General features: G+C 35.7%; 68 protein-coding genes, 1 pseudogene and 1 other annotated feature (2 of these 70 running past the window's edge). Of the genes and pseudogenes, 21 read left to right on the forward strand and 48 right to left on the reverse strand.

Features of this window, described 5'->3' with window-relative positions; genetic code table 11:
- Both AC1DMU_RS08930 and pssA read left to right on the forward strand, forming a co-directional pair.
- Positions 1 to 1294, forward strand: the 3' portion of a protein-coding gene (locus AC1DMU_RS08930) for an LTA synthase family protein (RefSeq protein ID WP_088062660.1). The gene continues 593 nt to the left of window position 1, outside the view; the window shows 1294 of its 1887 coding nt (coding positions 594-1887); its start codon lies beyond the left edge, outside the window; it ends in the stop codon at positions 1292 to 1294.
- A 182-nt stretch (positions 1295 to 1476) separates the two neighbouring features.
- The gene (pssA, locus tag AC1DMU_RS08935; RefSeq protein ID WP_000285422.1) at positions 1477 to 2178 is read left to right on the forward strand and encodes a CDP-diacylglycerol--serine O-phosphatidyltransferase; all 702 of its coding nucleotides are present in this window, start codon (positions 1477 to 1479) and stop codon (positions 2176 to 2178) included.
- Between the two features lie 29 nt (positions 2179 to 2207).
- On the opposite strand, the gene AC1DMU_RS08940 is transcribed toward pssA, so the two are convergent.
- The 20 genes from AC1DMU_RS08940 to ilvE all read right to left on the reverse strand — a co-directional run bounded on the left by AC1DMU_RS08940 (position 2208) and on the right by ilvE (position 20447).
- A complete protein-coding gene (locus AC1DMU_RS08940) occupies positions 2208 to 3179 on the reverse strand; it encodes an NAD(P)-dependent oxidoreductase (protein ID WP_088062658.1) in 972 nt (323 codons plus the stop codon).
- Positions 3180 to 3324: 145 nt separating this feature from the next.
- On the reverse strand, positions 3325 to 3492 hold the full coding sequence (locus tag AC1DMU_RS08945; RefSeq protein WP_087985505.1) for a YozQ family protein: 168 nt from the start codon (positions 3490 to 3492) through the stop codon (positions 3325 to 3327).
- A gap of 67 nt (positions 3493 to 3559) precedes the next feature.
- Positions 3560 to 4579 carry a histidinol phosphate phosphatase domain-containing protein gene (locus AC1DMU_RS08950; RefSeq protein ID WP_088062656.1) on the reverse strand — a complete coding sequence of 340 codons (1020 nt, stop codon included), beginning with the start codon at positions 4577 to 4579 and terminating at the stop codon, positions 3560 to 3562.
- Positions 4580 to 4592: 13 nt separating this feature from the next.
- A complete protein-coding gene (hisI, locus tag AC1DMU_RS08955; protein ID WP_088608743.1) occupies positions 4593 to 4916 on the reverse strand; it encodes a phosphoribosyl-ATP pyrophosphatase in 324 nt (107 codons plus the stop codon).
- A gap of 10 nt (positions 4917 to 4926) precedes the next feature.
- Positions 4927 to 5232 carry a phosphoribosyl-AMP cyclohydrolase gene (hisI, locus tag AC1DMU_RS08960; protein ID WP_087985503.1) on the reverse strand — a complete coding sequence of 102 codons (306 nt, stop codon included), beginning with the start codon at positions 5230 to 5232 and terminating at the stop codon, positions 4927 to 4929.
- Positions 5229 to 5987 carry an imidazoleglycerol phosphate synthase cyclase subunit gene (hisF, locus tag AC1DMU_RS08965; protein WP_088062652.1) on the reverse strand — a complete coding sequence of 253 codons (759 nt, stop codon included), beginning with the start codon at positions 5985 to 5987 and terminating at the stop codon, positions 5229 to 5231. The genes hisI (AC1DMU_RS08960) and hisF overlap by 4 nt, the downstream gene beginning before the upstream one ends.
- Positions 5981 to 6700 carry a 1-(5-phosphoribosyl)-5-[(5-phosphoribosylamino)methylideneamino]imidazole-4-carboxamide isomerase gene (hisA, locus tag AC1DMU_RS08970; RefSeq protein ID WP_000402304.1) on the reverse strand — a complete coding sequence of 240 codons (720 nt, stop codon included), beginning with the start codon at positions 6698 to 6700 and terminating at the stop codon, positions 5981 to 5983. Before hisA ends, hisF begins: the two co-directional genes overlap by 7 nt.
- The gene (gene hisH / locus AC1DMU_RS08975) at positions 6673 to 7302 is read right to left on the reverse strand and encodes an imidazole glycerol phosphate synthase subunit HisH (RefSeq protein WP_088062650.1); all 630 of its coding nucleotides are present in this window, start codon (positions 7300 to 7302) and stop codon (positions 6673 to 6675) included. The genes hisA and hisH overlap by 28 nt, the downstream gene beginning before the upstream one ends.
- The gene (hisB, locus tag AC1DMU_RS08980) at positions 7303 to 7887 is read right to left on the reverse strand and encodes an imidazoleglycerol-phosphate dehydratase HisB (protein ID WP_001206365.1); all 585 of its coding nucleotides are present in this window, start codon (positions 7885 to 7887) and stop codon (positions 7303 to 7305) included.
- Positions 7887 to 9176 carry a histidinol dehydrogenase gene (hisD, locus tag AC1DMU_RS08985; protein WP_088062648.1) on the reverse strand — a complete coding sequence of 430 codons (1290 nt, stop codon included), beginning with the start codon at positions 9174 to 9176 and terminating at the stop codon, positions 7887 to 7889. Before hisD ends, hisB begins: the two co-directional genes overlap by 1 nt.
- An 11-nt stretch (positions 9177 to 9187) precedes the next feature.
- The gene (gene hisG / locus AC1DMU_RS08990) at positions 9188 to 9823 is read right to left on the reverse strand and encodes an ATP phosphoribosyltransferase (RefSeq protein ID WP_088062646.1); all 636 of its coding nucleotides are present in this window, start codon (positions 9821 to 9823) and stop codon (positions 9188 to 9190) included.
- Positions 9799 to 11061 (reverse strand): ATP phosphoribosyltransferase regulatory subunit, encoded by a 1263-nt coding sequence (gene hisZ, locus AC1DMU_RS08995; RefSeq protein WP_088062633.1) that lies wholly within the window; start codon positions 11059 to 11061, stop codon positions 9799 to 9801. Before hisZ ends, hisG begins: the two co-directional genes overlap by 25 nt.
- 308 nt (positions 11062 to 11369) lie before the next feature.
- Entirely contained in the window at positions 11370 to 11951 is a 582-nt protein-coding gene (gene leuD / locus AC1DMU_RS09000) for a 3-isopropylmalate dehydratase small subunit (protein WP_088062631.1), read from the reverse strand.
- Positions 11929 to 13323: a 3-isopropylmalate dehydratase large subunit gene (leuC, locus tag AC1DMU_RS09005; protein WP_088062629.1), complete on the reverse strand. Its 1395-nt coding sequence runs from the start codon at positions 13321 to 13323 to the stop codon at positions 11929 to 11931. The genes leuD and leuC overlap by 23 nt, the downstream gene beginning before the upstream one ends.
- On the reverse strand, positions 13323 to 14387 hold the full coding sequence (leuB, locus tag AC1DMU_RS09010) for a 3-isopropylmalate dehydrogenase (protein WP_048544933.1): 1065 nt from the start codon (positions 14385 to 14387) through the stop codon (positions 13323 to 13325). The genes leuC and leuB overlap by 1 nt, the downstream gene beginning before the upstream one ends.
- 79 nt (positions 14388 to 14466) lie before the next feature.
- Positions 14467 to 15987, reverse strand: coding sequence for a 2-isopropylmalate synthase (gene leuA / locus AC1DMU_RS09015; RefSeq protein ID WP_076536199.1), 1521 nt, complete (start codon positions 15985 to 15987; stop codon positions 14467 to 14469).
- A gap of 1 nt (position 15988) precedes the next feature.
- A complete protein-coding gene (gene ilvC, locus AC1DMU_RS09020) occupies positions 15989 to 17005 on the reverse strand; it encodes a ketol-acid reductoisomerase (protein ID WP_095205719.1) in 1017 nt (338 codons plus the stop codon).
- Between the two features lie 20 nt (positions 17006 to 17025).
- Positions 17026 to 17535 (reverse strand): acetolactate synthase small subunit, encoded by a 510-nt coding sequence (ilvN, locus tag AC1DMU_RS09025; RefSeq protein ID WP_000822948.1) that lies wholly within the window; start codon positions 17533 to 17535, stop codon positions 17026 to 17028.
- Positions 17532 to 19232, reverse strand: coding sequence for an acetolactate synthase large subunit (ilvB, locus tag AC1DMU_RS09030; RefSeq protein WP_088062627.1), 1701 nt, complete (start codon positions 19230 to 19232; stop codon positions 17532 to 17534). The genes ilvN and ilvB overlap by 4 nt, the downstream gene beginning before the upstream one ends.
- A gap of 73 nt (positions 19233 to 19305) precedes the next feature.
- Positions 19306 to 19533, reverse strand: a binding site (T-box leader).
- A 17-nt stretch (positions 19534 to 19550) separates the two neighbouring features.
- Positions 19551 to 20447 (reverse strand): branched-chain-amino-acid transaminase, encoded by an 897-nt coding sequence (gene ilvE, locus AC1DMU_RS09035; RefSeq protein ID WP_087985494.1) that lies wholly within the window; start codon positions 20445 to 20447, stop codon positions 19551 to 19553.
- Between the two features lie 415 nt (positions 20448 to 20862).
- Here ilvE and AC1DMU_RS09040 point away from each other — a divergent pair, with 415 nt between their 5' ends.
- Together AC1DMU_RS09040 and AC1DMU_RS09045 are read left to right on the forward strand one after the other, a co-directional pair.
- Positions 20863 to 21102, forward strand: a complete 240-nt coding sequence (locus AC1DMU_RS09040) for a DUF3911 family protein (protein ID WP_000752504.1) — start codon at positions 20863 to 20865, stop codon at positions 21100 to 21102.
- 86 nt (positions 21103 to 21188) lie between these two features.
- Positions 21189 to 21428 carry a YkuS family protein gene (locus tag AC1DMU_RS09045; RefSeq protein ID WP_060489510.1) on the forward strand — a complete coding sequence of 80 codons (240 nt, stop codon included), beginning with the start codon at positions 21189 to 21191 and terminating at the stop codon, positions 21426 to 21428.
- A gap of 363 nt (positions 21429 to 21791) precedes the next feature.
- On the opposite strand, the gene AC1DMU_RS09050 is transcribed toward AC1DMU_RS09045, so the two are convergent.
- Together AC1DMU_RS09050 and ytfJ are read right to left on the reverse strand one after the other, a co-directional pair.
- The gene (locus AC1DMU_RS09050) at positions 21792 to 21881 is read right to left on the reverse strand and encodes a hypothetical protein (RefSeq protein ID WP_000608225.1); all 90 of its coding nucleotides are present in this window, start codon (positions 21879 to 21881) and stop codon (positions 21792 to 21794) included.
- Positions 21882 to 21989: 108 nt separating this feature from the next.
- On the reverse strand, positions 21990 to 22457 hold the full coding sequence (gene ytfJ / locus AC1DMU_RS09055; RefSeq protein ID WP_053078521.1) for a GerW family sporulation protein: 468 nt from the start codon (positions 22455 to 22457) through the stop codon (positions 21990 to 21992).
- 202 nt (positions 22458 to 22659) lie between these two features.
- Here ytfJ and AC1DMU_RS09060 point away from each other — a divergent pair, with 202 nt between their 5' ends.
- Positions 22660 to 23052, forward strand: a complete 393-nt coding sequence (locus tag AC1DMU_RS09060) for an imidazole glycerol phosphate synthase (protein ID WP_137012683.1) — start codon at positions 22660 to 22662, stop codon at positions 23050 to 23052.
- A gap of 33 nt (positions 23053 to 23085) precedes the next feature.
- Here AC1DMU_RS09060 and AC1DMU_RS09065 read toward each other — a convergent pair whose 3' ends face one another.
- Complete coding sequence (locus AC1DMU_RS09065) at positions 23086 to 24429, reverse strand: TrkH family potassium uptake protein (protein ID WP_088062622.1); 1344 nt, start codon at positions 24427 to 24429, stop codon at positions 23086 to 23088.
- A 1205-nt stretch (positions 24430 to 25634) separates the two neighbouring features.
- Here AC1DMU_RS09065 and AC1DMU_RS09070 point away from each other — a divergent pair.
- Complete coding sequence (locus tag AC1DMU_RS09070; protein WP_000814822.1) at positions 25635 to 26870, forward strand: dicarboxylate/amino acid:cation symporter; 1236 nt, start codon at positions 25635 to 25637, stop codon at positions 26868 to 26870.
- Between the two features lie 22 nt (positions 26871 to 26892).
- On the opposite strand, the gene AC1DMU_RS09075 is transcribed toward AC1DMU_RS09070, so the two are convergent.
- Positions 26893 to 27048 carry a hypothetical protein gene (locus AC1DMU_RS09075; RefSeq protein WP_000184933.1) on the reverse strand — a complete coding sequence of 52 codons (156 nt, stop codon included), beginning with the start codon at positions 27046 to 27048 and terminating at the stop codon, positions 26893 to 26895.
- 136 nt (positions 27049 to 27184) lie between these two features.
- Positions 27185 to 27604 (reverse strand): MarR family winged helix-turn-helix transcriptional regulator, encoded by a 420-nt coding sequence (locus tag AC1DMU_RS09080; RefSeq protein ID WP_137035313.1) that lies wholly within the window; start codon positions 27602 to 27604, stop codon positions 27185 to 27187.
- 162 nt (positions 27605 to 27766) lie between these two features.
- Here AC1DMU_RS09080 and AC1DMU_RS09085 point away from each other — a divergent pair, with 162 nt between their 5' ends.
- Positions 27767 to 28198, forward strand: a complete 432-nt coding sequence (locus AC1DMU_RS09085) for a YrvL family regulatory protein (protein ID WP_087984835.1) — start codon at positions 27767 to 27769, stop codon at positions 28196 to 28198.
- Positions 28199 to 28231: 33 nt separating this feature from the next.
- Positions 28232 to 28819: a thioredoxin family protein gene (locus tag AC1DMU_RS09090; RefSeq protein WP_097890357.1), complete on the forward strand. Its 588-nt coding sequence runs from the start codon at positions 28232 to 28234 to the stop codon at positions 28817 to 28819.
- Positions 28820 to 28848: 29 nt separating this feature from the next.
- On the opposite strand, the gene uppP is transcribed toward AC1DMU_RS09090, so the two are convergent.
- Positions 28849 to 29640, reverse strand: coding sequence for a bacitracin resistance undecaprenyl-diphosphatase (gene uppP, locus AC1DMU_RS09095; protein WP_060489503.1), 792 nt, complete (start codon positions 29638 to 29640; stop codon positions 28849 to 28851).
- A 181-nt stretch (positions 29641 to 29821) separates the two neighbouring features.
- Between uppP and AC1DMU_RS09100 the strand changes: the two genes are divergently transcribed.
- The 3 genes from AC1DMU_RS09100 (at position 29822) to AC1DMU_RS09110 (ending at position 31600) form a co-directional block, all read left to right on the forward strand.
- Entirely contained in the window at positions 29822 to 31186 is a 1365-nt protein-coding gene (locus tag AC1DMU_RS09100; RefSeq protein WP_088062618.1) for an MATE family efflux transporter, read from the forward strand.
- Between the two features lie 70 nt (positions 31187 to 31256).
- Positions 31257 to 31430 carry a hypothetical protein gene (locus AC1DMU_RS09105; protein WP_000343559.1) on the forward strand — a complete coding sequence of 58 codons (174 nt, stop codon included), beginning with the start codon at positions 31257 to 31259 and terminating at the stop codon, positions 31428 to 31430.
- A 20-nt stretch (positions 31431 to 31450) separates the two neighbouring features.
- A complete protein-coding gene (locus tag AC1DMU_RS09110; protein ID WP_000743739.1) occupies positions 31451 to 31600 on the forward strand; it encodes a hypothetical protein in 150 nt (49 codons plus the stop codon).
- A gap of 63 nt (positions 31601 to 31663) precedes the next feature.
- On the opposite strand, the gene AC1DMU_RS09115 is transcribed toward AC1DMU_RS09110, so the two are convergent.
- Positions 31664 to 32182, reverse strand: a complete 519-nt coding sequence (locus AC1DMU_RS09115; RefSeq protein ID WP_088062617.1) for a biotin transporter BioY — start codon at positions 32180 to 32182, stop codon at positions 31664 to 31666.
- Positions 32183 to 32265: 83 nt separating this feature from the next.
- Between AC1DMU_RS09115 and AC1DMU_RS09120 the strand changes: the two genes are divergently transcribed.
- Positions 32266 to 33174 (forward strand): aminoglycoside phosphotransferase family protein, encoded by a 909-nt coding sequence (locus AC1DMU_RS09120; RefSeq protein WP_088062615.1) that lies wholly within the window; start codon positions 32266 to 32268, stop codon positions 33172 to 33174.
- Here AC1DMU_RS09120 and AC1DMU_RS09125 read toward each other — a convergent pair.
- The 5 genes from AC1DMU_RS09125 to amaA all read right to left on the reverse strand — a co-directional run bounded on the left by AC1DMU_RS09125 (position 33171) and on the right by amaA (position 36240).
- Positions 33171 to 33332, reverse strand: coding sequence for a hypothetical protein (locus AC1DMU_RS09125; protein WP_046958209.1), 162 nt, complete (start codon positions 33330 to 33332; stop codon positions 33171 to 33173). The genes AC1DMU_RS09120 and AC1DMU_RS09125 overlap by 4 nt on opposite strands.
- A 98-nt stretch (positions 33333 to 33430) precedes the next feature.
- Positions 33431 to 34204, reverse strand: a complete 774-nt coding sequence (locus AC1DMU_RS09130; protein ID WP_088062612.1) for a hypothetical protein — start codon at positions 34202 to 34204, stop codon at positions 33431 to 33433.
- 24 nt (positions 34205 to 34228) lie between these two features.
- A complete protein-coding gene (locus AC1DMU_RS09135; RefSeq protein WP_000041145.1) occupies positions 34229 to 34675 on the reverse strand; it encodes a flavodoxin in 447 nt (148 codons plus the stop codon).
- Complete coding sequence (locus AC1DMU_RS09140) at positions 34668 to 34844, reverse strand: hypothetical protein (protein WP_016088748.1); 177 nt, start codon at positions 34842 to 34844, stop codon at positions 34668 to 34670. Before AC1DMU_RS09140 ends, AC1DMU_RS09135 begins: the two co-directional genes overlap by 8 nt.
- Before the next feature lie 226 nt (positions 34845 to 35070).
- Complete coding sequence (gene amaA, locus AC1DMU_RS09145) at positions 35071 to 36240, reverse strand: N-acyl-aliphatic-L-amino acid amidohydrolase (protein ID WP_088062610.1); 1170 nt, start codon at positions 36238 to 36240, stop codon at positions 35071 to 35073.
- A gap of 328 nt (positions 36241 to 36568) precedes the next feature.
- Between amaA and AC1DMU_RS09150 the strand changes: the two genes are divergently transcribed.
- The 5 genes from AC1DMU_RS09150 (at position 36569) to dltD (ending at position 40885) form a co-directional block, all read left to right on the forward strand.
- On the forward strand, positions 36569 to 36715 hold the full coding sequence (locus AC1DMU_RS09150) for a teichoic acid D-Ala incorporation-associated protein DltX (RefSeq protein WP_000440293.1): 147 nt from the start codon (positions 36569 to 36571) through the stop codon (positions 36713 to 36715).
- Positions 36716 to 36727: 12 nt separating this feature from the next.
- Positions 36728 to 38242 (forward strand): D-alanine--poly(phosphoribitol) ligase subunit DltA, encoded by a 1515-nt coding sequence (gene dltA, locus AC1DMU_RS09155; protein WP_000770525.1) that lies wholly within the window; start codon positions 36728 to 36730, stop codon positions 38240 to 38242.
- A complete protein-coding gene (gene dltB, locus AC1DMU_RS09160) occupies positions 38239 to 39405 on the forward strand; it encodes a D-alanyl-lipoteichoic acid biosynthesis protein DltB (protein WP_088062608.1) in 1167 nt (388 codons plus the stop codon). The genes dltA and dltB overlap by 4 nt, the downstream gene beginning before the upstream one ends.
- A gap of 68 nt (positions 39406 to 39473) precedes the next feature.
- Positions 39474 to 39713 (forward strand): D-alanine--poly(phosphoribitol) ligase subunit DltC, encoded by a 240-nt coding sequence (gene dltC, locus AC1DMU_RS09165; protein WP_000807310.1) that lies wholly within the window; start codon positions 39474 to 39476, stop codon positions 39711 to 39713.
- Entirely contained in the window at positions 39710 to 40885 is a 1176-nt protein-coding gene (gene dltD, locus AC1DMU_RS09170) for a D-alanyl-lipoteichoic acid biosynthesis protein DltD (RefSeq protein WP_088062606.1), read from the forward strand. Before dltC ends, dltD begins: the two co-directional genes overlap by 4 nt.
- Before the next feature lie 17 nt (positions 40886 to 40902).
- Here dltD and AC1DMU_RS09175 read toward each other — a convergent pair whose 3' ends face one another.
- The gene (locus tag AC1DMU_RS09175; RefSeq protein WP_088062604.1) at positions 40903 to 41997 is read right to left on the reverse strand and encodes an NAD(P)H-dependent flavin oxidoreductase; all 1095 of its coding nucleotides are present in this window, start codon (positions 41995 to 41997) and stop codon (positions 40903 to 40905) included.
- A 115-nt stretch (positions 41998 to 42112) separates the two neighbouring features.
- On the opposite strand from AC1DMU_RS09175, the gene AC1DMU_RS09180 reads away from it, so the two are divergent.
- Positions 42113 to 43033: a S66 peptidase family protein gene (locus AC1DMU_RS09180; RefSeq protein WP_088062602.1), complete on the forward strand. Its 921-nt coding sequence runs from the start codon at positions 42113 to 42115 to the stop codon at positions 43031 to 43033.
- A 27-nt stretch (positions 43034 to 43060) separates the two neighbouring features.
- Here the strand turns inward: AC1DMU_RS09180 and AC1DMU_RS09185 are convergent, their stop codons facing one another.
- The 3 genes from AC1DMU_RS09185 to AC1DMU_RS09195 form a co-directional block, all read right to left on the reverse strand.
- Positions 43061 to 43459, reverse strand: a complete 399-nt coding sequence (locus AC1DMU_RS09185; protein WP_000435201.1) for an SseB family protein — start codon at positions 43457 to 43459, stop codon at positions 43061 to 43063.
- Between the two features lie 85 nt (positions 43460 to 43544).
- Positions 43545 to 44099: a cysteine hydrolase family protein gene (locus tag AC1DMU_RS09190; protein ID WP_142291695.1), complete on the reverse strand. Its 555-nt coding sequence runs from the start codon at positions 44097 to 44099 to the stop codon at positions 43545 to 43547.
- The gene (locus AC1DMU_RS09195) at positions 44092 to 44520 is read right to left on the reverse strand and encodes a carboxymuconolactone decarboxylase family protein (RefSeq protein WP_088062598.1); all 429 of its coding nucleotides are present in this window, start codon (positions 44518 to 44520) and stop codon (positions 44092 to 44094) included. Before AC1DMU_RS09195 ends, AC1DMU_RS09190 begins: the two co-directional genes overlap by 8 nt.
- A gap of 126 nt (positions 44521 to 44646) precedes the next feature.
- On the opposite strand from AC1DMU_RS09195, the gene AC1DMU_RS09200 reads away from it, so the two are divergent.
- Positions 44647 to 45099 (forward strand): Lrp/AsnC family transcriptional regulator, encoded by a 453-nt coding sequence (locus tag AC1DMU_RS09200; protein WP_088062596.1) that lies wholly within the window; start codon positions 44647 to 44649, stop codon positions 45097 to 45099.
- Positions 45100 to 45199: 100 nt separating this feature from the next.
- Positions 45200 to 45382, forward strand: coding sequence for a DUF3913 family protein (locus tag AC1DMU_RS09205; protein ID WP_000707107.1), 183 nt, complete (start codon positions 45200 to 45202; stop codon positions 45380 to 45382).
- Between the two features lie 28 nt (positions 45383 to 45410).
- On the opposite strand, the gene AC1DMU_RS09210 is transcribed toward AC1DMU_RS09205, so the two are convergent.
- The 12 genes and pseudogenes from AC1DMU_RS09210 to AC1DMU_RS09265 form a co-directional block, all read right to left on the reverse strand.
- Positions 45411 to 46424, reverse strand: a complete 1014-nt coding sequence (locus AC1DMU_RS09210) for a CPBP family intramembrane glutamic endopeptidase (RefSeq protein WP_215559016.1) — start codon at positions 46422 to 46424, stop codon at positions 45411 to 45413.
- 195 nt (positions 46425 to 46619) lie between these two features.
- Complete coding sequence (locus AC1DMU_RS09215; RefSeq protein ID WP_088062593.1) at positions 46620 to 47396, reverse strand: ABC transporter permease; 777 nt, start codon at positions 47394 to 47396, stop codon at positions 46620 to 46622.
- On the reverse strand, positions 47396 to 48298 hold the full coding sequence (locus AC1DMU_RS09220) for an ABC transporter ATP-binding protein (protein WP_088062591.1): 903 nt from the start codon (positions 48296 to 48298) through the stop codon (positions 47396 to 47398). The genes AC1DMU_RS09215 and AC1DMU_RS09220 overlap by 1 nt, the downstream gene beginning before the upstream one ends.
- A 14-nt stretch (positions 48299 to 48312) precedes the next feature.
- On the reverse strand, positions 48313 to 49107 hold the full coding sequence (locus AC1DMU_RS09225; protein WP_087984819.1) for an ABC transporter permease: 795 nt from the start codon (positions 49105 to 49107) through the stop codon (positions 48313 to 48315).
- The gene (locus AC1DMU_RS09230; protein WP_048544987.1) at positions 49104 to 49802 is read right to left on the reverse strand and encodes an ABC transporter ATP-binding protein; all 699 of its coding nucleotides are present in this window, start codon (positions 49800 to 49802) and stop codon (positions 49104 to 49106) included. Before AC1DMU_RS09230 ends, AC1DMU_RS09225 begins: the two co-directional genes overlap by 4 nt.
- Entirely contained in the window at positions 49799 to 50179 is a 381-nt protein-coding gene (locus tag AC1DMU_RS09235) for a GntR family transcriptional regulator (protein ID WP_000687513.1), read from the reverse strand. The genes AC1DMU_RS09230 and AC1DMU_RS09235 overlap by 4 nt, the downstream gene beginning before the upstream one ends.
- Positions 50180 to 50395: 216 nt before the next feature.
- The gene (nrdF, locus tag AC1DMU_RS09240; RefSeq protein ID WP_060489487.1) at positions 50396 to 51364 is read right to left on the reverse strand and encodes a class 1b ribonucleoside-diphosphate reductase subunit beta; all 969 of its coding nucleotides are present in this window, start codon (positions 51362 to 51364) and stop codon (positions 50396 to 50398) included.
- A gap of 93 nt (positions 51365 to 51457) precedes the next feature.
- The gene (locus tag AC1DMU_RS09245; RefSeq protein WP_306628300.1) at positions 51458 to 52408 is read right to left on the reverse strand and encodes a ribonucleotide reductase large subunit; all 951 of its coding nucleotides are present in this window, start codon (positions 52406 to 52408) and stop codon (positions 51458 to 51460) included.
- 383 nt (positions 52409 to 52791) lie between these two features.
- Positions 52792 to 53919: pseudogene (locus tag AC1DMU_RS09250) on the reverse strand (ribonucleotide reductase N-terminal alpha domain-containing protein); the annotation flags it as partial.
- Positions 53906 to 54265, reverse strand: coding sequence for a class Ib ribonucleoside-diphosphate reductase assembly flavoprotein NrdI (gene nrdI / locus AC1DMU_RS09255; RefSeq protein WP_000634376.1), 360 nt, complete (start codon positions 54263 to 54265; stop codon positions 53906 to 53908). The pseudogene AC1DMU_RS09250 and the gene nrdI, both read right to left, overlap by 14 nt.
- A gap of 476 nt (positions 54266 to 54741) precedes the next feature.
- Positions 54742 to 55059: a hypothetical protein gene (locus tag AC1DMU_RS09260; protein WP_000502198.1), complete on the reverse strand. Its 318-nt coding sequence runs from the start codon at positions 55057 to 55059 to the stop codon at positions 54742 to 54744.
- A gap of 25 nt (positions 55060 to 55084) precedes the next feature.
- Complete coding sequence (locus AC1DMU_RS09265) at positions 55085 to 55279, reverse strand: hypothetical protein (protein ID WP_000356682.1); 195 nt, start codon at positions 55277 to 55279, stop codon at positions 55085 to 55087.
- A gap of 245 nt (positions 55280 to 55524) precedes the next feature.
- On the opposite strand from AC1DMU_RS09265, the gene AC1DMU_RS09270 reads away from it, so the two are divergent.
- Positions 55525 to 56033: the 5' portion of a GNAT family N-acetyltransferase gene (locus AC1DMU_RS09270; RefSeq protein ID WP_088062589.1), read on the forward strand. It continues 70 nt past the right edge of the window; only the first 509 of its 579 coding nucleotides appear in the window; its start codon is at positions 55525 to 55527; its stop codon lies beyond the right edge, outside the window.

The following is a 56033-nucleotide window of genomic DNA, read 5'->3' on the forward strand; positions in this document are numbered from 1 at the left end:
ATTTGATATTACACTTCAATCTAAATCTTCGGCTGAACGTGTATTTGCAAGTGGTGACGGGTTCTCTGAAATTAAAAACTATACAGACTCAAAAGATAAGCAAGTTGATAAAAACTTATTTGGAGCTGCAAAAGGTAAAAATGTAATTTTGATTTCAATGGAATCTACACAAAGTTTTGTTATTAATAAAAAAATAAATGGAAAAGAAATCACTCCATTTTTAAATGAATTTATTAAAGATAGTTTTTATTTCGATAACTTCTATCATCAAACGGGACAAGGTAAAACTTCTGATGCTGAATTTATCGTTGAAAATTCACTTTATCCGTTAGACCGCGGTTCTGTATTCTTTACTCACGCAACAAATGAATATACAGCTACACCAGAACAATTAAAAAAATACGGATATTCTTCTGCTGTCTTCCATTCAAACGATAAAACGTTTTGGAATCGTGATGTAATGTATCCTGCACTTGGATATGATCGTTACTTTAATTTAAATGATTACGTAGGCACAGAACAAATGTCTGTCGGTTGGGGATTAAAAGATAAAGGGTTCTTTGAACAATCGATTCCAAAGCTAAAATCTTTACCACAACCGTTCTATACAAAATTTATTACTTTAACAAATCATTTTCCATTTCTTCTAAATCCAGAAGATCAATATGTTGATGAGTTTAATTCGGAAAGTGGTGTTGTAAACCGCTACTTCCCAACCGTTCGTTACACGGATGAAGCTCTTAAACTATTTATTAAACAATTAAAAGAGGAAGGACTGTATGATAATTCCGTTATTGTCATTTATGGAGATCATTACGGTATTTCTGAAAACCATAATGCAGCTATGGCTCAGTTCCTTGGTAAAGACGCTATTACACCGTTTGATTCTATGCAATTACAACGCGTCCCTCTCATTATTCATGTACCTGGTCAAAAAGGAAAAGTCATTTCTAAAGTATCTGGTCAAATTGATATTAAACCAACGCTACTTCATTTACTTGGTATTAAAACAAATCAATCAGTTGAATTTGGAACTGACCTATTTATTAAAGAAGAAGATCCACTTATGGTAATGCGTGATGGTAGCTTCGTTTCGGAAAACTATGTTTATACAAAAAACATGTGCTATAAACGAAATACAGGTGAAGAAGCGGACATTTCATTATGTCAACCAAATATTGAAAAAGCAAAAACTGAATTGAAACTCTCCGACAAACTCATTTATGGAGACTTATTACGTTTCGATCCTAACAATCGTTATAAAACCGGAACAATGACAACGAAATTTGAATAGCGCCAGAAGCAACTTTTATAAAAGTTGCTTCTTTTTTTACTTATTTTTCAAATCATTCCGCTATGAAATCTTTCACAAATTGGGAATTTTTTTCGTATGAGGAAGAAATTTATGGTATGATAAAATAAGTAAAATTTCATAAACTAATTAAGAATTTATTACAGAAAGCAAGGGATCAGATTTTGTATAGAGCAGCTATTCCAAACTTATTTACGCTCGGAAATTTATATAGTGGATTCTTATCAATCGGCTATGCATCTTTAGGATATTATAAATCAGCTGCTATTTTAGTACTTATCGGGATGATGTTAGATAGTCTTGATGGACGTGTTGCTCGCTTATTACGTGTTGATTCACAAATGGGAAAAGAGCTTGACTCGCTGGCGGATGTCGTAACATTTGGTGCAGCACCTGCTGTTCTCATGTATTACACATCTTTCTCCAATTACGGAATCATCGGACTATACATAGCGGGACTATTCCCTCTTTTCGGAGCATACCGTTTAGCACGATTTAATGTAACACCATCTTCTACTTCAATGAAATATTTCACTGGCGTACCGATTACAGCAGCGGGAGGGCTTGTTGCTTTCTTAACATTATTTTCACATACCATTCCAAAAATCGTTCTTATTACAGTATTTGTAACGTTCGCATTTTTAATGGTGAGCCGCATTCGTATCCCAAGTTTAAAAGATGTACCAATTCCACGATATAGTATCATTATTACACTATTTTTAGTTGGAATCATTATCACAATGTACCAAACAGGGTTCGGTAATTTTTCTGTTTTCTTATTCATTGCTATTCCACTATATATTTTGTATATGCTATCTCAATTTCTTAGACAAAGACCATCTAAAAGAGCAAATAAAGAAAAATAAGAAACCTTCCGGAATCGGAAGGTTTCTTTTTATTTTGTAACTACTACTTTTTGATTTACAGGTGTTACAGGCTCTTCCCCTTTTAATACGGCTAAAATATTTCTTACTGCCATTTCAGCCATCGCATCACGAGTTTCGAACGTTGCATTTCCTACGTGAGGAGCAAGTACTACATTCTTTAATCCTTTTAGCTCTTCTGTAATTTTCGGTTCAAATTCAAACACGTCAAGAGCTGCTCCTTCAATTTCATTCGTTTTTAATGCATGAGCAAGTGCCGCTTCATTCATAATTGGTCCACGTGAAGCATTTACAATATACGCTGTTTTCTTCATCATTTTAAACTGTTCATCATCAATCATATGATGCAATTTCGGATTATACGCACAATTAATTGTAATAAAGTCTGCTGTTTGTAATAATTCTTCCAATGTTACATATGTTGCTTCCAGTTCACTTTCAGCTTCAGGCTTTCGATTTGGTCCTGTATATAAAACATTCATTCCAAACGCTTTCGCACGCTTTGCAACTGCCTTTCCGATTTCTCCAAGGCCAATAATTCCAATTGTTTTACCGTGTACTTCGCGGCCTAAGAAAAATAATGGTGCCCATCCATTAAATCCAGTTGTACGACATAGCGTATCACCTTCCGGAATTCTACGTGCCGCTGCTAAAAGAAGTGCAAATGTTAGTTCTGCAGTAGCTTCAGTTGATACTTTCGGTGTATTCGATACTACAGTTCCTTTTTCACCCGCATACGTGTAATCAATATTGTCGTAACCAGCACCATAGTTTGCAACAATCTTCAAATTAGGTGCCGCATCAATCACTTCTTTTGTCACCTTTGTAGAAAGTAGGCTTAACAATGCATCTTTGTCTTTTACACGATCTGTTAATTCATCTAAAGAAATTAACGCCTCTTTATCGTACATTTCTACATCATGATCCTTTAATAGTTCTAATCCGATTGCTGGAATTTTCCCTGCTACTAATATTTTTGCCACTACTAACACCTCTTCTATAGAAAATAAGATATCTCTTATCTTTTATTGTAAGAAATCCACATATAAAAACCAAGGAATTTGATTATAGTTTTGAAAATCGACACTTTTCCACAAAAAAAGAGGAGATGCAAGTCTCCCCCTCTTCTTATGCTTTTTCTTGCGATTGTTTTCCAAGCTTCACATCGATCGTTCCCTCTGCAACTGTATCACTAATTTGTTCCTCAATAACGGATTGAGATGTAGCATTCGTTTCAGAAGTATAAGCTTGTTGTTGTGCACCTTGTACATTTTGTTTATTTTGTTGTTTCGCCATTTCTTACCCTCCTTTTTATTCTTTCTTATTTTGAACAAAAAGGGTGGTTTTCATCAAAAAATCGTGATCATTTTGAAATTGTTACTTCTTCTTCCAGTAATCTCATCGTTCTTACTCGTTTCGTAAATGTAGCTATGTGAGAAATATCATGATTACGTAACGTCTTTATATCCTCTTCCACATATTTCCCTAAATCATTCGGATAATGAGCATCTGAGGAGAGAGTAACTGGAACGCCATGCTTAGCTAGTACTTGTAAATATAGCGGACTCGGACACATTTCGCGTACAGGATAGCGATAGTACAATCCTGCATTTATTTCCGTTGCCGTATTTGTTTCTACTAACGCACGCGCAATTTCCTTATAATAAGAAAGTTGTTCATTTTCATCTAACCGATAATTAAATACTTTTATGTTATCAAGATGAGCTATAATATCAAATAAATTAGAGCGAACTGCACACTCAACCGTTTTGAAAAACGTATCATATAAAACATATAAGTCATGTTCCTTAAAATATTCTTTCGTATCTGGATTATCAAATCCCCAGCCATTTAAAAAATGAACAGAACCAATTACATAATCAAAATCTCCTAATGCGAGTAAAGATTGTAATTCTTGTTCACCACCAATAAAATAATCCGCTTCAATTCCAAGTTTAAGCGTAACACCTCTTTTACTCCACCGTTCTTTCGCCTCTTCAATTGCCTTTGTAAAATCATGTAGTGATGTTACCCTTACTTGGTCTAACCATTCCTTCTGTAAACGACCAAGCCTCGAATCACTAATATCGACATACCTTTCATAGTATTCTTTCGCTTCATAAAAACGGTATAAATGATCGACAATACCAACTTCTTTTATACCTTTTTGCAAAGCTTCTTCTAAATATAAATCAATCCATTTCATTGTAAATGGCCCTTCTTTCACACGTCTTTGCAGGCGTTCTTGTGTTTTCACAAGCCATTCCATAGAATGTTTCTCTTCTTTAAGTGGTTCATAATGTTGTAACACTTCATTTATTTTAGCTAGCCATCCTATTGAATATGGCCCTTCTTCTAAATGAATGTGATAATCCACCTTCATCTACATTTCCCCCTTATAATGTATCTATTTCACTTCTGTCCCCTACTCGCGAAAGCTTCCCTTTTCTTTCTGTCACTTCCTCCATAACATCTTCTAATGATATATTTTTTTCAGCTAATAAAACAAAGCAGTGATACAATACATCAACCATTTCTTTCACTAATTCTTCTTTGTCATTATTTTTAGATGCGATAATTACTTCCGTGCATTCTTCACCAATTTTCTTTAAAATTTTATCTTCTCCTTTTGAAAATAAATAATTTGTATACGATTCAGGAAGTGGATTTCCCTTTCGTTCTTCAATTGTTTCAAATAGTAATTTAAAGGCATTTTCCATATGTATCCCCCTATATAATTTGATAGTGAAAACATGTTTTCTCTCCTGTATGACAAGCAGGTCCCACTTGCTTTACGACAACAACAATTGAATCTTGATCACAATCTAAATAAAGAGATTGCACATATTGGACATTTCCTGATGTTTCTCCTTTATTCCATAACGATTGTCTTGAACGAGAATAAAAACATGTTCTTTTCGTTTCTAGCGTTTTTTCATATGCTTCTTCATTCATATAAGCTAGCATTAAAACTTCTTTTGTCCCTTCTTCAATTACAACTGCTGGTAATAATCCTTTTGAAAAGTTAGGTTTCATAACCGCACCTCAACATTTGCATTTCTTAATTTTCTCTTTACGTCCTGCACTGTCGCCTCACCATAATGAAAGATGGATGCCGCAAGTGCTGCATCAACTGTTGTCTTTTGAAAAACTTCTATAATGTGATCAACGTGACCACATCCGCCTGACGCGATGACTGGTACGGAAACGCTTTTTGAAATTTCTTCTGTTAAACGAAGATCATACCCGTTTTTCGTTCCATCTGCATCCATACTCGTTAACAAAATTTCGCCTGCCCCTAGCTCGGCAATGCGTTTTGCCCACCCGATTGCATCCATACCCGTATCAACTCTTCCGCCGTTCACATAAACATTCCACTTTTCTTCTGCTACTTTTCTAGCATCAATTGCTACGACAATACATTGTGAGCCAAAGTGTTTTGCCCCTTCTTCAATTAGCTCTGGATTTCGCACTGCCGCTGAGTTGATTGAAACTTTATCCGCTCCAGCTCTTAGTAAATTGTACATATCTTTAACACTTGAAATTCCCCCGCCAACTGTAAGAGGAATAAATACTTTCGAAGCTGTTTTTTCTACAACATCTATAATTGTTTTTCGTCCTTCATGCGTTGCCGTAATATCTAAAAATACAATCTCATCTGCTCCCGCCTCATTATATAAAGCGGCTATTTCAACAGGATCACCGACGTCTTGTAACCCTATAAAATTTACACCCTTTACGACTCGACCCTCTTTCACATCTAGACATGGAATAATGCGTTTCGCTAACATAACTTTGTTACCTCTAACACTTCTTCTAAATCAATCGTTTTCTCATAAAGAGCCTTACCAATTATGACGCCGTATATATTCATATCATTTAATTTTTTCACATCTTGAATAGATGCCACTCCTCCAGAAGCAATAAGACGAATGCTCACGCTTTTTTGTAGTAACTCCAATTGCTCTAAATTCGGTCCTGCAAGCGTCCCGTCTTTCGAAATGTCTGTAAACACAATCGTTTGAACACCTACATTCTCCATTTGCTTTGCTAAATCAATGTAAGAAATTTCAGACACATCAAGCCAGCCTCTCGTTGCTACGAAACCATTTTTCGCATCAATTCCAACAATGATTTTCTCTTTATATAGAAGAACTGCTTCTTCTAAAAATTCCTTATCATAAAGAGCAGCTGTTCCTAAAATCACTTTATCTACACCTACTGACAATAACTTCTCTACCGCTACAAGTGATCGAATTCCTCCTCCAACTTGCACAGGAATACGTACTGCCTTGCATATTCTTTCAATAACGAGCAAATTTACTGACTCGCCAGCAATTGCGCCATCTAAATCAACAATGTGCAACTTTTTCGCTCCCAATTTTTCGAATATAATCGCTTGCGCAACCGGATCTTCATTCATTACTGTTTCTTTACTAAACTCTCCTTGATAAAGTCTAACGCATCGCCCCTCTTTTAAATCGATAGCTGGGAAGATTTCCATGCCTCTACCACCCCTTTGAAATTTTTCAACATTTGCATTCCAATGTCACCGCTTTTTTCAGGATGAAACTGTGCGCCGTATATATTTCCTTTTGCTACAAAACCAGGTACTTTCACTCCATATTCACTTATCCCATACACAATTTCATTTGGACAATCTGCATAATAAGAGTGAACATAATATACGAAAGAACCGTCCTCTACTCCATTCCAAAGTGCTATTTCTCCCTCTTTCTTTAACTCATTCCATCCCATATGTGGAATTTTATAAGGAACCTTTAACTTTCGAATAACACCTGGCAATAAACTTAATCCGTTACAGTTTTGTAGTTCCTCACTTTTTTCAAATAAAAGCTGCATCCCTAGGCAAATGCCCAGAAGCGGTTTTCCTGAACACCCGACTTCTTTTAACACACGCACTAAATTTTTTTCTTCCATTACATCCATCGCTTTCGGAAATGCACCTACTCCTGGTAAGATCACTCCATCACTTCTAAAAATCTTTTCTTTATCACCCGTTACGATGTACTCTGCTCCAATATATTGTAATGCTTGTTCCACACTGCGAATATTTCCCATTCCATAATCTATAATAGCAATCAATTACAACATCCCTTTCGTGGAATTTACACCAGTAATGCTGGCATTTCTTTCGACTGCTTCTCTAAGCGCTCTACCAAACGCTTTAAATAACGCTTCAACTTTGTGATGTGTATTGCTTCCGTATAAAATGCGAGCGTGTAATGTAATATTGGCAGCATGAGCAACTGCTCTAAAAAATTCTTCTGTTAGTTCTGTATCAAAATCCCCTAGCTTCGGATTCGTTAATTCTCCTTGAAATACAATATATGAGCGCCCGCTAATATCAATTGCGACAAAACCTAAAGATTCATCCATCGGTACATATGCGGAGCCATAACGGTTAATCCCCTCTTTATTTTGCAATGCTTCTTTCAAACAATTTCCGAGTACAATTCCAACATCTTCAACTGTATGATGCGCATCAACGAATACATCGCCTTCCGCCTCCACTTGTAAACCGAATCTTCCATGCCTTGCAAATAAAGTTAGCATATGATCAAAAAATCCAACTCCCGTTTGTACAGAAACGTTCTTGCCTTCATCAAGCTGCAAACTTAATTTGATTTTTGTTTCTGTCGTCTCACGTATTTGACTGCACTCACGCATTATTCTTCCTCCTCAAATCTTATTTGAATTGCTCTCGCATGCGCATGTAATCCTTCTTTATTGGCAAGTTCTACAATATGATGTTGTACATCTCTTAACGCTTCCTCCGTATAAGACAGAAAGCTTGATTTTTTCACGAAATCATCGACTGATAACGGTGAGAAAAACCTTGCCGTTCCACTTGTCGGTAACACGTGATTCGGTCCTGCTAAATAATCACCGAGCGGTTCCGGTGCATATGGACCAAGAAAGATAGATCCTGCATGTTTCACATAAGCTAGAGCATTCATCGGTTCTTTTATATGTAACTCTAAATGTTCTGGAGCGATTTCATTCGATAATTGTAGCGCCTCATCTAAAGAAGGAACGATAAAGATAGCTCCATTTCTATTTATCGATTCACGTGCAATTTCGCTTCTTGGTAATGTTTCTAGCTGTCTTTCTATCTCTCTTTCTACTTCTTTTGCTAACTCTATATTCGTTGTAATACAAATTGCTGTTGCTCTCTCGTCATGTTCTGCTTGTGATAATAAATCAGCAGCGATATATTTTGCATTACCGGTTTCATCAGCAATAACTACAATTTCTGACGGTCCAGCAATCATATCGATATTTACTATTCCGTATACTTCTCGTTTCGCCAGAGCGACGTACAAATTTCCTGGTCCAACTATTTTATCCACTTTTGGAATCGATTCCGTCCCATATGCTAAAGCAGCAATTGCTTGCGCACCACCTATCGTATAAATTTCATCTACTCCTGCAAGGCTTGCAGCAACTAAAATATGTGGATCAATCCCCCCTTGCCTTGGTGGTGTTACCATTACAATCTTTTTCACACCAGCGAGTTTTGCTGGCAATACATTCATTAATACTGACGAAGGATACGAAGCAGTTCCGCCCGGCACATATACCCCTATATTTTCTAACGGCCGAATGATTTGCCCTCTAATAATGCCTTCACTCGTGCAATCGAACATGGATTGCCTTTTTTGCTTTTCGTGATAAGAAATAATGTTTTTCTTCGCCTCTTGTAACGCTTCTAAAAATGAATTCTCTACAAACATACCCGCTCGTTTTATTTCTTCCTCACTTACACGAAACTCTTTAATCTCCACACCATCAAACTTTTTGGTATAAAAAGATAGAGCCTCATCCGTACTCTTCCTTACCTTTCGAACGATTTCGCTTACACTTCTTTGAACAGTTTCTTCTATTATATTAGCGTTTTCTCGTAGCAATTTTATTTTCGATAACGCCTTTTGAAAATCTTCACAAACTATCTCCATTACAAGTCCCCCTATTTTCCTGACAAAATTTCTTGCTCCATCATATTTACAATACTGAATATTTCGTCTTTTTTAGTTTTTAATGCAGCCTTATTTACAATCATCCGAGCAGATATAGAATACATTTCCTCAAATACAATGAGCCCATTTTCTTGTAATGTTTTTCCTGTTTCCACAATATCAACAATTGCATCTGCCAATCCAAGAATAGGAGCGATTTCTACAGAACCTTCTATTTTAATAATTTCTACATCCTCCCCTTTATCATGAAAATAGTTAGAAGTAATATGTGGATATTTCGTCGCAATGCGTTTCTTTCGGTAGCTCTTCGGATTATACGTAGGAATAGAAGCAACACAAAACTTACACACGCCCACTCCTAAATCTAACATTTCATAAATATCTTTCTCGTTTTCCATTAAAATATCTTTTCCAACGACCCCAATATCAGCTACTCCATGTTCTACATAAGTAGCAACATCTACTGCTTTCACTAAAATAAATGAGATATCTGTATTTTTACTTTGAAAAACAAGCTTTCGTCCTTTATTTTTGAGCTCCGAACAATCAATTCCAATCTGCTCAAAGAGCGGAATCACATGTTTTTCTAATCTTCCCTTCGTTAACGCAATTTGAATGTTACGCATGAAGTTTCTCCTTCTTTCTGGACTACCCATTTCTCTTTCCATACATATTCCACTAATGATTCGTTCTTCGCCTCAACGACCGTTACTATTTGATTTTTTCTTGCAAATTGAAAGGTGTCATTTACATTAGAGAATAAGGATAGCTCTACTTTTTTCCCGTCCTTTTGAAGTAAATTTCGTAATCTTTCCGCTTCTGCTAATCTATTTAACTCATAATGAATAATAATATCTATTCCCTTTCGTTCATATGGTTCTTGTTGCTCTTGCAGCGCCTTCACAATTTGATTGACTTGCACCGCGAGTCCAACAGCCGGCAGCATCTCTCCAAAATTTCCAATTAACTCATCATACCTTCCGCCACTAACAATTTCTTCTCCTATTTCATATATATACCCTTTGAAAATAACTCCCGTATAGTAATCTAAATGTTGGATCATACCTAAATCAATTGATATGTAAGATCCATAGCCTAGTTTTTCAATTGCTTCATATATTTCTTTCACTCTTGCAATCGCCATTTTCATTTCATTACTTGAGGCGAGTTTTTCTGCTTCCTCAATCACTTCTAAGTTCCCAAATAGCCTTGGTAACTTCTCAAGTAATCTTACTGTTTCATCACATCGATCTAATTTCTTTTCTCTAATAAAATTTGATAGAGCCGCATAATTTTTACTTTCAATGTATGTCCTAAGTACTCTCTCTTCTTCCTCATGAATGGAGAGTTTTTTTACAATACATTTATATAATTGCACTTGCCCAATCTCTATTGTAAAAGATTGTACCTTCACCTTTTGAAGTGATTGAATGACGCTTATGACGCATTCAATTTCAGCTCTTACATTATCAATACCTATAATTTCAATACCACTTTGTACAATTTCATTATATTTTCCAGTAAGGGACTCATTCGCCCTAAATACATTCCCGCCATACGTCAGTTTAAGCGGCGTATCCCACCTCTGCGTTCCCATCACTCTCGCTAAAGGAATTGTCATATCTGGACGTAACACGATAATCCGTCCCTTTTCATCAAAAAATTTATACATCTTTTCTTCATCTATCGGTCTATTTTGAAAGGCAAAAACATCATAAAATTCAATTGTAGGTGTCCTTATTTCCTCATAACCTCGCCCTAAAAAAGTACGTCTTAATTTTTGCTCCACTTCTTCAATTAACGTACATTCTTCGAATAAATAGTCTCTCGTTCCATTTGGGTTTGCACGTTTCCATTTTGTCATCTAAATTCTCACACCTTTCCCTTTCTAATGTATGCTCATTTCATTCACCTAAACCGAAAATAAAAAGAGCCTTGTAGACAAAATACCTACAAGGCTCTTTAGTAGAGTGTAGGTACAACGGGAATAACCCTTGTACCTACACGTTTTCACGCTAGGTTCAAGGGCTTTATGTATGATGATGTAGTTGTGTAAGCACTTTAATAGATTGCATGATATTCATAATACTTACTCCCTTTCTCCTCTGATTTTTACATAGTATATAATACTTAATTCTGAATGTAAATACTTTTTGAACATTCCGTTATTTATTACTGTAAAGCTACTCTCCTTTCATACTCTACAATTTCTTGTTCATATTGCATCGTAATACTAATTTCGTCTAGACCATTTAATAATTTCTCTTTCCACATTTTCTCGATTGTAAAATGAAACCTGTGCGTACTTGTTTTAATTACCTCATTCTCTAAATCTACTTCTATTTGTTCTCTCGCATCCGTTATGGCAAGTTGTTCTCGCATTTCTTTATCCATTTCAATTGGTAACATACCATTTTTCATACAATTCATATAAAAAATATCTGCAAACCCGCCAGCGATAATAACGCGAAAACCATAATCAGCAAGCGCCCACGGAGCATGTTCTCTTGAAGAACCACAACCAAAATTATCACCTGTAATTAATATACTTGCTCCTTTTCTATTTTGTGCATTAAGCGGAAAATTAGGGTTTTCATGGCGGTTATTATCATAACGCCATTCATCGAATAAATATTTTCCAAATCCCGTCCTTTCAATTCTCTTTAAGTATTGCTTCGGAATAATTTGATCTGTATCAATGTTATTATTCATCAGTACTGCAGCAGTACCTTTATGAATACGAAATGGCTCCATCATAACTCTCCTTTCTAGTATCAACAAAATGACCGTATAACGCAGCTGCTGCCGCCATTGCCGGGCTAACTAAATGTGTTCGTGCCCCTTTTCCTTGTCTTCCTTCAAAATTACGATTTGAAGTCGAAGCACAATGTTCTCCTTCAGGTACTTGATCTGGATTCATTCCAAGACACATTGAACATCCAGGTTCTCTCCATTCAAATCCAGCTTCTTCAAATATGTGATGTAGCCCTTTTTGCATCGCAGCTTCTCTTACTCTTTTCGATCCAGGCACAACGAGCGCTCGCACACCTTCTTTTACCTTTCTCCCTTTCACAACAGATGCAGCAATTTCTAAATCAGAAAGCCTGGAATTTGTACAAGATCCAATGAAAACATGCTGAACAGGAATGTCATACGTGCTTTGTCCAGGGCTTAATCCCATATAAGAAAATGCTCTTTCGTCATTTGTATCCTGCTTTTCTGGCAATTTTTCATCAATACGAACACCCATACTCGGGTTTGTTCCCCATGTAACGTACGGTGCTAAATCCGTCACATCTATCGAAATATGCAAATCATAAATTGCATCTGAATCTGTATAAAGTTCAGACCATTTCTTCTCGAATGTTTCAAATTCTTTCGGTGCATATTTACGTCCTTTTACATAAGCAAATGTTTTTTCATCTGGTGCTATAATACCAGCCTTTGCTCCTCCCTCAATTGCCATATTACAAAGCGTCATTCTCTCTTCCATCTCCATAGCCTCAATCGTATCTCCGTAAAATTCCATTACATATCCAGTTCCAACTGCTACACCGTACTTTGAAAGGAAATGCAAAATAATATCTTTTGCGTAAACACCTTTCTGTAATTTTCCTTTTAACTCAATCCCCATCGCTTTCGGCTTTCGTTGCCATAACGTTTGCGTTGCCAATACATGCTCCACTTCACTCGTACCAATGCCAAATGCTAGTGCGCCAAACGCACCATGCGTTGCTGTATGACTATCACCACAAACAATTGTTTTTCCTGGTTGTGTAAGTCCAAGTTCTGGTCCGATAACATGAACAATCCCTTGCTCTTCATCCCCGATATCCGCTAACGGCACCTGAAATTGTTTACAATTTTCCCGGAGTGTATCTAGTTGCTGCTTCGCAATGCGATCGGTAATATTCCAAACATCTTTCGTTGGAATATTATGATCCATCGTTGCGAATGTTAAATCCGATCTGCGAACCGTTCGATTTGTAAGCCGCAAGCCTTCAAAGGCTTGCGGTGACGTTACTTCATGAACAAGATGAAGATCGATATATAATAAATCTAATCCATTTTCGTTTGTCGTAACTACGTGTCTTTCCCAAAGTTTATCTAGCAGCCTTTTTCCCATTATCTCCCTCTCCCTACTAACGCTTGCTCTTCCATCTCTTGTATAACTGCCTTCGTAAATGAAGTTGTCGTCTCATCTCCTCCGATATCTGCTGTACATTTTCCTAATTTAAGAACTGCAGATATCGCAGATTCAATTGCATTCCCTTCTCTCGTTAACTCAAATGATTGCCCAAGCATCATTGCAACAGAGCGCATCATTGCAATTGGATTCGCCTTATTTTTCCCGGCAATATCCGGTGCTGATCCGTGAATAGGCTCGTATAATGAAGGCCCCTTTTCCGCGTGACTTGCTGATGGAAGCATTCCTAATGATCCCGCTAATACTGAAGCCTCGTCACTCAAAATATCCCCAAATAAATTTTCCGTTACAATTACATCAAACCGTCCTGGATTCCGAATTAACTCCATCGCAGCTGCATCTACTAAAATATGTTCTAGTTCAACGTCTGGATAACGAAGTGCTACTTCTTCCGTAACAGTTCTCCATAGTTTACTAGATTCTAAAACATTCGCCTTATCAATAGATGTTACTTTTTTCTTCCGCTTACTCGCTAATTGAAAGGCATAAGAAACGATCCGTTCAATTTCATGACGATGATACGTAAGTGTATCTGTTGCTACTTCGTCCGTTCGTTCTTTCGGATAAGAAAAATAAATTCCGCCTGTTAATTCACGAACAACAACGAAATCAATTTCATCAGCGTTTTTTAATGGCGATAAATGTGCCGTTGCGCTTTCTACCGTTACAGGGCGAACGTTCGCAAATACTCCAAGTCCTTTTCTTAGAGCTAATAATCCTTTCTCCGGTCTTTCTTTCGCGCTATCCCACCTTGGTCCACCAACCGCTCCAAGTAAAACCGCATCACTTGCTAAACAAGCGGCAAGCGTTCGTTGTGGTAATGGTTGCCCATTTAAATCGATAGCACTCCCGCCAAAGTACTCATCTTGTAAGTGAAAATGATGTCCATATAACCTTTCTACCATATGCAATACTTCTTTCGCACTTTCCATAATTTCTGGGCCAACACCATCACCAGCTAAACAAACGATACGTTTTTCCAATTTCAACACTCCTTTTTAACTGAATTTTCAGAACTTTAATTTGATAGGTAAGGAAACTTCTCCCTCACCCATCAAACACTTATTTCACAAGCGCTATCAGAGATTTTAATTTCCCTGCTGCATGGACATATGCTCTTGCCGACGCTTCCAATACATCTTGCGCAACACCAAAACCTGATACTTGATGCGTTCCTTCTTTTAATTCAACATGAACATGAGCCAGTGCGTCTTGACCTTGTGTAATAGATTGTATGCGATAATCCGCCAATTCACATTCTAATCCTAAAATTCTTTGGATTGCATTATAGATCGCCTCAATACTACCAGAACCAGTGGCTGCATCTTCGTATGCATTTCCTTCTTCGTCTTTTAGTACAACTGTCGCGCATTGTGTACTATTTGATACGAAATGAACTTGTAGTTGCGTAATGTTATATTGCTGAGCTGCAAATGCTGCTTCACCAAGCATAAGTGCACGTAAATCTTCCTCAGTAATTTCCTTCTTACGATCAGCTAATTTTTTGAACGCTTCAAACACCGCATCTCGTTCTTCCTTTGTAAATTCATAGCCAAGCTCTTTCATTTTTTCTGTAAACGCGTGACGTCCAGAATGTTTTCCAAGTACGAATAGATTTTGAGATTCGCCTATTAGCGCTGGTTCAATAATTTCATATGTTGTCACTTCTTTTAAAACACCATCTTGATGAATTCCGGATTCATGAGCAAAAGCATTCGCTCCAACAATCGCTTTATTTTTCGGTACAACCATACCTGTTAATCTGCTTACTAATGTACTCGTCGCTTTAATTTCTTTTAGCGTCATAGAAGACTCCGCCTTATAGAAATCTTTTCTAATATGAAGAGCAACTGCGACCTCTTCTAGCGCCGCATTACCTGCTCTTTCTCCAATTCCATTAATTGTTCCTTCTACTTGCAACGCTCCGCCTTCAACCGCAGCTAATGAATTTGCTACTGCCATCCCAAGATCATCGTGACAATGACAAGAGAAAATTGCTTTTTCATATGAAGGAACGGATTCTTGTAAGTATTTAAAAAGAGAATAATATTCTTCTGGATTCGTATATCCAACTGTATCTGGAATATTAATTACATTCGCTCCTGCACGAATCGCAACTTCAACTGCTTCAGCTAAAAAATCTCTTGCTGTTCTTGTCGCATCCTCTGCAGAAAATTGTACTGTCGGAAATAATGATTTCCCGAGTGTAACCGAGCGGTGAATACTATCTAATACATCTTCTTTTGACATACAAAGTTTATATTTCATATGAATATCACTTGTAGCTAAAAATACGTGTAAACGAGGAGATACAGCACCTTTCACCGCTTCATATGCTCTTCGAATATCACTTTCTTTCGCTCTAGCTAAACTCATAACTGTAGCATTTTGAATGGTATTTGCGATGCGTTTTACCGATTGAAAATCCCCTTCGGAAGCTGCTGCAAAACCAGCTTCCATGACATTAATACCTAGTCTCTCTAATTGCCTTGCAATTTGCAATTTCTCTTGTTCATTTAAATTTACTCCTGGTGATTGTTCGCCATCACGTAGCGTCGTATCCATGAACAAAATCTGCTTCATATTATTTGACCCCTGCCTTTACTCGCGGCTGTACAAACGGCATCATTTCACGTAATTTACGTCCAACTACTTCAATTTCATGTTCATTCTCTTTCTCATTTGTCGCATGGAAATTTGGTTTTCCTGCTTTATGCTCTGCAATCCAGCCTCTTGCAAATGTACCATCTTGAATTTCTGCTAGCACTGCACCCATCGCTTTCTTCGTATCTTCCGTTACAACGCGTGGTCCTGATACGAAGTCGCCCCACTGCGCTGTATCTGAAACTGAATATCTCATATTTTCAAGTCCGCCTTCATACATAAGGTCAACGATTAGTTTTAGTTCATGTAAACATTCAAAATATGCAAGTTCCGGTTGATAACCAGCATCAACTAACGTTTCAAATCCAGCTTTTACTAGCGCAGTTACTCCGCCGCAAAGCACAGCTTGCTCTCCAAATAAATCTGTTTCTGTTTCTTCTTTAAATGTCGTTTCTAATACACCAGCTCTCGTCGCTCCAATCCCATCAGCATAAGAAAGTGCCTTTTCAGTCGCAACTCCTGTTGCATCTTGGTATACTGCAAATAATGCAGGAACAGCTCCGCCTTCAGCAAATGTACGGCGCACAAGATGACCTGGCCCTTTTGGCGCTACTAGAAATACATCTACATTAGCTGGTGGTTTCACTTGATCAAAGTGAACATTAAATCCGTGTGCAAAAACGAGAGAATTTCCTGCCTTTAAATTTGGCGCAATTTCCGCTTCATATACTTCTGGCTGGAGTTCATCTGGTAGTAGAATCATTACTACATCAGCTTTTTCCGCTGCTTCTGCTACTGTATATACAGAAAACCCATCTTCTTTCGCTTTATCCCAAGACTTCCCTTTTCTTAAACCTACTACTACATCAAATCCGTTATCACGTAAGTTTTGCGCATGCGCGTGACCTTGCGAACCATATCCAATGATTGCTACTTTCTTTTCTTTTAATACATTTACCGTTACATCTTTCTCATAATAAACTTTTGTCATTTTCATTTCCCCCTATATTTAAATGATTATTGAATTAACATAACTTGCTTATCTTGTTTTTTCATACTACGCGTAAATGCTGTTACACCTGTTCTAGCAATTTCTTTCAAACCATACGGACGAAGTAATTCAATTAATGCTTCTACTTTCTCCTGCGTACCAGTTACTTGCACAACTATGGAATCCTTCCCAACATCTATTACAGCGGCTCGAAACGGTTCAATTAAACTATATAATTCTGCTCTTGCTACTGATGTTGCTACTTTAATAAGTGCAAGTTCTCTTGCGATCATCGCTTCTTCTGTAATATCTGATACTTTCAGAACATCAATTTGCTTATGAAGTTGTTTAATTAACTGCTCCACTTGCTGTTCATTTTCAACGTGTACAACAATCGTCATCCGCGATATGTCCGATGATTCCGTATGACCTACTGAAATACTTTCAATATTAAAATGTCTTCGTGTCATAACACCCGTAATTCGGTTTAACACACCACTTTGATTTCGAACTGTCGCTGTAACAATTCTCTTCACCTTTTTTCCACTCCCTCCATTTGGTGAACACCTTTCCCTGGCGCAACCATCGGCATTACCTTTTCTGATTGAAGTACACGGCAATCAATTACGACTGGTCCTTGTAATTCAATCGCCTGCTGTATTTGCTTCTTTGCAAGAAGTGGATCCTCTATGCGAACTCCTTTTATGCCATACGCATTCGCAAGAGCGACGAAATCTGGTTGACACGACAATAAAGAGTGCGAGTATCTTTGATTATAAAATTCATCTTGCCATTGTCTTACCATTCCTAAAGCTTCATTATTTAAGATAAATACTTTAACAGGCAACGAGTGTTCTTTTAACACACTTAATTCTTGCAAGGTCATTTGAAATCCGGCGTCACCGACAATTGCAATAACTAGTTCCTCAGGCTTTGCAATTTGCGCACCAATTGCTGCTGGAAACCCAAATCCCATCGTTCCTAATCCTCCTGAAGTTACCCATTTATCTGGATTTTTGAGCGGATAATATTGTGCCGCCCACATTTGATGTTGCCCAACATCTGTTGTTACAATCGCTTCTCCTTTCGTAATTTCATATAACATATCAATTGCGTATTGAGGCTTAATACTTTCCGAATTTCGTTTATAAGAGAATGGATACTTTTCTTTTCTACTCTTTAGTAAAGAGATCCATTCATGATGATTTTCTTTCTTTCCTTCTGGTTGAAGTAATACTTCCAAAGCTCGCTTAGCACTTGCAACAATAGGAATTTCAGTCGGCACATTTTTTCCGATTTCGGCTGGATCAATATCGATATGCGCAACAGTCGCCTTTTTAGCAAAATAAGCTAAATTCCCAGTAAGACGATCGTCGAATCTTGCACCTATATTAATAAGTAAGTCGCATTCATATAACGCCATATTGGCTGTGTAAGAACCGTGCATTCCTCCCATCCCTAGAAAAAGTTCATCATCTGGCGGAAACCCACCAAGACCAAGTAATGTATGCACAACAGGAATTTCATATTTACGAGCAAAACTTGTTAACTCTTTCGAAGCCTTCGCATGCAATACACCTGCTCCAGCTAAAATTAACGGCTTGTTTGCAGCCCTAATTGCTTGTAATAATTTGTTTATTTGGAGTAAATTTGGTTCATAATTAGGGTTGTATCCTGGTAAATCCATTTGTACGTCATTACAGCGTTCTCCTTGCTCTACTACCATATCTTTCGGAAGGTCAATAACGACTGGGCCTGGTCTTCCTGTTCTAGCAATATGAAATGCTTCTTTAATAATTCGAGGTAAATCTGAAGCCTTTCGCACTTGATAGTTATGTTTTGTCACCGGCATCGTAAGCCCCATAATATCCGCTTCTTGGAAAGCATCACTTCCAATTAACGTCGTTGCTACTTGCCCTGTAAATACAACAAGTGGTAATGAATCAATCATCGCATCTGCTAGACCGGTAATAACATTTGTAGCACCTGGCCCACTCGTTGCAATGACAACCCCTGGATTGCCAGTAATTCTGGCATACCCTTCCGCGGCGTGAATAGCTCCTTGCTCATGCCTTGTTAAAATATGCGGAATTTCACAGTCATAGAGTGCATCATAAAGAGGTAAAACAGCACCACCAGGATAACCGAAAATCACTTCTACTCCTTCCTTTTCTAACGCTTCTAACAATAGCTGTGCACCAGTTGCCAGTTTCTCTTCCGTTTTTGAAGACATTGTTCTTATAAGCCCCCTTTTTGAAAATTTTTATCAATAAAAAAAATCCTACGTCCACACTCCAGCTATGTGCTGAAGGGACGAAAGATTTCGCGGTACCACCCTTCTTCGCAAGAATACTCTTGCCTCAGTGACCCATAAATGAGTCTAGCTAATAACGGAGCTACCGTCTAAGCCTAGACAAATGCTTCAGCTTAGCACTCAAGGGCGATGTTCGTCGACGTGAACCATCGGTTTTCAGCAACCACCGACTCTCTGTGAGGCTTCACAATCAACTACTCCTCCCTCTCAACGCTTTCTTATTGTTATAAAGAGTTGTTATCCAACTTTATTTTCTTCGTAAATCTTCTCTCCATCTTCTACAACTAACTTTCGGAATTCTTCTAATAAACGATTCGTATGTAGACCTGTTTGCCCTAAACCAATCGTTCTACCATCTACTGTCGTAACAGCAATTACTTCAGCAGCCGTTCCTGTTAAAAATACTTCATCAGCTACATATACATCATGCCTTGTAAATAACTCTTCTCTAACGTCATATCCAAGTTTTTCACCGATTTCTAATATAGCGTTTCGTGTAATGCCTTCTAACGCTCCAGCAGAACTTGGTGGTGTAATTAATTTATTTCCTTTTACAATAAACACGTTATCTCCTGAGCCTTCAGCTACGTATCCTTGATCATTTAACATAAGTGCTTCTTGTACTCCAGCTAATTTCGCTTCAATACGAACTAAAATATTGTTTAAGTAATTTAAAGATTTTACTTGAGGCGACAAAACATCTGGACGGTTTCGGCGCGTTGCAACTGTTACAACTGGAATCCCCTTTTCATAATATTCTTGCGGGAATAAAGATAGTTGTTCTGCAATTACTACTACATTCGGTTTCTTACAAGAATCAGGATCTAATCCAAGATTTCCTGCTCCTCTCGATACAACAAGGCGAATGTATCCATTAGATAATTTATTTTGTCGAATCGTCTCAACAACAATATTCGTTACTTCATCTAAAGAATATGGAATTTCTAACATGATGGATTTTGCTGATTCATATAACCGGACAAGATGCTCTCTCAAACGGAAAACATTACCGCTATATACTCTAATTCCTTCAAATACTCCATCGCCATATAAATAACCATGATCATATACTGAAACTTTTGCCTCGTCTTTTGGAACAAATTCTCCATTTAAGAAAATCCATTGCTCGTTCACTGGAAAGCGCCTCCTATGTTCTATGAATTTTTTATTGTTTCCTAGTTTACTCTCCTTTCTAAATAAATCAAGTGAATTTTTAGAAAATTTATAATCTTTAATCGTACGTACATCTTTGATTATATTGATTTAACAGCATTGTTAACGTTTACAAAAAGTCAAAAAATTTTTTTTGTCAATTTCCACTAAAAAAATATTTGTTTAAAAGAAGGATTTTCATCAATTGATACGAATCTATTGTATTCAATAAACGGACGTCCGTTTTTATAAATTCGGTAATATATAACGACTTTTGCTGAAAAAGGGGGAAAATAATATAAATAACGCTGTCTAAAAATAACATTCATATTTTTCGTTTCGTAATCATAATCCTATTTTTAAAAAACAATTTGTCAAAATGAAGGAGGAAATCAATATGGCGTGTGTACAAATTAAAGGAACGAGACAAGAGGTAGTAGAAATGCTTCAACTATTTGATCTAATGGATACGAAAGGTTTTTGTAAATTCGATAATTATGTAGAGGTAGAACCAAATAATAAAGAACATAATAATTTTATTGCTTCAATTGACATTCATTCAAATACTTCTTCTGCCCAAGATACTTTAAACGATCAATTCGTAAGTCAAATGCTTACTGGTGTATATAACGACTAAACAAAGATTTACTTCCTACCGTCTTTTCATAAATATATGCAGTGGACTTGAGCATACTAGCAACTAGATGGTAGGAGGTGAGAATTATGGCTAGAATTGGCGTTGAAAACTCATTAACAGATGTTCAACAAGCTCTTCAGCAACAGGGACATGAAGTTGTTACCCTTGGCTCCGAACAGGATGCACAAGGGTGCGATTGTTGTGTTGTAACTGGGCAAGATTCTAATATGATGGGTATTGCAGATGCATCAATTAAGGGATCGGTAATTGCAGCTCATGGTTTAACAACAGATGAAATTTGTCAGCAAGTAGAGAGCCGCACTTAAATGTATTATACAAAAAGAAAGAGGACTCCTTTTCAAAAGGAGTCCTCTTTTTTATATTCACCTAACGGGAAAGTAACATATACTGGATGAAAGCCCTACCTCTCTCTCATCATTACGGTTCCACTGACCGCTCCTTGATTCACTAGTATACATATAAAGCCTACAATAATAATTTATAGGGTTTGTTCACAAAAGTTGTTGGTAAGACTACCCGATCTTTCGCAAACTTTTCGTATTATATTTATAAGATTTATTTACTTTACACTAGCTGTAACCGAGACACGAATTAAAATTTTAACACTAATACAATAACTTGTCAACATTTTTTGTAAATTAAAAACAGACAGTAACGGTTTGTCTGTTTTAGAATGGAGCTTTTTCTTTTATTACATATACAACAAAACCGCTTACTAACATACATAAGCCAACTACTAAGTTTTTGATATTAATCATAAATTCCTCTCCCTTATTCCACACATCATATATATTTACAGTTCAATTATTCCGATCATCTTAAAGCGCACTTTTTCTAATATATCATAATTCCTAAAAAATGCAAGTTCACTTTTGGCGACCATTTACAAATTTATCTACAGTGCTTGGTACCGTATTTAAAGCCTTTTCAATTAAATGTGTACTACTATTGAGGTGTAATACTTGCACACCGTTAGAACCGACTACTAAAAAAGCAACTGGGCTAATAGAAACCCCAGCCCCGCTTCCGCCTCCAAATGGATGGCTTTGCTTCTTCTCTTTATGCTGCCCTTGTCCGTTATTATGCTTTTCGGAAATAAAATCACCTTTAAAGTCACTTCCGCCGGCACCAAAACCAAAAGCCACTTGAGATACTGTTAATACTACATTTCCATCAGCTGTTGAAACTGGACTTCCGACAATCGTATTTACATCTACCATCTCTTTTAAATTTGTCATTGCTGTTTTCATTAAATCTTCAATTGGATGTTCCATTATGTATTGCACCCTTTCCTCATTATTCTTTTTTATACTTTCCAAAATAGAGGAAGTCATACTAACTTTTCCTATTTCAAAAAAACAATTTTACTCTTCTAAGTGGAATTACGCCTTGTACTCGTTCGGATAAAGTGAAACTTTAATCAGCAGGGCTTTGTTCATCCCCCATTGATTATTAGCCATCAGCAATCAGATGTTTACGGGCTACAATAGCGGGATAAAAAAGAAAAAGAGATGCATACTACTATTGAACCTTGTTATGAAAGGAGCCATGACTTTGACTGAGAAATTTGATGAGTATAAAAAAAGAGATAGAATAGATAGTGATTATAGTGACTATAAAGAAGAATATGCAGCTGAGGTTGCACCACAGCGCATTGATTATGATTACGATGAGAAAGATAATAAAGATGATGTAAGATCGTCCGCCGCTGGATCAACTGCTGGCTTTATCGCTCTTGCCTTATCTATCTTATCACTCTTTACCTTCCCAACATTATTTGGTCTTGTTTCTGTATTACTAGGAATTTACGCTTATAATCGCGGAGCTACTGTAACTGGTGGTATCGCTGCGATTGTCGGCGGAATTGCAGCACTCATTGCAATTTTATTCCGAGTAGCACTTGTCGGATTATTGTTCTCCCTTTTTTAAAAAGAAAAAGGTATCTCGCTTATGCGGGATACCTTATCCTGTAAATACATCTTCCGATGGATATTTAATTTTTTGTTTTGCTGGTCGCGCTAAAGAAAAAACAAGTGTTAACGGTCCAATTAATCCACAAAACATAACAAACATAATAATACATTTTCCAAACGCTGATAACTTTGCAGTAATCCCCATCGTTAACCCTACTGTTCCAAACGCTGAAATTGTTTCAAATAGTAACTGAATAAAACTAAAGTTTTCTGTAAGCATTAATACAAATACTGCTGCAAAAATGAGTATTTGACTGGCAACAGCAATGGCTAACGCTCTCGTTACTGTTGACATTTTTATCGTGCGCTGAAATAAAACGATTTCCTCTTTTTTTCTAAAGAAAGAAAGGACGGATGTAACTAAAATAACAAACGTTGTTAATTTAATCCCTCCACCTGTCGATACACTTCCTGCACCAATAAACATTAAAACCATCGTAAATAATATAGATGATTCTTCCATCCCCCCGTAGTCAACTGTATTAAATCCAGCAGTACGAGGAGTAATACCTTGGAAGAAAGAAGCCCATAACTTTTCATTTAAAGGTAAATCTCCTAACGTCTTCACATTATTATATTCCAATACAAAAATCACAATCATTGCTATAACATTTAACGCTACCGTTCCAACAATCATGATTTTAGAATGAAGGGATAATTTTCGAAAGCTACGACTATACCATATATCAATTAATACGGTAAAACCGAGACCACCAATTACGATTAATGAGCAAATCCCTATATTAACAATAGGATCTCCTACATACCTCGTTAAATTATCCGGCCATAGAGCAAATCCAGCATTATTATAAGATGCAATAACATGAAAAATACTATAGTATACACCTTTTCCAAAGCCAAACTCTGGAACAAAGCGAAACGATAAAAAGATGACTCCAATAAGCTCAATACAAATTGAAAATATAAAGACACGTTTTACTAATTTTACAAGACCACCTATATTTGTTTGATTAAATGCCTCTCCGATTAATAATCGATGGCGTAACCCGATTTTTTTACCTAATACCCAAACAATTAAAATGGCAATTGTCATAAGACCTAAACCACCTGTTTGAATTAAAAACATAATAACAATCTCGCCAAACATCGTAAACGTACTTGCAGTATCTACTACTCCTAATCCGGTTACAGTTGCTGCTGACGTTGCCGTAAAGAAAGCATCTACCCAACTAATATGTACTTTCGTTGCGAATGGTAACTTTAATAACAAACCGCCAACCACAATTAAGCAGAAAAAACCTAGTGCTAATATTTGTGGTGGATTTAATCGTATAAAACGATTATACAGCCCTTGTCTTTTTGTTACTTCCATGTTCACTAACTCCCTTTTCCCCTCATAACTAAAGGCTTATAAGAAACCTTACATAGCGGGATAAACCTTATATTCTTATAATATAGTTGAGCATAATCCTTTTTTTTAAAGATTTCAACTTTTATTTATACTCGAACTCCACTTCATTTTATGACAAGAAACTTTCTATTATATTTATTCGTACTCTACAACTCTCGCAACAATCATTTTATATGTATCATTTCTCAAATTCTCATACCTTTCACTCTATGTTCACATCAAGGTCACATCCAACTTTTATAGTATATGTATCGAAGTTGTTCCTCCCTAATTTATAAGACATTCCCCAGTGTCTTGAACAACTTCCATCCCTAATTAAATTGACATAAATTGTCCCCTTCCTTAGGCCATCATTTGCGATGGTCTTATTTTTTTGTTTACTCTATACTTTATATAAAACTCCCTCTCTCTTTCACTCTATGTTCACATGGGGGTCACATCCAACTTTTATAGTATATATATCGAAGTTGTTCCTCCCTAATTTATAAGACATTCCCCAGTGTCTTGAACAACTTCCATCCCTAATTAAATTGACATAAATCGTCCCCTTCCTTAGGCCATCATTTGTGATGGTCTTATTTTTTGTTTACTCTACCTCTTATTTAAAACTCCCTCTCTCTTTCACTCTATGTTCACATGGGGGTCACATCCAACTTTTATAGTATATGTATCGAAGTTGTTCCTCCCTAATTTATAAGACATTCCCCAGTGTCTTGAACAACTTCCATCCCTAATTAAATTGACATAAATTGTCCCCTTCCTTAGGCCGTCATTTGTGATGGTCTTATTTTTTTGTTTACTCTATCTTCTATTTAAAACTCCCTCTCTCTTTCACTCTATGTTCACGTGGGGGTCACATCCAACTTTTATAGTATATGTATCGAAGCTGTTCCTCCCTAATTTATAAGACATTCCCCAGTGTCTTTGAATGGCTTCCATCCCTAATTAAATCGACATAAATTGTCCCCTTCCCTAGACCATCCTATGTGATGGTCTACTTTGTGTTCTAACTAGATTCCCCAACTTTTTTGCTTACTTTAGCAAAAGCAATCTATATTTAAATACATATTTTCATACAAAATATTCAGAAAATACTGTCAAAATAGGCGGTTTTTCTGTACAATTAATGTAGAAAGTAATTTCACAAAAATAAAGGGGGGGTTTTATTGAAACAAACAAAAGCAATCTTAATCGCATTATTTCTCGGTTTAGTCGTCGGACTCACTTTAAATTTAGCTGCACCATCCATTTTTGAACCATTAAATCAATATGTGTTCAATCCACTTGGTCAATTATTTATTCGCCTCATTAAAATGCTAGTTGTTCCTGTTGTATTCATTTCTATCGTGCTTGGATCTGCTGGGCTTGGAGACCCGAAACAACTTGGAAGAATCGGCTTAAAATCAATTTCATTCTTTCTTGTAACTACAGCCGTTGCCATCTCTATTGCAGTTACATTTGCACTGATTATACAACCAGGATCTGGCGGTAACTTTAAAACCGAAGGGCTTAAATATGAAGGGGCAAAAACCGAAACATCTTTCGTCGATACATTGCTAAATATCGTACCAGATAACCCAGCAAAAGCGATGGCTGATGGAAACATGTTACAAATTATTGCCTTTGCCGTATTAATCGGACTCGGTATAGCTATTTTAGGAAAACGGGTTCAAGGTATCCATTCATTACTTGAACAGGGCAACGAATTAATGATGTATCTTGTTAATCTCGTTATGAAATTAGCTCCAATCGGAACATTTGGATTGCTCGCTTCATCCGTTGGTAAAATGGGTCTTGCAGGCGTCGCTGCGATGTTCAAGTATATGATTGTCGTTATGCTAGTACTTATTATTCACGGCGTCTTCGTCTATGGCGGATTATTAAAGGTATTAGCAAAAGAAAGTATTGTCCGTTTCTTTAAACATTTCGGACCGGTAATGGCAATTGGGTTTAGTACATCTAGCTCTAATGCATCTCTTCCGTTTGCAATGAAAACAGCACAAGAAAAACTTGGCGTTCCAAAAGCGATAAGTTCTTTTGTACAACCACTAGGTGCAACAATTAATATGGATGGTACTGCCATTATGCAAGGTGTAGCAACTGTGTTTATCGCTCAAGTATACGGAGTTGAGCTTACTATGTCCCAATTAGCTGTCGTCGTATTAACTGCTGTACTAGCTAGTATCGGTACTGCTGGTGTACCAGGTGTTGGACTTGTAATGCTTACGATGGTTTTAAATCAAGTAAATCTACCGGTAGAAGGTATTGCCTTAATTATCGGTATTGATCGCATTTTAGATATGTCAAGAACAGCTGTAAATATTTCCGGTGATGCAATTTGCGCAATGATCGTCGCAAAATCAGAAGAAAAATATAATACGGATCAATCCGCAGCATCTTAAATCAAAAAAGGAGTGAATTATTTCACTCCTTTTTTGATTTACTTCCTTTTTTCGAACGATATTCTTTTCCTTTATTATCATTACCAGTCTCAAATTCAGTACTAAACTCTTGCTGAAATTGTCCTGATTTTGGTGAGCCTTGATTTCCGCTCCCTTTACTACCATTTCGATTTGTCATATGTCTGCCCCCTTCCTTTACTAGTAGTATGTTACATATTTTCTTTTTTATAATCTTTTACATACGAAAGAAGACCTTCCTCTCATAAGGAAGGTCTTCTCCTTTATTACGTAAGCGTTTTCTTACCTGTGATGAATTAAATAAGTTTTTTAGAAATTGATATCATTATATTCATTTCTTCTTCTGAAAGCGTGGAGAATCTTTCTTGTAAATATTTCTTTTTCTCCCCTTCCATTTTTGCAACTAAATCTTTTCCTTGTTCTGTAATCTCCAAATATACAACTCTGCGATCTGACGTAGAACGTGAACGAGTTACAAAACCTTTATTAATTAATTTTTCTGTAACAGCTGTAATATGACTATTCGACACATTTAACTCATTGGCTACACGTGATACCATTTCTTTATTCGTACGATTCAATATTCTAAGGACGATGAACTCATTCCACGGTATGTAACCACCAAATATCTTTCCAATATCATTACGCAACGTGCGGAACATAGCAAAAACATTTGTCGATAGTTCTTCCATTAATTGCTCTCGATTTTGAGACAACTTTGACAGCCCCTTTTATTTCATTTAGTTAAATAAAAACCTTATTAATAATTTTACATGAAATCTTACTTTTTGTCACCTTATTTTCCCACAATTCGTAGTTTTTTAATAGATATTTCATGATACAATAAAGTTGATTTTCCAGAAAAAGGGGATGGAATAGTGAGTGAAGAAGAAAAATTTTCTAATCTCAATCTAAAAGATAAGACTTTGATTATTGGTTTTGTTATTCTGTTTCTCATTATAATTTTTGCATTTATATTCTTTGTTTATGTAGGAATCTTTCATATTACAGGTATAGAGTATAGATCACGCACTGCTTTACTTCTATTTTTTCTATTAATCACTTTCTTAGACGGTATTACATTCTTTATCTTCGGTTTCCTCAAGGCGTTGCTATATCCAATGACAAAAAACATGCCAAATTGGCTGGCTATTACTCTTTTTGCAATCATTGAAATTACGCTAGATTGGTTCGTCATTCATACTGCCGATGATTGGATAGAGAGCGTACAACTGTCCAATCTTACTGAATTATGTGTCGTACTATTCCTTTTCCTATTAAATCAATTATTAAGTGACAAGAAAGAGTAAGAATGCAAGCTTTTCTATATAAAAATTGGTACAATGAAAACAAATCATACTAAAGAGGTGTTACTTATGAACTTACAACAATGGGCTGATAAAGGTATGTCCTTTGATACATATGTGAATGAAATGAAAGTAAATCAATATGAGCTACTGCACATTTACAATAACTTTTCAATTCCAAATGAATTACTTCCTGTATTAGAAGAACGCCAAAATGATGGCTGGCGTGTTATCGTATTAACAGCTGATTGGTGTGGTGACGCTCTTTTATGCGTACCTGTTATGAAACGAATTTCTGAAGTTGCAAATATTGATATGAGATTATTAATTCGCGATGAAAACTTAGAATTAATGGATCAATATTTAACAAATGGAACAGCACGTGCCATTCCAATTTTTATTTTCATTGATAAAGATGGAAATGAACAAGCCGCTTGGGGACCACGCGCTCCAAAAGTACAAGAGTTAGTAACTTCAATGCGCGCTACATTGCCTGAAAAAGAAGATCCAACATTCGAAGAGAAACAAAAAGAAATGTACGCTAATTTCCGTGCTACATTAGCTGATGATACTTCTCTTTGGGAACATGTAATGGAAAGCATGATGGAAAAAGTAGTAAAATAAAAAAACTGCCGAACTCGGCAGTTTTTTTATTACATAATGAAGAAATAGAATACCGCAGCTAAAATGAAACGATAGTAAGCGAACGGTGTTAGTTTTACACGACCTAATAATTTTAAGAATGAAACAATTGCAAGCATCGCAACAACGAATGCTGTAATAAATCCTGTTGCAAATAACGGGATATCAGCCGCACTTAATATATCCCAGCTTTTAATTAAATCTAAACCACTTGCAGCTACCATCATTGGTACTGCTAAAATAAATGTATATTCAGCCGCCGCTGTATGTGACACGCGAGCTAATAAACCACCACTTATTGTAGAACCAGAACGAGAAAATCCTGGCCAAAGCGCTAAACATTGGAACATCCCAATTGTAAATGCTTGCTTATATGTGATTTCATCTAATGTTCTTGCTGTACTTGGTTTCGAAAACTTCTCAGCAACAATCATTAAAATACCACCAGCCACTAAACTGATGACAACTGGGCCTGGCCCAAATAAAACTTCTTTAATCGCACTATGGAACAATACGCCAAGTACGCCGGCAGGAATCATCCCGATAATAATATGTAATAAATTTAACGATGGTCCATCTGTTACTTTCCCAATACCTACTAAAGACCATAGACGCTTCCAAAATATAACAACAACTGCTAAAATCGATCCCAATTGAATAACAACTTCGAAAACTTTCGCTCTCTCGTCGTCAAATCCAAGTAAATGACCTGTTAAAATCATATGTCCTGTTGATGAAACTGGTAAAAACTCTGTTAAACCTTCAACAGCACCCATGATTATTCCAATTAACCAATCAGCCACGAGTAGTGCCTCCTTAATAACAAATATGTAATTTTTCACACCTTATCATAATACCTTATCCCCTTTTAAAGTGCATCCTTTTTTTATTGATTGTACATGTTGTATGCGCGTATTTCTTTTCTATTTTTTGATTAAATTGTATGATAGTATGAGTTTGTTTTTTTAGCGGAAAGGGGATTTTATGAAAGAAACTAATTCATTCTCACAAAAATTAAAGCAATTTGTATTACTATTTTTCCCGATTTTCGTAACGCAAATGTCATTATTTGCAATGAGTTTTTTCGATACGACAATGTCCGGGCACGCAAGTCCTATTGATTTAGCGGGTGTTGCTATCGGAACAAGTATATGGCTTCCCGTTAGTACCGGATTAACAGGAATTTTAATGGCTACTACTCCAATTGTTGCGCAGCTAGTTGGATCAAAGAAAAAAGAGGATGTTCCCCAAGTTGTCATACAAGCAGTATATTTAGCAATTTGTGCTAGTTTCGTGGTCATCCTTATCGGTTTCTTCACTGTTTCACCTATTTTAAACGGCATGCGCCTGGAAGAACCCGTGGAACGTATTGCGGCACAATTTTTAAGTATTATTGCAATTGGAATTATCCCTTTATTTACTTACACTGTTTTACGCGGCTTTATTGATGCATTAGGAAAAACTCGCACAACGATGATCATTACATTACTATCATTACCAATTAACGTAGTATTAAATTATGTATTAATTTTTGGTCATTTCGGTTTTCCAAAACTCGGTGGTGTTGGAGCGGCAATTGCTTCTGCAGCAACCTATTGGTGCATTTTAATCATTACCGTTATTATTATTCGTACGAAAGAGCCTTTCGCATCTTTCAATATATTTAAACAATTATATCGTCCTTCTCTTTCAAGTTGGACTGAATTCTTAAAACTTGGCGTCCCTATCGGATTTGCTATCTTTTTTGAAACGAGTATTTTCGCTGCGGTGACACTTATGATGAGTAATTTTAGTACGACAACAATCGCTGCTCATCAAGCAGCTATGAACTTCGCTTCCTTGTTATATATGACTCCTTTAAGTTTAGCAATGGCAATGACCATCGCTGTTGGATTTGAAGTTGGAGCAAAGCGATACAATAACGCAAAACAATATGGATTTATCGGGATTGGCTTAGCACTTGCATTCGCCCTATTATATTCAATTCTTCTCTACTTCTTTGATGATGCAATTGCTTCAATTTATACGACAGATATACAAGTTCATCATTTAGCAAAAGAATTTCTTATATTTGCGATTTTATTTCAAATTTCAGATGCAATTGCAACTCCTGTACAAGGGGCACTACGTGGTTATAAAGACGTAAATGTTTCCTTAATTATGACATTAATCGCTTACTGGGTAATAGGTCTCCCTCTCGGTTACATATTAGCAACTTATACTGACTGGGCAGCAAAAGGATATTGGATCGGTCTTATTATCGGTCTAGCATTTGGCGCTATCTTCCTTCTTGTCCGTCTCTTTCAAGTTCAAAGAAAATATACAACAGAAAACCGCCGCTCACGATAGAGGGGCGGTTTTCTTTATGCATATTTTTTCTTTGAACGTATAACATAATGAAAAAGAAAGGTGGATACATATGGACGAAAAAGAAAAAAAGCAATCATTCGATGAAGAATTCGCCCCTGAAATTTCACCTGGATATCGGCAAGATGTACATAAGCCACCTAAATATAAAAACACCTCGTTTTTAATGGGCATTACCATTTTTGCTGCGGTGTTACTCGTACTCATCATTTTCGTTTATTTTTAAGGAAAGGTGACATATTATATATGAAGAAACAAGATTCCAATCGTTCAAAAAGAACTGTGAAAACAGAAAAAGGGTATGCAGGTGATTCTGTTCTTACACAGAAACAAGTCGAGCAAGGAAATTTATATATTGCTCAAAAAGAACTTGGTCAACAAAATGAAAACCTTTAGAATCCCTCAAAGAACTGGGGGATTTTTTTATCCGCTATTTGTAGCACTAATTCATGTTTCACTTTATTGTACATACTGTTTTTGTTCTAACACCTTAAATATATTATTAACCTTTACAATTTTTATTTCATAATTCAATTTCATTTCGCTTCTCTTACCATTTTCAGCACCCGCAACGTACGCTACAGTTTGATAACGAAAACTTTCATCCGTCACTTCACGTATGTCCTCGTTTGTAAATTTATACTCTAAATCCCGAAACCGATTTGGATAATAATTTCCTATTAATTGTTCATACCCTCTATTTACAAATAGTACTTCACCTTTTCGTTTCACATCTTCTTTATTATTAAGCTCAAACACTGATAATTGCTCTGTCACAAAATGTTTTCCTACCTTTTTCATTTCATTATGAGTTAAAGTTTCTATACTTTTGTTCTTTAATTCATTATTTAATCCGTACTGATTAATCGGTTTAAAGCTAGCAAAAACCTCTTCTTTATATGACCAAAACAATCCAAAAGCGATACATAGAGAAATGATGAATAGTCTTTTCTTCGTAATACTCCCGCCCTTCTTCATAATGATAGTTGTATTTTAACATATAGAAAGAAAATTCTGATATCATAAAGTGGAATAACTTAATTCAGAAACGAGGAACAATTATGGACTCTTACAAACAGTATATAAAAGAAGCTTTGCCTAATCTTTCTATACATTCATATAAACAAAATGAAGAAGGATGGGATAATGTAGCAGTTATAGTAAATGATGAGCTACTGTTTCGTTTCCCGCGAAAACAAGAATATGCAATGCGAATTCCTTTAGAAAAAGAACTGTGCATAATTCTCTCTCATTTGCTACAAGAAATCGAGGTTCCAAAGTATCACCTATTCTATAAAAAGGATACTGATACTATTCCCCTCTGTAGTTACTATACTCTCATTCATGGTGAACCGTTTAAAAAAGAGATAGTTACCAAGCTAGAGAAAAAAGAACTTGAAGTAATTATTACACAATTAGCGACTTTCCTTGCGGCTCTACATAGTATTCCTTTAAAGCGTGTGAAGGCATTAGAATTCCCTATAGAAAAAACACTCACCTACTGGAAAGAGCTACAAACAAAATTAACTCAATATCTTACTAACAGTCTTGCTTCATACCAGAAATCAGCGTTAAATTGTTTATTCGAAAATTTCTTTATATGTATCGATACATCCACTTTTCAAAAAACAATTATTCACGCTGACTTTACACATCATCACATTTTATTTGATCACCAAAATAAAACCATTTCAGGTATTATCGATTTTGGTGATGCTCAAATTGGAGATCCCGCCTTTGATTTTGCTGGGCTATATTATGATTTCGGACATGAATTTACTACATCAGTATATGAACAATACAGTACGCTTATTTCACACCATGATCCATTACTCATTCACCGCATCACGACCTTTTATCAATACAGTCCTTTATTACATAATATGATTTATAACTTTGAAACAAAGAATGAACTTGAATTCCTAGCAGGTACAGAAAAACTGAAAGTAATACTACAGGGCCGAGATTAAATTCTCTCCCGATATTCTCTCTCTTCATACATCATTAACTTTTTATCCATTTCAACAATAATTTGATACAGTTGAAACGCTTGTAAAATTTGCAGTTGAATTCCAAAAGGAGCATTCTGTTCTTTTAACCATTGAAATACTTTCGTTTCATCTTTCATTGATTATTCCTCCCTTTATTAAAATCTGCTACAAATATACGGTAAATGATGAAAAGCTTTTCATGTCAATAACAAAAAAGGATGCAAAATTGCATCCTTTAATGTACGATATTTTTCTTCTGCTTCGCTTCTTTCTTTACTTCTTCCCTTTGGCATTCACTACGAAACGCACAACTCATACACTCAGAACGAAAATGACGCTCTGTATAATGCTCAGGTTGTTGCAACATTTCTTTCATTCTAGATAAATCAGCCATGCCAGTTATAATATCTTCCTGTTTCGGAATGTACTCATACTTAGTTCCTTCTATTAAATTAATAACTTCAATTTTTCCTGGAAGAATGCCGAAAGCTTTATAACTGAATACTGTCATTAACTTTTGACAAAGAGCAAGCATTTCCTCATCCGCATCGACAACATACTTTTTAATTACAAACGACTCAGTACTCCACTCACCAACTTCTAATGTCAATGACATGTGGACACCTAACTCTTCCATATATGTTTGAAATTTTTCATACAAAAATAACGGCGGTGTCTGACTATCATCTCTTTCAACAAACTGTAATAAGTGATCTGTTAGCTTCGCTAACACAATATAATACTCCGCCTTCGAAGCAAACATATTAACCCTTACTTTTTTCCAATACTTTTCTATTAATATTAAAAGTACAATTTTCGTTTGTTGGCCCGCAGGTAGTGTGTAATATTCGTTAATAATTCGATTCACAATCATTTGTGCGATTTGTTGCCATTCAAACGAAGAAGGTTCTCTTCTTTTTATATGACGAAAATAAAATTTATGCGGGCAACGCATAAAATCATACAAATGATAATCTGTCATCGTTTTGATTGCGATTTTCTCATGCACTTGCTCTCCATCTCCCTTCTGCCATTAAGAAAGGTGTTTTACAAATTCAGCTCCAAACTGTAAACATTTTTCTACATCTTCATCTTCTGGCGTTAATTCTACTTTTAGTCCTTCTAACACAACTGCAGCTCCGCGCTCTTGTAGCTTTTCTATTAAAATGTCAACCGCCACGCCGTATTTCGGATAAGCCGAATCACATGATCCGAATACTGCTGCTTTTTTCCCATTTAAATCAATAGAATCCATTGCGTCATAAAAATCTAAGAAATCATCAGGAAGGTCACCATCTCCCCAAGTGTAAGCACCTAAAATAATTCCATCATACTGTTCTAGTATAGAAGCCTCTGGTGAATCCATAATATCGATCACTTCAATTTCATTTTCTGTTTCACGAATTGCACCCGCAATATGATCAGCCATTTCCTCTGTATTTCCACTCATACTTGCAAATATCATTACTAACTTACTCAACTGAATCTCTCCTTTTACCTTGTATCTCTTTTTCTGTTGGAAGTGTACTCTTCTCATCTACATATTCAGATCGAATTACATTTCGTTGCCATTCCATATGCTGATCAACATCTTTATTTTTATCTTTTAATCCCCTCCGTAGAAGGTGAAATTTTTTTCTCATTAACATGTCGCATCCATCCTATTGATAATAATTATCAATTTCAACTACCCTTAGATTAATTGACAGTGATTATCAATGTCAACAACTATTTTTAAAAAAATGATTAAAATGTACAAGCTTGTCCGTTAGCTATTCATATACTATAAATGAGCATAGTTCTTTCTCAGCCCTCTCTGACGGAAAGAAATAAAAGCAACTGCGATAGAGCGCAGTTGCCTTTTTTTATACTTTTTTACGATTTTAGTAATCTTATCGCTGTCTCTAGAAATAATTCCACTCCATAAATTAAAGCTGCTTCATCTACATCAAATTTTGGATGATGATGTGGATAACAAGTATCTATCTTTTCATTCCCCGTCCCCAATTTAATGAAGCAACCCGGTGCTTTTCTTAAATATGCTGAAAAATCTTCTCCTCCCATAGAAGGTTCAAGCTTCACAACACGCTCATTCCCAAACAAATGTAGTGCACTTTCTTCTACTACTTTCGTAATATATTCATCATTAATAACCGGATCATATCCATATCGATACGTATATGTATACTTCCCTCCATGCGCTTTTGTAATTCCTTTCACGATTTGCTCAATTTTCTCTTCTGCTTCTATTCTTAACGCTTGATTAAAAGAACGCACAGTTCCCATTAAAGTTGCTGCATTAGGAATAATATTATCAGCCATTCCCCCATGAAACTGCGTAACTGAAACAACTCTTTGCATGAAAGCACTTGTATTTCTTGATACGATATGTTGTAAATTTGTAATAATCTGCGCTCCGATAGCAATAGGATCTATCGTTTCTTCTGGCCTCGCCGCATGCCCTCCTTTCCCTTGAATTTCAACTGTAAATACGTCCGGTGCCGCCATCATCGGTCCATACGCAATTCCGATTTTCCCGCTCTCCAATCCAGACATAACATGTAAACCTATTACATAATCAACACCATCCATCACGCCTGCCTCAACCATTTCTTGTCCCCCGCCAGGATACACCTCTTCTGCGTGCTGAAAGAAGAGACGAATCTCACCTACGAAATCTTCCTTTATATTTGATAGCACCTCTGCTGTACTTAACAAAATAGCTGCGTGAGCATCATGCCCACATGCATGCATCATTCCTTTATTCACAGACGTATAAGATTTCCTTGGCTCTTCTTGAATTGGTAAAGCATCTATATCAGCTCGAATCGCAACTACTTTCCCTTGTCCCGTCCCTCTTTTAATTGCTAGTACACTATACTTCGTCGGTCTCGTTACTTCAAAAGAAGAAAATGAACATAATGTATCATATATAAATTGTGAAGTTTCTTTTTCATGAAATGATAATTCCGGATATTTATGAAAATGCTGTCTCCACTTAATAATGTTTTCTTCTGAAATAAGATCCTTCCACATCCTCTTCATCAGAAATTCCTCCTCTTATGAAACTTTAACAATTCATATATTAACTATGAAAAACTCAAACAAATATTACATTTCTATACATTCTCCCAGACCACTTTTATACATTCACACAATCCACTTCCTATTTACATGTCAAACCCATTACAAATTCATGCTGAATGTAATATAATTGCTAAGTTAGGGATTTTCTTTTTTAGTATTTAGTGCTAATATCAGAAAAGAGCCTTTTGACTTATTTTTACCTAAAATGTGGAATTTTGTTTTTTTCACAATAATGTAGGACATGATACCTACAAAGAGCTATCATTTCATTAAGAGAGGGAAAGACATGGAAAGATTAAAAGAGATATGGTCTCGACCACTCACACAATGGGTTGCAAAGACGGTTTATTACCTTGCAATTTTATTTGCATTGCTTTGGTTGTATGGATTCCATGATACAAACACAAGTACATTTATTTACAACGAATTTTAGGGTGGGAACGTTATGAAGTTATTAGAACAAATTGAAAAGTGGGCTATTGAAACGCCTGATCAAACTGCTTTTGTTTGGCGAGATGCGAAAATTACGTACAAACAATTAAAGGAAGATTCTGATGCGTTAGCACATTGGATTTCTTCTGAGTATCCAGATGATCGTTCACCAATTATGGTGTATGGCCATATGCAACCTGAAATGATTATTAACTTTTTAGGATGTGTAAAAGCTGGACACGCTTATATTCCTGTAGATTTATCTATCCCAGCTGATCGTGTACAACGTATCGCTGAAAATTCTGGTGCGAAACTACTTTTATCAGGAACTGAAGTAACTGTAACTGATTTACCAGTTCGCATTGTAAGTGAAGACAACTTAAAAGATATTTTCTTTACTCATAAAGGGAACACTCCAAATCCTGAACATGCGGTAAAAGGTGATGAGAACTTCTACATTATTTACACATCAGGAAGCACAGGTAATCCGAAAGGGGTTCAGATTACTTATAACTGCCTTGTAAGCTTTACAAAATGGGCTGTAGAAGATTTCAACTTACAAACAGGACAAGTATTCTTAAACCAAGCACCTTTCTCATTCGATTTATCTGTCATGGATATTTACCCATCATTAGTAACAGGTGGTACACTTTGGGCAATCGATAAAGATATGATTGCACGTCCAAAAGACTTGTTTGCTTCTTTAGAGCAATCGGATATACAAGTATGGACTTCAACACCATCTTTCGCAGAGATGTGTTTAATGGAAGCATCTTTCTCTGAGAGTATGCTACCGAACATGAAAACATTCTTATTCTGCGGTGAAGTGTTACCAAATGAAGTAGCTAGAAAATTAATTGAGCGTTTCCCGAAAGCGACAATTATGAATACGTACGGTCCAACAGAAGCTACTGTCGCTGTAACAGGTATTCACGTTACAGAAGAAGTGCTTGATCAATACAAATCACTTCCAGTTGGCTACTGTAAATCAGATTGCCGCCTTCTTATTATGAAAGAAGATGGCACCATTGCACCTGATGGTGAAAAAGGTGAAATCGTAATTGTCGGTCCAAGCGTAAGTGTTGGATATTTAGGAAGCCCTGAATTAACAGAAAAAGCATTTACTATGATTGACGGTGAGCGCGCCTATAAAACAGGCGATGCTGGCTATGTTGAAAATGGTCTTCTATTCTATAATGGTCGTCTTGATTTCCAAATTAAGCTGCATGGTTATCGAATGGAATTAGAAGAAATTGAGCATCACCTTCGTGCGTGTTCTTACGTAGAAGGAGCAGTTATCGTTCCAATTAAAAAAGGTGAGAAATACGATTATTTATTAGCGGTTGTTGTTCCTGGCGAACATTCATTTGAAAAAGAATTCAAATTAACATCTGCAATTAAAAAAGAACTCAATGAGCGATTACCAAACTACATGATTCCACGTAAATTCATGTATCAATCTTCTATTCCAATGACACCAAATGGAAAGGTAGATCGCAAAAAATTATTGAGTGAGGTTACAGCATGACCGCATATGGATCATTTTATTTTTTCGCTATAGTGGGCATTTTATTAATACCTACTATCATAGCTGGACTAAAAGGTAAAATGTTGCGTAAATATAATGCCGTTTTAACATTAGTAATGCTCGTTATTATCTTCTCGGATAAACCGAAGCAAGCGATTATGTTAGCCGCATTTATTATTTGGCAATATGCCCTTATTAAAGGCTATTTAATTTTAAGAAAACAAAATAATAGTACATTCATGTTTTGTATAGCTGTTATTTTATCGATTTTGCCACTTATTTTGGCAAAAATCGCACCATTTGTACCTGAATTACATTTTATTGTTTTCGCGGGTATGTCTTACGTAACATTTAGAGCTGTACAAATGGTCTTTGAAGTTCGTGATAATTTAATTAAAGAACTTTCCTTCTTTAATTTCTGGGAGTTTGTTTTATTCTTCCCTGCGATTTCAAGTGGACCTATTGATCGTTACCGTAGATTCCAAAAAGATATTCAAAAGCCACCTAGCGCTGAAGAATATCAAAAGTTACTATATACAGGGCTTAACCGTATTTTCCAAGGTTTTCTGTATAAATTTATAATCGCGCACTTAATAACAACATATCTTGTAAAGGCAGTATTCGCCAATCAAGATACACTTTTATCTAATACGATTTTTATGTACGCTACTAGCATGCAATTATTCTTTGACTTTGCAGGTTATAGTGCGTTCGTAATTGGTATCAGTTACATGATGGGAATTAAAACGCCAGAAAACTTTAATAAGCCATTCCTTAGTCGTAATATTAAAGACTTCTGGAACCGCTGGCACATGAGTTTATCATTCTGGTTCCGTGATTTTATTTACATGCGTTTCGTCTTTTTTGCAACGAAGAAAAAGTTAATTAAAAACCGTTACACAATTTCGTATATCGGTGCATTTTTAAACTTCTTCATTATGGGAATTTGGCACATCCAAGGAAGCGCTGTTGCGCAGTATGTTATTTATGGTCTATATCATGCCGCACTGTTTATTTTATTCGATATTTTCGAGCGAAAAAACAAGAAGCATAAGTTTTGGCCAAACAATAAATTTACACACGTCCTTGCGATTGTAATTACGTTCCACGTTGTATGTTTCGGTTTCCTAATTTTCTCTGGACACCTTAACAGATACTTTTAATGCACCCTTCTTATACTAGTAAGAAGTTGCACATATAATATATTTCGGATATAAAGGAGATTTTAAAAATGGCAGAATTTAAAGAGCAAGTATTAGATATTTTAGAAGAAGTATGTGAGAACGATATTGTGAAAGAAAACTTAGATGTTCAATTATTTGAAGAAGGTATTCTTGATTCTTTCGCTGTAGTATCTTTATTAGTTGAATTCCAAGAGCGTTTAGATATTGAAGTTTCTATTTCTGATTTTGACCGTGACGAGTGGGCTACACCAAACATGGTTATCAAGAAGTTGGAAGAAATCCGATGAACAAAGCAAAATTTGGTCCGATGCTTTTAGCATTGGCCCTTTTTGCTGTATTCTTACTTATTCCAACGCGCTTTCTACTTCCACTTTTAAGTGATGAAAAAGTAGAACAAGCTGCCACTTCTTTAAAAGAAGAAAAGATTCAAAGTATGATATTACAGCAAAAGATGTTAGCAGACCCGAAATACCTTCCGATGTACGGTTCATCGGAATTCGCACGTATGGATGCTTTCCATCCATCAAATTATTTCAAAGTAAAGCCTGAAGGGTTCACACCATTCCTACTTGGACGCGGAGGAACACAAGACCTTGTACATGTGTTAAACTTTGCATCTACAATGGATCAATTGAAGGGTAAGAAAATGGTATTCGTTCTTTCTCCTCAATGGTTTGTACCACAAGGTATTGATGAAACACACTTTGCACCTAACTTTTCAAAACAACAAGGCTATCACTTGCTTTTCAATGATGACTTACAGCCTGAAATGAAAAAGCAAATTGCAAAACGTTTATTAAACTTTGAGATCGTCAAGAAAGAAACTTTACTAAAAATTTCGCTTGAAGGTATCGTTTATGATGATACAAAGCATAAAGTAAAAGCACTTGCTGCTAAACCTTTCGCTTATATTTATCGTAACATTTTAGATCGTAAAGATTTATTTACAGCAATGTTTGATATTAAACCGCATAAAGAAAAACTTGACCCTTCATTAAAACAAATGAATTGGGAAGAAGCTCGTAAACATGCAGATCAAACTGGTGCAGTAGAATCAGGTTCTAACGAATATGGTATCGAAGATGATTACTTCAACAGCAAAATCAAGAAGAAATTAAAGCAACGTGAAGGCTACTTAAAAAATGATGCTTATGATCAATCGCCAGAATATGAAGATTTACAAATTGTACTTGATTTATTAAAACAATCTGGTGCAAAACCACTCTTCATTTCTGTTCCTGTAAAAGGTCCTTGGTACGATTACGCGGGCTTCCCGAAAGAACGCCGAGAATTGTACTATAAGAAAGTTCATGAGCAAATTGAGAAAGCTGGCTATCCAATTGCCGACTTCTCAAATCATGAGTATGATAAATACTTCTTAAAAGATCACATGCACTTAGGTTGGAAAGGCTGGGTTTATATCGATGAAGCCATCCAACAATTTTATAAAGCAAACTAAAGAAAAGACCGCTTGAATTATTCAAGTGGTCTTTTTCTATATACACTTTGCAATTGTTCGATTACGTTATCTGCTTCTTTCATCACTCGCTCCACTACATGCTGAGCTGATTCTATTCGCGCTAATGATGACGCTTGTCCTGCCCAAAGTGACATATATTCTCCTTTATTTTGTTTTGCTGCTTCTTGGCGTATTTTAGAGGTTAATACATTTTGCACTGGATACATCGGAAGCCCTTCTTCTTTCCCTTCATGTCTCTCTATAAATTCATTACGAATACCCCGCGCATATTTCCCGGAAAACGCACGGGTCACAGTTGTACTCGTATCTGTACTATGTAACACTGCTTCTTTATACACATCATGCGTAATACTTTCTTTACTCGTTAAAAAGGCTGATCCCATTTGAACAGCTTCTGCCCCCAGTGTAAATGCCGCAACAAGCCCTTGTCCGTTCATTACACCACCTGCTGCAACAATTGGGATATGCGGGACTGCTGCTACTAACTGTGGAATTAATGCAAACGTCCCAATCATAGCGTCCTGTTCTTTCCCAATAAACGTTCCTCTATGCCCTCCTGCCTCGCTACCTTGACCGACAATAATGTCTACTCCTAATTCAGCAAGCACCCTCGCCTCTCTCACATGAGTAGCTGTTCCGATGACTTTTATTCCTCTTCTTTTTAAGTCATCTATTTCTTCTTTTTCTAACGTTTGAAATGCAAAGCTAACGACTGGTACGTTTTCTTCTACTAACACTTGTAATTGTTCTTTATAGCTTTTTGGAAGCTTTATCGTCTCTTCTTCCTCTATACCGAATTCTCTATTCACTCCGCTAAGTAATACCTTTGCCAAGTTTACTTTCTCTTCTTCTATCTGTATCTCTTTCGTTAACAGTAAATTAACACCGAAAGGCTTATCAGTTCGTTCCCTTATTTTATAAATTGCTTCACGAATTTGCTCAGGGCTCATATAGCCTGCTCCAAGCGTTCCTAGTCCTCCGCTATTACTTACAGCTGCAACAAGCTCAGGCGTCGTAATTGCACCTGCCATACCTGCTTGAATGATGGGATACTTAATTTGTAATGTATCTATAACTCGACTTGTAAACATCATTTCTCCTCCTATTCCCCTTATATCTTCTTTATTTGACAAACTTTCCCCTTCTTTTACAAGGGTTGAACTTCCTATGAAGCGAATATATTGAAAGTGAAGGAGGCTGAAAACAATGATATATCCAAATGCGTTACAACAAGGTGATACAGTAATGATTATTGCACCGTCCGGCCCACCAACAATTGAAAATGTATTAAAAGGGGTAACCCTATTACAAGAAATGGGTTTATCTGTAGTAATTGGGAAGAGTGTTTATAAGAAATATGGATATTTAGCTGGAAGTGATCAAGTTCGGCTCGATGATATACATGAAGCATTTACAAATAATGAAGTAAAGGCCATTTTCTGTGCACGAGGTGGTTACGGAAGTGCTCGTCTCCTCCCTCACATTCAATATGAAATCATTCAGCAGAATCCAAAAATCTTTTGGGGATATAGCGATATTACAGCTTTACATACGGCCTTTTCACGTTATGCAAAGCTTGTTACTTTTCATGGTCCAATGGTTGAAGAATTAGGTAAAGGTGTAGATTCTCTTTCTTTATCTTCTTTCAATCAACTATTCCATCCGTATTCAACCATCTTATCTGCTTCAGAATGTATCGTACCTACCTCTCCATGTACAGTTACAGGCACATTGGCGGGAGGAAATTTAACTGTATTAACGAGTATAATTGGCTCACCCTATGAGATAATTACGGCTAATAAACTTTTGTTGCTTGAAGACATCGGGGAAGAACCGTATCGCATTGACCGTATGTTAAATCAGCTACTTATATCTGGAAAGTTTAATGAATGTAGCGGTGTTATTTTTACAAGTTGTCACGACTGCACTCCTTCTAAACCATCTCAATCATTGCAAACAATACTATATGAATTTTTCGCACCATATCATATACCTGTCCTATTCGGTTTACCGATTGGACATATAAGCCCAAACATCGGGATTCCTCTTGGAGCTACAGCGACAATAAATACAAATAATAAAACAATCTCTATTTCTTCTGGCGTAGCCAATCCGTATTCAAATTAAAAAGGAAAAGCGATTCCGCTTTTCCTTTTATTTATAATAATTAAAAATTCGTCCAGATGCGATATCTGCAACTTCTTCTGGAATAAATGTTTTACTTATATCAGTGCCAACATTTAATACTGCTGTAGCATCTTTCTCAATGCTACCAAATAATTCTTTTCCACGTATCGTAATAAGGGGCGTTCCTTCTGGCAACACGTCTTTTACAAATTCCATTTGTGTAAAGAACGGAACGATCCATCTACCCTCTCCTTGGAAATGACGCAAACGAAGTATTCCTTCTGTTGCCCCGTCCTCTGCTTCTAGTGAACCAGCAACATAAAACTCAGTAGATAAGAGCAATTCATAAAATTCCTTTTGCTTCTGTTTATCGTCCCCTGCTACAACAAGTACTTCTTCTATTCTCTTTACCGGAATTTGCTCCATATGATGCCACCCCTATTTCAAAATGATTGTACTTAGATTATACGAAATATTCTTATTTTTTTCTACATAATTCGCAATTATTTTCTTAAAATAATTTTAACACTTCTTTTGTCGTTACAATCGTAGCAAACTCTTCATGTAAATTTACAAGTGTCATATTGTGAATATCCTCTGCATTATACTCTTTACCATCTAGACCTTTACGGTTAAAAGTAGCCGTTGCATCACTCACTAAATACGTTGTAAATCCTAAATTTCCTGCCATTCGTGTCGTAGTCTCCACACAATGATTTGTCGTTAATCCTACAACCACTACTGCATTACATTTGTTCTCTCTTAATTGCTCTTCTAAATTTGTCCCAATGAACGCGCTGTTAACAGATTTCTGAATAATCACTTCACCTGGTAATGGCTTCAGCTCTTCTTTAAAGTTCACCGTTTCCGCTCCTTCATAAAACATCGATTGAGCATTTTCTTTATTTACATGTTGAATATGAAAAACTGGTCGTTTCCCTTTTCTCCATTCTGCTAATAACATTCTCATGTTTTCTTCAGCAAAAAGATTATTTCTCTCGCCCCAGTATGGTAACTGAAACGCCTTTTGTACATCAATTATAATAAGTGCTATTTGATTAGTCATCATTTTCTCCTTCATTCGGCTGTAATTGAAACAGAAAACCAAGTTGTTGTGACGCAGTAATAAAGCAAACATAGGCGCAAAGCTCTACAATTTCTTTTTCTGTCCAATATTGTTTTAATACGTGAAACATAGTATCATCTATTGCTTTTCGGTCATGAACAAATGTATGCGCAAAAGTAACAGCTACACCAATCTCCTCTGCCTTTTGCACATCATCAGGTCTTCCCTTTGCCATACAGTACGGACATTCATTCCCATACGCTAATGTTCTTCTCACTTGCTCCTTCAACTCTGCTGAAAGAATTCCTTTATTGTACAGTGTATCTTCTAACGTACTCCACGAATGTAATATATCCGAATTATGCCCTAATAACTTTTGAAACTTTGTATCTCCTACATTTGATAATGAAATTCTCTCCATCATTTCCCCTCCTATTTCCTTCTGTTTTATTGTAAAATAAATAACGTTCACTTTACATTTCATATGAATCTTAATTTATATTTTTCCTTTACAAAAATCATTATTTTATTGGAGGTATATTTACAAATGCAATTAGACCGTGTTGATCGAAAAATTTTAAATGAATTATATAATGATAGTCGCCTTTCGATGCGTGAATTGGCTAAACGAGTAAACTTATCTGCTCCGTCTACTTCAGAACGTGTTCGTAAGCTCGAAAGCGAAGGTGTTATTCAAAAATACACAATCGATATTGATTATAAAAAGGCAGGACTCGTTTTAGATTGTATTCTAGAAATCACTTTAAAAAATGGTGATACAACACGTATGCAACAATTTATTCAGTCTTATCCATCTGCAAGTTTTTGTTACCGAGTAACAGGAAGCTTATGCTACATTGTAAAAATTTCTGTTCCTTCACTCGTTGAACTTGAAGATTTTATCAATGATGTTTCTTCATATGCAACGACAGTTTCTCATATCGTATTATCAGAAGTATCTCTTACTCCTGATATTGAACATATCTTCCCAGAAGCTTAATTTATTTTTATTCATAAAATACAAAAAAACCCCTTACAATAAGAATAAAAATAATATATTATGTATTAAAATACATAAAGTTCGAGAAAGGGGCTTTACATTGAAAATCTGGTTTTATGAAAAAACGGCACAATTAGATGATTTACTTGGCATTTGGGATAATGTTCCGACTATCCCTCGAATTGGTGAAAAAGTGGAGATTTTAAAAACAGTCCGCACTGTTACAGATATTAAATATGTAAAGAACGGTAATAATTTTCGTGTAGAAATTATTACAAATTAAAAAGTAGCTCCTAAGAGCTACTTTTTAATTATCTATCACGCGCTTTCTTTATTACAATTTTATCTTCTTCTACAGATACTGTTACATAATCATTTTCTTCTAATCGAAGCTTATTTACAGCCTCATCTGGTAGCTCTACAGCCATCAGTCTATCTGTTACGATCACTTGACTATACACTTCATTTTCTTGTAATGCACTCACCACTTTTTCCTCATTTATAAAGCGCACTAGTGGCACACCCACTTCTTTTACTGTACGCCATTGTTTCCAAACGTAAGGAATTAACCAAAGTAATCCAACAACTGTAAGACCAATACCGATCCATAAATTACTTTGCGCTTGTAATTCAGTAATTGAGATTGCGCTACTCTCTTCTCCACCGACAAATTGCATACTTGTTGCAATTAAATTATTTAGAGCATGTACAGCGATATTCGTCCATATATTTTTCGTCTTTATGTATAAAAGGCACATTACAATACCAAACATAAATGCACCAATAACATCAAAATGTCCTAAACCAAAAATAAGTGAAGATATGATTACAGCTTTTTTAATGCCCCATTTATAAGCCATGCGCTGTAAAAAGAAGCCTCTAAAAATAACCTCTTCCATAATAGGTGCTAATACACATGCTGAAACGAAAGTAAATATCGTCATATATATGTTACTCGTATTAATAACATTTCCTTCTTCTAACATAGTAACTAAGAAATTCGGTAACGTATGTGCTAATATGTAAAATTGAATATGAGATATACCAACTGAAAAAATCATTCCCATTATCGTTGCTAATACAATTAATCCCCACGGTAAACGTCCTGGCTTATCAAAAAAACTGTTAAACACAACATTATTTTTATTTATTTTTACGTATAACCAAAATAACGGAAATACAAAAAATACAGTTATTTGTGAAATAACCTCCATCGTATTCTCAGAAACATTTGCTAGACTTAATGGGATCATCGTAAGGAACAATCCTATAATCATCCATCCAAAAAAACTGCGTAGCCTTATACGTGAAAATGCATAGTGCATAATAGAACACCCCCAAAGATAGTAAAATAAATGGTGTGATAATTAAATTATAATATGAATATAGTTGAAATTCTCCCTATTTTTCTCAAATACTTTCGAACAATATATATAGTAATCATTCTTTTCTTACAGTTGAAATATACGAGAAAGTTATGTAATAAAAATCCCCGTTTTTACAAGCGGGGATTTCTTTTATTATAATACGTCACGTTTTTGGAATAATGCACTTGATGCTACAAGTAATACAACAAAGTATACAGCTACAAGTAATAAGGAAGTTGTAAATGTAAACTCTGTAAATGTTGGTTCCGTTCCGCCACTTACTAGTTTATTGCTATCGTACACACTTAAATTTAAATGGAAAAACACTACAAATTTCGCTACACCTTTTGCAAACATCATTAATACCATATTAATTGCTCCTTGTAAGAAGAAGAGAAACATCGTAATAATTAATGGTAATACAGACTTTCTAAATACGTTTGCTAAGAAAAATGCAAGCGTCGCAAAGAAGAACGGCGAAAGTACTTGATATAAAGTAGATTTCATTACGATTCCTACCGTTAATTCCGTTTTACTACCATCCATTACAATTCCGCCAATAATCATTGCAATTAACGTGCTAGCAAATATGATAAATACTATAGTAAGTAACACTGTAATATATTTAGAGAATAAAACTGTAATTCGCTTTCTTGGACGGATTAATAACTGCTTAATTGTACCTTTTTGGAACTCATCAGTAATCATACGAGAAGCAATCGTAATCCCAAAAATTGTTGCAAACAAAGTAATTAAACCAATCTCTGAACTTGCAAAATCTAAATATGATCCTTTAAATTCACTTCCGTCTCCCCATTTCAGCATCGCTAAAACTCCCAAAATCTCCAATACTGCAATTACACCAATTAAAATATACATACCTTTTTTCGCATGTAACTTTAAAAATTCATTTTGAATTAATTTAAACATTACGCTTTCACTCCCCCTGTAATCGCTAAGAACTCATCCTCTAACGTTTTATTTTGAACAGTAACTCCGTATACAAGCACATCGTCATTCACAAGTTTTTTTACAAGTTGTGGGATTTCTTCTTTCATGACAGATACTGCAATTACATTTCCTTGCGTCTTACCTTTAATGATTTCATTCGCTTTCTGTACTTGATCTACTTCAAACGCTACAACTACTGTCTCATCATGTTTCGCTTGTTCGTGTAAGTTGTACTCTTGCACAAACTCACCTTGCTTAATAATAACGACGCGATCACACATGAGTTCAATTTCACTTAATAAGTGACTTGATACGATTACAGCAATATTCTCTTCTTTCGCTAAACGTTGTAAATAATCTCGAATTTGGCGAATACCCGCTGGATCTAATCCATTTGTTGGCTCATCTAAAATTAAGATTTTCGGCTGATGAAGTAATGCCTGTGCAATTCCTAAACGTTGTTTCATACCAAGTGAATATGTTTTCACCTTTTTATGAATCGCGTGCTCTAATTCGACAAGCTTTACAATCTCAGCAACGCGCTCTTTACTAATTGGTGTAATTGCCATGTTCGCAAAATGCTTTAAGTTTTGCATTCCAGTCATATAATCATATAGTTCAGGATTTTCTACGATCGCCCCAATTTGCTCTAGCGCCTTTTCACGCTCCGTGCGAATACTATGACCGCAAATTGTAATATCGCCCTCTGTCATTGATATAAGACCTGTCATCATACGAATTGTCGTCGTTTTACCACTACCGTTCGGTCCAAGAAACCCGTACACTTCCCCTTCACGAACTTCAAATGATAAACCGCGGATAATTTCCGTTCCACCAATCTTTTTTCGAACATTCTCTAACTTTACTACTACATTTCCCAATGTTGATTCCTCCTTTAGGCTTCTAGTTTCTTATCGATTATGCGACCTGTTATATAAACAAATAAAACAAATATACCGATTGAAAAAGCAATACTATATAAATTCATAAGCTTTTCTGGATAAAGAAACACATTTGCTTCTGATGATTCATCTATATACACTAACTTTGTTATAAAAGCAGGTGTAGGTGCAAGTCCACCTAGCATTTCATATATCATATTGATTACTTTCGTTACTAGTAAAAATAAGAAGAAAATAATTACATACTCCATTTTTTTCTTTTTCAAAGAAAATACTTTAACGCCAGCTACTGTAAAAAGTAAAACTAACAATACACTTGATAAATTAAATACATATAACACACTGCTAAATAATTGTTTTACTATATCTAACGTAAGTGTACTTTCGGTAAATAACAATCCATAGAGTTCTGTACCTTTTATTACTTTCATCGAAATGCTATAGAAAAACATAGTACCTATTACTTCAAAACACATTAAGCTAATTGCCGCATATGACAATATTGCTAAAACAATTTTTTTACCAGATATCGGTGTTAATCGAAATAATGTACTTTCGGTCATTTTCCCAAACGCAGACATCGCCTGCAGAAATACTAATACCGCAAAAATTATATAAACTAAGAATACTAAGGCAACTATAATCATTTGCCTTACTTCTCCTGATTCTTGTTTAATATAATTCCCCATACTTACAAAAGCGACAGCTGCAATAAATATGAATGACAATAACGAAATGAAAATTTGTTTTTTATTCGCATTGTACATATATATTAAACTGGCCTTCATCTACTAAACACCTCCTTAAACAAATCCGTAACAGCTTTTCCTCTTTGGAAACGTAATTCCTCTACATTTTCATGCAATACACTCTCACCATCTTTTAAAAAGATTACTTCGTCAAAAATATTTTCCACTTCTCCAATTAAATGTGTTGCAATTAAAATAGTACAGTCTTCGCGATAAAACTGTAAAATAAGTTCCAGTACATGCTCCCTAGAAACGAGATCAATCCCGCCCAATGGTTCATCTAGTACGTATAACCTCGCTTTCCTCGAAAATGTTAAAATAATTTGTAGCTTTTCAACCATACCTTTTGATAAAGCTGTAATTTTTTCTTCTAACGGTATTTTAAATTCCGCAATTGTATCTACCGCTTTTTGAATGTCGAAGTCTTTATAAAAATCTCGATAGAAGAATAAAGAATCTTTTACCGTCATCCAATCATCAAATACTGGTTTATCCGACATAAAAGAAACAATTTCTTTCGTTTCTAATCCTACCTTTTTACCAGCGATTGTAATACTGCCTTCGGAAGGATGCTGCAGACCGGCAATCATTTTCAATAACGTCGTTTTCCCGCTCCCGTTATCTCCAACGAGTCCTATAATTTTCCCTTCCGTAATCTCTATGTTTAATTCACGGATCACTGCTTTCAATCCGTATCTCTTCCATAAGTTTTCTATTTTTAATAACTCTGTCATTCGCTCTCCTCCCTCTTCTCGTGTAATGAAGAGCGAAGGATTGTAAGAATTTCTTCTTCTGAAAAACCTAAATTGTCCATTCCATCTATAAAAGAATGAAGTAATTCTTTCGCCATCTCTTTTCGCAGCTCCATAATTTTCTCCCCTTCATTCGTTACATATCGTCCCATTCCTCTACGTGTGACAACAACCCCATCCCGTTCTAGCTCTTGAAATGTACGCTGAATCGTATTTGGATTTACTTGTAATTCACTCGCTAATTCACGTACAGAGGGAATTTTATCACCCGGCAATAAATGTCCTGTTACGATTTCTTTTTTTATGTATTCCATTACCTGAATGTAAATTGGTGTATTTGGAGAAAACTCTATTTTCATTTCTTCCCTCCTTTTGTATTGGTGTACTAGTTAAATAATACACTGATACAAATAGTTTGTAAATACCCATTTAATTACAAAAAAGTTCTATCCATTTGCTGGATAGAACTTTTTAAACAAAACTCGTTATACAAAAATAATAGTGTTATGTAAACAAATCCATAAAGAAAAGCTGTCTTATCAATGAATAAGACAGCTTTTCTTTATGAGTATATATTAAAAATCAAACACGAAGTCATCATCAGCTAACTTTTCAACGTTCGTTGCTTTTACGTAACCATTCCCTTTTACAGAGAAGAAATCATGGTTTTTCGTATCTGTACGTAAACCATTTAAAACGATTGGGTTAATTTCTTCTTCTTCAAACTTCGGCTCAAGTCCTAAGTTCATAAGTCCTTTATTCGCATTGTAACGAACGAAACGATTTACATCCTCTACAAGACCGATAGAAGTGTAAATTTCTTCTGTGTATGCCATTTCAATTTCATATAGTTCCATTAATAACTCTTGTGTTTCTTTTTGCACTTCTTGTTGATCTTCTGCAGAAAGTTCTGCGAAGAGTTGTTGTGCTAAAATACCGACGAATACGCCGTGAATTGACTCATCACGAATTATTAGGTTAATAATCTCACCACTTGCTGTCAATTTACCTTGACCTGCTAAGTAAAGTGGGTAGAAGAATCCACTATAGAATAAGTAACTTTCTAAGAATACACTTGCTACCATCGCCATGTATAACTCTTTTTTCGTTACTTCAGGCTTTAATAAACGACGATAGTAACTAGTAACAATACCAGCTTTTTTCTCAAGTAATGGATGATTGTCTACCCATTCAAAAATATCATCAATTTCTTCTTCAGTAGCTAACGTTGTGAAAATATGACTGTAACTCTTCGCATGTACTTCTTCCATAGCTCCCATGAAAGCTAATACACTTTTCGCTTGTAAATTTTCAAGATGAACAAGTACAAGTGGCATCCCTTCGCCACCTTGTTTCGTATCTAAAAGTGTTAAACCACCTAATACACGCTTATAAGCAATCTGCTCTTCTTTTGATAATTGTGCCCAAGTATTTTTGTCAGAAGATACTGCGATTTCTTCTTCTGTCCAAAACTGAGCGATGTTTTGCTTCCAAAACATTAAACTAAAATCATCTTCTTTTTTGTTCCAGTTTACCGCACGCATTCAATCGCCCCTTCTCTAAATAAACATGAAAAATTGATAACTAAGCATGAGCAGGGTTCAGAAAACCCTGCTCATGATGTCTCACTTTTTATATTAAACGGTACAAGCTACGCACTCTTCCACGCTTAACTTACGTGTTCTCGTATAATAAAGACTCTTTAAGCCTTTTTTATGTGCATAGATGTAGTAACGTGCTAATTCACGTGTTGAAATATCACTATTAACGTAAAGAATTGTACTAATTCCTTGGTCAATATGTTCTTGGATTTCTGCGATTAAATCAATTAATTTAAACTGATTCATATCGTAAGAAGATTTATAGTACCAGAACGTATCTTTTGATAAATACGGCATTGGATAATATGTCGTCGCATTCGCATATGTTCTTGATTCGATTTGACTTACGATCGGCATTACGCTTGAAGTTGCATTTTGAACGTAACTGATAGATTGTGTTGGAGCGATAGCAAGACGGTATGAATTATATAATCCATTCTTCTTCACTTGCTCTTTTAAACTTGTCCAATCTTCTTTTGTTGGAATATGAATTCCTTCAAATAGTTGCTGAACTTTTTCAGTTACTGGGCTGTAATCTATCGTTTCGTACTTTTCAAAGTATGTGCCATTCGCATAATCAGACTTATCGAAGTCTTTAAATGTTTCGCCTTTTTCTTTAGCGATTTCCATACTTTTCTCAATAGAGTAGTAATTTAACATCATAAAGAATGTACGAGCGAACTCTTTTGCTTCTGCACTTTCATATGCGATTTTGTTTTTTGATAAATATCCGTGTAAGTTCATTGCGCCAAGTCCAACTGAATGAAGCTCATCATTTGCTTTTTTCACAGTTGGTGCATTCGGAATGATCGTCATATCAGACACAGCTGTTAAAGCTTCCATTCCCGCATGAACAGCTTCACGAATTTCTTTATTTTCCATTACATTTACGATATTTAACGATCCTAAATTACAGTTAATATCACGACGGATAATATCATCTGTACCGTAATCATTTATTTCAGAAGTTTCTTGAAGCTGGAAGATTTCTGTCTCGAATGTTCAACCGAGTCCGCTACTCCTCAGTCCGTTGCTCATGCAACTGCTGTATGTCACCATACAGGACAGACTATATCATCACCTACAGCATTACCTGATTAGGTGCTCCGCTTTTCGAACGCCAATCGCTTGCGCTCTACTCCCATAAGGGATAGTCGTTAGGCTTTTACTTATCTTACATACTTCAGAAAGTCTCTTATTACTTTATGTTGTCCCATAACTCTGCTATACAAAATAATAAGATACATTCTGAACTTTTATATTTTCATTCTAAGATAAGATTTAGCACGGTAGGTTACCTCAAATTTGAGGCTTTCCCCGTTTAACGGAGTTTTCGACTAGCATTTCTACTAGAAGGTGCTACATATTTAACACAAGTTCGACATCTTCACAGTTCCAATATCCTTCAGTGGATGTTGGTTATTTGCATTTGATTTAAACATTAAGTATGGGTAACCAGACTCAAGCTGAATCATAGCAATTTTAATAAGCATATCACGTGCACTAATATCTAGCGGCTTCTTCTTCACTTTCGGATTGCTCATTAATTCATCGTACATTTCATCAATGTCTATATCATCTAAATGCTTTCCGTATTCTTTATACACCGTATAAGGCGCGAAAACATGGAAAGGTTCGTTTTTCTCAGCAAGCTCAAAGAACTTACTTGGAACGATAATTCCGATTGATAGAGACTGAATACGGCTCTTCTCATCGGCATTTATTTTTTTGGTATCAAGGAATTCAATAATATCCCAATGGAAAATGTTTAAGTATACTGCGCCGGCACCTTTTCGTTGCCCAAGTTGATTTGCATATGAAAACGAATCTTCAAGTAATTTCATAACAGGTACTACACCACTTGCAGCGTTATCGATACCTTTAATTTGCTCACCGCGTGCACGTAGCTTAGACAAGTTTAAAGCTACTCCACCGCCGATTTTTGATAATTGCATTGCAGTATTAATGTTAAAGCCGATTGAATTTAAGCTATCATCCATCTCTAACAAGAAACAAGACACCATTTCTCCTCTTCTGCTTCGTCCCGCATTTAAAAAGGTTGGTGTCGCTGGTTGGTAGTTTTGTTTTACAATCATGCTTGCGAAGTGTTTTGCCTTCGCAACATCACCGCGTCCTAAGTATAATGAAACAATTGCTACACGATCTTCATAGCTTTCTAAGTATTGTTTTTGATCATTTGTTTTTAACGCATAATCTTTGTAGAACTTAGATGCTGCCATATAAGATTGGAACTCGAAGTTTTCACCATAAGCGATGTTATATACCTCTTCTACTTCCTCCAAGCTATACTCGTCCAGAACGTTGTAATAGTAATCATATTCTTTCATATACTCCATTCGCTCTGCCACGCTATTAAAATGAACGGTATTTTCTCTAGCTTCTTCCATAAAGACTTCTAATGCCTCTTTATCTTTATGAAGCTGATAAAAACCGTCCTGCATTTGCGTGATTTCATTATTCAGTTCAATGTGTCGCAATCTCCCGCACCCTTTCCTTAAAATATTCTACATCATTATTTGTTCCTGATAACTCAAATTTTGATACAATAGGCACTTCATATTTAGCAGAAATTTTGTCAGCACTTGCACCGAACATGTCTCCCCAGTTACGATTGCCGCTTGCAGATACGCCTTTTAATTTTTCATTATTGCGCTCTAAAAATTCTAAAACACGTTCTGGTACATTGCCAAAACCTGTTGTATACGTAATTAAAACAAAGTCTTCATCTATTACTAGATCTTCACCAATTTGAACGGCCGGCATATTTAATTTGTGAATGAAACGCTTCACGTTTCCTGTCATAGAATCATATGCAACTATCATTTCCGACCCTCCCTCTCCAATCTATACTCTCTGTATGTTGTTTCTTGATTTCTCTATATATTGTATTACGTTTCAAAATAAGACACAAGATATATGTATAAATTCTTTCTTTTTTTAAATTTTACTTTTCGACAAGACAGTCGATTTTTTTCAATACAATGACTATGAAACAACATTCTAAAACTCATGTCAATAAAGTGCTTTTCAAAAAAGTTGTCAACGAATTTAACCTTATTTTAAAAAAAGTTACCAATATATTTTGTCATAAAACGGCAAATGCTGGAGGAATATATTTCTCCAGCATCACGCAAAAAAGAACAGACATGAAACGATAATCTGTTCTAAAAAACGATTACATTTATCAGTTTTACTTTATTAAATATTATACATATACTTTCGGTTCGCGTTACATACTAAAAGATAACTATTATAGAAAAAGATTATTATTATGGAAATTCAACTTATTTATGAAAAGATTATTCTGAGTGCTCAATGCGCAAAATATCTTTTACAAATATATGATGTGGATTTTCATCTTTATCAATCATTGTACATACAGGAGCTTCTTCATCAAAGTACACAATCATTCCTTCTACGTACTGATATGTATGTTGAACTTGTACGGTTACTTTAATTTCTATAGCCTCTTCATATGCTCTTTTTATTTTCTGAAGCATTTTTGCCGAACACTTTCGTTTCTCTGGATACATGACCATCCCCATAAACCTATTGCCAGCTCTATCTTTCCACATATAATCCCAATGCGGTAATATGCCTTGTTTAAAATCGCCCATAATTCCCCTCCCTATATTCTTCTAGTTACGAACGTGGCGTTTCTGAATATGTATAAATTACTTGTCCGCCGCGCTGTGCGTTCCCAATAATATGTTTAAAATCTTCTCGACTTACTACAACTTCTCTGAACGTATAAAATACATCTTTCGTAACAACATACTCCTTTATTTCACCATTTTTCAGCTGATCCAAAATTGCATTTGCTAATTCTTTATCCATGTATTTCACCTCTATGCAATATTTTATTTTATCGTATATTCTATAGGTCAACAACTGTAAAATTATCCAGGTGCTATACCTTCATTTCATTTTCATTATTTTTCAAAAAAGATCTCTTTAGTATATGTCCACTAAATATCATATACTAACATAGCTACTTCTCTATATCAATCATTTCAGTATTCAATTATGCAAAGTTCCATACCACTATGCTACAATATATAAATAGAATTAGGAGGGATACTATGATTCGGAAAGCAAAAAAGACAGATGCGAAGGCAATTGCACCTTTATTATATAACGCTCTGCACGAAATTGCTGAAAAAATCACAGGCAGCACAGTTGAGACAGAAGTATTACTAGGACTTGAAACATGGTTCTCAAAAGAGAGAAATCGACTGAGCTATGAAAACTGTTTTGTATATGTACAAGACGGGGTTGCAGTTGGGGTTATTGTCGCTTATCACGGTAGTGAAGCAACAAGTCTTGATGCACCAATTGTACATTACTTAAGAGAATTACATAAAGATGAATCAATTACATTAGAAAAAGAAGCTGAACTTGATGAATATTACATTGATACATTATCAGTTTCAAGTGCATATGGCGGAAAAGGAATCGGTTCTCAATTAATTGAAGCTGCTGAAATCCATGCAACTGAAAAGGAGCATGAAAAAATCGCATTACTTGTTAATTTAGAAAACAAACGTGCCTATTCACTATATGAAAAACTAGGTTATAAAAAAGATCAAAT

It is taken from the genome of Bacillus sp. 01N45 (assembly GCF_056399205.1).

What these genes read in the sequence shown, in the direction of transcription:
- AC1DMU_RS09175 (WP_088062604.1), bottom strand. Translation starts at nt 41,997, where the DNA reads ATGTTTACAAGTCGAGTTATAGATACATTACAAATTAAGTATCCCATC.
- AC1DMU_RS09105 (WP_000343559.1), top strand. Translation starts at nt 31,257, where the DNA reads ATGGACGAAAAAGAAAAAAAGCAATCATTCGATGAAGAATTCGCCCCT.
- AC1DMU_RS09115 (WP_088062617.1), bottom strand. Translation starts at nt 32,182, where the DNA reads ATGAAGAAGGGCGGGAGTATTACGAAGAAAAGACTATTCATCATTTCT.
- AC1DMU_RS09065 (WP_088062622.1), bottom strand. Translation starts at nt 24,429, where the DNA reads ATGGAAGTAACAAAAAGACAAGGGCTGTATAATCGTTTTATACGATTA.
- AC1DMU_RS08945 (WP_087985505.1), bottom strand. Translation starts at nt 3,492, where the DNA reads ATGGCGAAACAACAAAATAAACAAAATGTACAAGGTGCACAACAACAA.
- nrdF (WP_060489487.1), bottom strand. Translation starts at nt 51,364, where the DNA reads ATGCGTGCGGTAAACTGGAACAAAAAAGAAGATGATTTTAGTTTAATG.
- AC1DMU_RS09100 (WP_088062618.1), top strand. Translation starts at nt 29,822, where the DNA reads ATGAAAGAAACTAATTCATTCTCACAAAAATTAAAGCAATTTGTATTA.
- AC1DMU_RS09215 (WP_088062593.1), bottom strand. Translation starts at nt 47,396, where the DNA reads ATGTTTAAATTAATTCAAAATGAATTTTTAAAGTTACATGCGAAAAAA.
- ytfJ (WP_053078521.1), bottom strand. Translation starts at nt 22,457, where the DNA reads ATGACTTCCTCTATTTTGGAAAGTATAAAAAAGAATAATGAGGAAAGG.
- hisG (WP_088062646.1), bottom strand. Translation starts at nt 9,823, where the DNA reads ATGCGTAACATTCAAATTGCGTTAACGAAGGGAAGATTAGAAAAACAT.
- hisB (WP_001206365.1), bottom strand. Translation starts at nt 7,887, where the DNA reads ATGCGTGAGTGCAGTCAAATACGTGAGACGACAGAAACAAAAATCAAA.
- AC1DMU_RS09235 (WP_000687513.1), bottom strand. Translation starts at nt 50,179, where the DNA reads ATGAAAATAGAGTTTTCTCCAAATACACCAATTTACATTCAGGTAATG.
- AC1DMU_RS09260 (WP_000502198.1), bottom strand. Translation starts at nt 55,059, where the DNA reads ATGGGCGATTTTAAACAAGGCATATTACCGCATTGGGATTATATGTGG.
- AC1DMU_RS09120 (WP_088062615.1), top strand. Translation starts at nt 32,266, where the DNA reads ATGGACTCTTACAAACAGTATATAAAAGAAGCTTTGCCTAATCTTTCT.
- nrdI (WP_000634376.1), bottom strand. Translation starts at nt 54,265, where the DNA reads ATGATAGTTGCATATGATTCTATGACAGGAAACGTGAAGCGTTTCATT.
- leuA (WP_076536199.1), bottom strand. Translation starts at nt 15,987, where the DNA reads ATGAAGCAGATTTTGTTCATGGATACGACGCTACGTGATGGCGAACAA.
- dltC (WP_000807310.1), top strand. Translation starts at nt 39,474, where the DNA reads ATGGCAGAATTTAAAGAGCAAGTATTAGATATTTTAGAAGAAGTATGT.
- AC1DMU_RS09090 (WP_097890357.1), top strand. Translation starts at nt 28,232, where the DNA reads ATGAAAACAAATCATACTAAAGAGGTGTTACTTATGAACTTACAACAA.
- hisI (WP_087985503.1), bottom strand. Translation starts at nt 5,232, where the DNA reads ATGAAACCTAACTTTTCAAAAGGATTATTACCAGCAGTTGTAATTGAA.
- AC1DMU_RS09125 (WP_046958209.1), bottom strand. Translation starts at nt 33,332, where the DNA reads ATGAAAGATGAAACGAAAGTATTTCAATGGTTAAAAGAACAGAATGCT.
- leuC (WP_088062629.1), bottom strand. Translation starts at nt 13,323, where the DNA reads ATGGGAAAAAGGCTGCTAGATAAACTTTGGGAAAGACACGTAGTTACG.
- AC1DMU_RS09180 (WP_088062602.1), top strand. Translation starts at nt 42,113, where the DNA reads ATGATATATCCAAATGCGTTACAACAAGGTGATACAGTAATGATTATT.
- AC1DMU_RS09200 (WP_088062596.1), top strand. Translation starts at nt 44,647, where the DNA reads ATGCAATTAGACCGTGTTGATCGAAAAATTTTAAATGAATTATATAAT.
- AC1DMU_RS09050 (WP_000608225.1), bottom strand. Translation starts at nt 21,881, where the DNA reads ATGATTAATATCAAAAACTTAGTAGTTGGCTTATGTATGTTAGTAAGC.
- leuD (WP_088062631.1), bottom strand. Translation starts at nt 11,951, where the DNA reads ATGGAGCCATTTCGTATTCATAAAGGTACTGCTGCAGTACTGATGAAT.
- ilvB (WP_088062627.1), bottom strand. Translation starts at nt 19,232, where the DNA reads ATGTCTTCAAAAACGGAAGAGAAACTGGCAACTGGTGCACAGCTATTG.
- AC1DMU_RS09045 (WP_060489510.1), top strand. Translation starts at nt 21,189, where the DNA reads ATGGCTAGAATTGGCGTTGAAAACTCATTAACAGATGTTCAACAAGCT.
- hisI (WP_088608743.1), bottom strand. Translation starts at nt 4,916, where the DNA reads ATGGAAAATGCCTTTAAATTACTATTTGAAACAATTGAAGAACGAAAG.
- AC1DMU_RS09230 (WP_048544987.1), bottom strand. Translation starts at nt 49,802, where the DNA reads ATGACAGAGTTATTAAAAATAGAAAACTTATGGAAGAGATACGGATTG.
- AC1DMU_RS09075 (WP_000184933.1), bottom strand. Translation starts at nt 27,048, where the DNA reads ATGACAAATCGAAATGGTAGTAAAGGGAGCGGAAATCAAGGCTCACCA.
- hisZ (WP_088062633.1), bottom strand. Translation starts at nt 11,061, where the DNA reads ATGACAAAATGGAAACGTGCAAACCCAAATGGAACGAGAGACTATTTA.
- AC1DMU_RS09210 (WP_215559016.1), bottom strand. Translation starts at nt 46,424, where the DNA reads ATGCACTATGCATTTTCACGTATAAGGCTACGCAGTTTTTTTGGATGG.
- AC1DMU_RS09040 (WP_000752504.1), top strand. Translation starts at nt 20,863, where the DNA reads ATGGCGTGTGTACAAATTAAAGGAACGAGACAAGAGGTAGTAGAAATG.
- AC1DMU_RS08950 (WP_088062656.1), bottom strand. Translation starts at nt 4,579, where the DNA reads ATGAAGGTGGATTATCACATTCATTTAGAAGAAGGGCCATATTCAATA.
- AC1DMU_RS09060 (WP_137012683.1), top strand. Translation starts at nt 22,660, where the DNA reads ATGAAAGGAGCCATGACTTTGACTGAGAAATTTGATGAGTATAAAAAA.
- amaA (WP_088062610.1), bottom strand. Translation starts at nt 36,240, where the DNA reads ATGAAGAGGATGTGGAAGGATCTTATTTCAGAAGAAAACATTATTAAG.
- AC1DMU_RS09185 (WP_000435201.1), bottom strand. Translation starts at nt 43,459, where the DNA reads ATGGAGCAAATTCCGGTAAAGAGAATAGAAGAAGTACTTGTTGTAGCA.
- AC1DMU_RS09150 (WP_000440293.1), top strand. Translation starts at nt 36,569, where the DNA reads ATGGAAAGATTAAAAGAGATATGGTCTCGACCACTCACACAATGGGTT.
- AC1DMU_RS09195 (WP_088062598.1), bottom strand. Translation starts at nt 44,520, where the DNA reads ATGGAGAGAATTTCATTATCAAATGTAGGAGATACAAAGTTTCAAAAG.
- AC1DMU_RS09140 (WP_016088748.1), bottom strand. Translation starts at nt 34,844, where the DNA reads ATGTTAATGAGAAAAAAATTTCACCTTCTACGGAGGGGATTAAAAGAT.
- AC1DMU_RS09110 (WP_000743739.1), top strand. Translation starts at nt 31,451, where the DNA reads ATGAAGAAACAAGATTCCAATCGTTCAAAAAGAACTGTGAAAACAGAA.
- dltA (WP_000770525.1), top strand. Translation starts at nt 36,728, where the DNA reads ATGAAGTTATTAGAACAAATTGAAAAGTGGGCTATTGAAACGCCTGAT.
- AC1DMU_RS09190 (WP_142291695.1), bottom strand. Translation starts at nt 44,099, where the DNA reads ATGACTAATCAAATAGCACTTATTATAATTGATGTACAAAAGGCGTTT.
- hisF (WP_088062652.1), bottom strand. Translation starts at nt 5,987, where the DNA reads ATGTTAGCGAAACGCATTATTCCATGTCTAGATGTGAAAGAGGGTCGA.
- AC1DMU_RS09225 (WP_087984819.1), bottom strand. Translation starts at nt 49,107, where the DNA reads ATGAAGGCCAGTTTAATATATATGTACAATGCGAATAAAAAACAAATT.
- AC1DMU_RS09265 (WP_000356682.1), bottom strand. Translation starts at nt 55,279, where the DNA reads ATGGATAAAGAATTAGCAAATGCAATTTTGGATCAGCTGAAAAATGGT.
- hisD (WP_088062648.1), bottom strand. Translation starts at nt 9,176, where the DNA reads ATGGAGATAGTTTGTGAAGATTTTCAAAAGGCGTTATCGAAAATAAAA.
- ilvC (WP_095205719.1), bottom strand. Translation starts at nt 17,005, where the DNA reads ATGAAAATGACAAAAGTTTATTATGAGAAAGATGTAACGGTAAATGTA.
- dltB (WP_088062608.1), top strand. Translation starts at nt 38,239, where the DNA reads ATGACCGCATATGGATCATTTTATTTTTTCGCTATAGTGGGCATTTTA.
- hisA (WP_000402304.1), bottom strand. Translation starts at nt 6,700, where the DNA reads ATGGAAATCTTCCCAGCTATCGATTTAAAAGAGGGGCGATGCGTTAGA.
- dltD (WP_088062606.1), top strand. Translation starts at nt 39,710, where the DNA reads ATGAACAAAGCAAAATTTGGTCCGATGCTTTTAGCATTGGCCCTTTTT.